Origin of the sequence: Pseudoalteromonas sp. MMG024, assembly GCF_021654175.1 — a bacterium.
Taxonomy (GTDB): domain Bacteria; phylum Pseudomonadota; class Gammaproteobacteria; order Enterobacterales; family Alteromonadaceae; genus Pseudoalteromonas.
The window spans coordinates 57672-113627 of sequence record NZ_JAKFZO010000015.1; the positions used below are offsets into that span (position 1 = coordinate 57672).

58 protein-coding genes (1 of these 58 cut by a window edge) are annotated in these 55956 nt (G+C 39.9%); 9 read left to right on the forward strand and 49 right to left on the reverse strand.

Annotated elements, in window-relative coordinates; genetic code table 11:
* Window positions 1-1439 carry the 5' portion of a YgiQ family radical SAM protein gene (locus L1068_RS14945; RefSeq protein ID WP_237130900.1) on the reverse strand. 778 nt of this gene lie to the left of the window's left edge, so the window shows 1439 of its 2217 coding nt (coding positions 1-1439); the start codon lies at window positions 1437-1439; its stop codon lies off the left edge, out of view.
* 62 nt (window positions 1440-1501) lie between these two features.
* Window positions 1502-3688, reverse strand: a complete 2187-nt coding sequence (locus L1068_RS14950; protein WP_237130901.1) for an EAL domain-containing protein — start codon at window positions 3686-3688, stop codon at window positions 1502-1504.
* Window positions 3689-3894: 206 nt separating this feature from the next.
* Between L1068_RS14950 and L1068_RS14955 the strand changes: the two genes are divergently transcribed.
* The gene (locus tag L1068_RS14955; RefSeq protein WP_237130902.1) at window positions 3895-4428 is read left to right on the forward strand and encodes a hypothetical protein; all 534 of its coding nucleotides are present in this window, start codon (window positions 3895-3897) and stop codon (window positions 4426-4428) included.
* Complete coding sequence (locus L1068_RS14960) at window positions 4418-5299, forward strand: TIGR03899 family protein (protein WP_237130903.1); 882 nt, start codon at window positions 4418-4420, stop codon at window positions 5297-5299. The genes L1068_RS14955 and L1068_RS14960 overlap by 11 nt, the downstream gene beginning before the upstream one ends.
* Window positions 5300-5377: 78 nt before the next feature.
* Here L1068_RS14960 and L1068_RS14965 read toward each other — a convergent pair whose 3' ends face one another.
* The 8 genes from L1068_RS14965 to L1068_RS15000 form a co-directional block, all read right to left on the reverse strand.
* Window positions 5378-6142 (reverse strand): TIGR04219 family outer membrane beta-barrel protein, encoded by a 765-nt coding sequence (locus tag L1068_RS14965; RefSeq protein ID WP_010561933.1) that lies wholly within the window; start codon window positions 6140-6142, stop codon window positions 5378-5380.
* 4 nt (window positions 6143-6146) lie between these two features.
* Window positions 6147-7130, reverse strand: coding sequence for a DUF2333 family protein (locus tag L1068_RS14970; RefSeq protein ID WP_010561934.1), 984 nt, complete (start codon window positions 7128-7130; stop codon window positions 6147-6149).
* A gap of 8 nt (window positions 7131-7138) precedes the next feature.
* Window positions 7139-7600, reverse strand: a complete 462-nt coding sequence (locus tag L1068_RS14975; RefSeq protein WP_237130904.1) for a copper chaperone PCu(A)C — start codon at window positions 7598-7600, stop codon at window positions 7139-7141.
* A gap of 121 nt (window positions 7601-7721) precedes the next feature.
* A complete protein-coding gene (locus L1068_RS14980; protein ID WP_010561936.1) occupies window positions 7722-7928 on the reverse strand; it encodes a PspC domain-containing protein in 207 nt (68 codons plus the stop codon).
* 8 nt (window positions 7929-7936) lie between these two features.
* Window positions 7937-8605, reverse strand: a complete 669-nt coding sequence (gene pspA, locus L1068_RS14985) for a phage shock protein PspA (protein ID WP_237130905.1) — start codon at window positions 8603-8605, stop codon at window positions 7937-7939.
* A gap of 897 nt (window positions 8606-9502) precedes the next feature.
* Complete coding sequence (locus tag L1068_RS14990) at window positions 9503-9664, reverse strand: hypothetical protein (RefSeq protein ID WP_157813504.1); 162 nt, start codon at window positions 9662-9664, stop codon at window positions 9503-9505.
* 198 nt (window positions 9665-9862) lie between these two features.
* Entirely contained in the window at window positions 9863-10879 is a 1017-nt protein-coding gene (gene dusA / locus L1068_RS14995; protein ID WP_237130906.1) for a tRNA dihydrouridine(20/20a) synthase DusA, read from the reverse strand.
* Between the two features lie 714 nt (window positions 10880-11593).
* The gene (locus L1068_RS15000; protein ID WP_237130907.1) at window positions 11594-11926 is read right to left on the reverse strand and encodes a hypothetical protein; all 333 of its coding nucleotides are present in this window, start codon (window positions 11924-11926) and stop codon (window positions 11594-11596) included.
* A gap of 755 nt (window positions 11927-12681) precedes the next feature.
* Between L1068_RS15000 and L1068_RS15005 the strand changes: the two genes are divergently transcribed.
* The 3 genes from L1068_RS15005 (at window position 12682) to L1068_RS15015 (ending at window position 14096) form a co-directional block, all read left to right on the forward strand.
* Window positions 12682-13113, forward strand: coding sequence for a transcriptional repressor (locus L1068_RS15005; RefSeq protein WP_237130908.1), 432 nt, complete (start codon window positions 12682-12684; stop codon window positions 13111-13113).
* 84 nt (window positions 13114-13197) lie between these two features.
* Window positions 13198-13665, forward strand: coding sequence for a chemotaxis protein CheX (locus L1068_RS15010; protein ID WP_054979540.1), 468 nt, complete (start codon window positions 13198-13200; stop codon window positions 13663-13665).
* Window positions 13666-13667: 2 nt separating this feature from the next.
* Complete coding sequence (locus tag L1068_RS15015; protein ID WP_010561941.1) at window positions 13668-14096, forward strand: secondary thiamine-phosphate synthase enzyme YjbQ; 429 nt, start codon at window positions 13668-13670, stop codon at window positions 14094-14096.
* 26 nt (window positions 14097-14122) lie between these two features.
* On the opposite strand, the gene alr is transcribed toward L1068_RS15015, so the two are convergent.
* From alr to prlC, 20 genes are all read right to left on the reverse strand, one after another.
* Entirely contained in the window at window positions 14123-15202 is a 1080-nt protein-coding gene (gene alr / locus L1068_RS15020; RefSeq protein ID WP_237130909.1) for an alanine racemase, read from the reverse strand.
* Complete coding sequence (gene dnaB / locus L1068_RS15025) at window positions 15202-16581, reverse strand: replicative DNA helicase (RefSeq protein WP_237130910.1); 1380 nt, start codon at window positions 16579-16581, stop codon at window positions 15202-15204. Before dnaB ends, alr begins: the two co-directional genes overlap by 1 nt.
* 94 nt (window positions 16582-16675) lie before the next feature.
* On the reverse strand, window positions 16676-17617 hold the full coding sequence (locus tag L1068_RS15030) for a DUF4097 family beta strand repeat-containing protein (protein ID WP_237130911.1): 942 nt from the start codon (window positions 17615-17617) through the stop codon (window positions 16676-16678).
* A gap of 11 nt (window positions 17618-17628) precedes the next feature.
* Complete coding sequence (locus tag L1068_RS15035; protein ID WP_237130912.1) at window positions 17629-18117, reverse strand: hypothetical protein; 489 nt, start codon at window positions 18115-18117, stop codon at window positions 17629-17631.
* On the reverse strand, window positions 18104-18673 hold the full coding sequence (locus L1068_RS15040; protein ID WP_010561946.1) for a sigma-70 family RNA polymerase sigma factor: 570 nt from the start codon (window positions 18671-18673) through the stop codon (window positions 18104-18106). The genes L1068_RS15035 and L1068_RS15040 overlap by 14 nt, the downstream gene beginning before the upstream one ends.
* Window positions 18674-18817: 144 nt before the next feature.
* Entirely contained in the window at window positions 18818-20566 is a 1749-nt protein-coding gene (locus L1068_RS15045; protein WP_237130913.1) for a pilus assembly PilX N-terminal domain-containing protein, read from the reverse strand.
* Window positions 20566-21081 carry a prepilin-type N-terminal cleavage/methylation domain-containing protein gene (locus L1068_RS15050; protein WP_237130914.1) on the reverse strand — a complete coding sequence of 172 codons (516 nt, stop codon included), beginning with the start codon at window positions 21079-21081 and terminating at the stop codon, window positions 20566-20568. Before L1068_RS15050 ends, L1068_RS15045 begins: the two co-directional genes overlap by 1 nt.
* 2 nt (window positions 21082-21083) lie before the next feature.
* Window positions 21084-21488, reverse strand: coding sequence for a prepilin-type N-terminal cleavage/methylation domain-containing protein (locus L1068_RS15055; protein WP_237130915.1), 405 nt, complete (start codon window positions 21486-21488; stop codon window positions 21084-21086).
* Window positions 21488-21916 carry a GspH/FimT family pseudopilin gene (locus L1068_RS15060; RefSeq protein WP_237130916.1) on the reverse strand — a complete coding sequence of 143 codons (429 nt, stop codon included), beginning with the start codon at window positions 21914-21916 and terminating at the stop codon, window positions 21488-21490. The genes L1068_RS15055 and L1068_RS15060 overlap by 1 nt, the downstream gene beginning before the upstream one ends.
* A 4-nt stretch (window positions 21917-21920) precedes the next feature.
* Entirely contained in the window at window positions 21921-22331 is a 411-nt protein-coding gene (locus L1068_RS15065) for a type IV pilin protein (RefSeq protein ID WP_237130944.1), read from the reverse strand.
* A gap of 188 nt (window positions 22332-22519) precedes the next feature.
* A complete protein-coding gene (rplI, locus tag L1068_RS15070) occupies window positions 22520-22972 on the reverse strand; it encodes a 50S ribosomal protein L9 (protein ID WP_010561952.1) in 453 nt (150 codons plus the stop codon).
* Between the two features lie 36 nt (window positions 22973-23008).
* Complete coding sequence (gene rpsR, locus L1068_RS15075) at window positions 23009-23236, reverse strand: 30S ribosomal protein S18 (protein ID WP_010561953.1); 228 nt, start codon at window positions 23234-23236, stop codon at window positions 23009-23011.
* On the reverse strand, window positions 23211-23558 hold the full coding sequence (gene priB / locus L1068_RS15080; RefSeq protein WP_038637364.1) for a primosomal replication protein N: 348 nt from the start codon (window positions 23556-23558) through the stop codon (window positions 23211-23213). Before priB ends, rpsR begins: the two co-directional genes overlap by 26 nt.
* A gap of 17 nt (window positions 23559-23575) precedes the next feature.
* Window positions 23576-23917, reverse strand: a complete 342-nt coding sequence (rpsF, locus tag L1068_RS15085) for a 30S ribosomal protein S6 (protein WP_010561955.1) — start codon at window positions 23915-23917, stop codon at window positions 23576-23578.
* A 262-nt stretch (window positions 23918-24179) separates the two neighbouring features.
* Window positions 24180-24704 carry a non-heme ferritin gene (gene ftnA, locus L1068_RS15090; protein WP_054979528.1) on the reverse strand — a complete coding sequence of 175 codons (525 nt, stop codon included), beginning with the start codon at window positions 24702-24704 and terminating at the stop codon, window positions 24180-24182.
* Window positions 24705-25000: 296 nt separating this feature from the next.
* Window positions 25001-25474, reverse strand: coding sequence for a peroxiredoxin (locus L1068_RS15095; RefSeq protein ID WP_237130917.1), 474 nt, complete (start codon window positions 25472-25474; stop codon window positions 25001-25003).
* A 26-nt stretch (window positions 25475-25500) separates the two neighbouring features.
* Window positions 25501-27408 carry a methyl-accepting chemotaxis protein gene (locus L1068_RS15100; protein WP_237130918.1) on the reverse strand — a complete coding sequence of 636 codons (1908 nt, stop codon included), beginning with the start codon at window positions 27406-27408 and terminating at the stop codon, window positions 25501-25503.
* 46 nt (window positions 27409-27454) lie between these two features.
* Window positions 27455-28231 carry a class I SAM-dependent methyltransferase gene (locus L1068_RS15105; RefSeq protein WP_237130919.1) on the reverse strand — a complete coding sequence of 259 codons (777 nt, stop codon included), beginning with the start codon at window positions 28229-28231 and terminating at the stop codon, window positions 27455-27457.
* Between the two features lie 81 nt (window positions 28232-28312).
* Window positions 28313-29521, reverse strand: a complete 1209-nt coding sequence (locus tag L1068_RS15110) for a response regulator (protein WP_237130920.1) — start codon at window positions 29519-29521, stop codon at window positions 28313-28315.
* 97 nt (window positions 29522-29618) lie between these two features.
* On the reverse strand, window positions 29619-31655 hold the full coding sequence (prlC, locus tag L1068_RS15115) for an oligopeptidase A (protein WP_237130921.1): 2037 nt from the start codon (window positions 31653-31655) through the stop codon (window positions 29619-29621).
* 136 nt (window positions 31656-31791) lie between these two features.
* Here prlC and gorA point away from each other — a divergent pair, with 136 nt between their 5' ends.
* Window positions 31792-33147 (forward strand): glutathione-disulfide reductase, encoded by a 1356-nt coding sequence (gene gorA / locus L1068_RS15120; RefSeq protein WP_237130922.1) that lies wholly within the window; start codon window positions 31792-31794, stop codon window positions 33145-33147.
* A gap of 212 nt (window positions 33148-33359) precedes the next feature.
* On the opposite strand, the gene L1068_RS15125 is transcribed toward gorA, so the two are convergent.
* The 8 genes from L1068_RS15125 to L1068_RS15160 all read right to left on the reverse strand — a co-directional run bounded on the left by L1068_RS15125 (window position 33360) and on the right by L1068_RS15160 (window position 41535).
* A complete protein-coding gene (locus L1068_RS15125) occupies window positions 33360-33728 on the reverse strand; it encodes a potassium channel family protein (protein ID WP_343221946.1) in 369 nt (122 codons plus the stop codon).
* Window positions 33729-33825: 97 nt separating this feature from the next.
* Complete coding sequence (locus L1068_RS15130) at window positions 33826-36867, reverse strand: efflux RND transporter permease subunit (protein WP_237130924.1); 3042 nt, start codon at window positions 36865-36867, stop codon at window positions 33826-33828.
* 2 nt (window positions 36868-36869) lie between these two features.
* Complete coding sequence (locus L1068_RS15135; protein WP_237130925.1) at window positions 36870-37988, reverse strand: efflux RND transporter periplasmic adaptor subunit; 1119 nt, start codon at window positions 37986-37988, stop codon at window positions 36870-36872.
* An 18-nt stretch (window positions 37989-38006) separates the two neighbouring features.
* On the reverse strand, window positions 38007-39572 hold the full coding sequence (locus L1068_RS15140) for a TolC family protein (protein WP_237130926.1): 1566 nt from the start codon (window positions 39570-39572) through the stop codon (window positions 38007-38009).
* 178 nt (window positions 39573-39750) lie between these two features.
* The gene (locus L1068_RS15145; protein ID WP_237130927.1) at window positions 39751-40131 is read right to left on the reverse strand and encodes an antibiotic biosynthesis monooxygenase family protein; all 381 of its coding nucleotides are present in this window, start codon (window positions 40129-40131) and stop codon (window positions 39751-39753) included.
* Between the two features lie 60 nt (window positions 40132-40191).
* A complete protein-coding gene (locus tag L1068_RS15150) occupies window positions 40192-40737 on the reverse strand; it encodes a cytochrome b/b6 domain-containing protein (protein ID WP_237130928.1) in 546 nt (181 codons plus the stop codon).
* Window positions 40737-41078, reverse strand: a complete 342-nt coding sequence (locus L1068_RS15155) for a c-type cytochrome (protein WP_237130929.1) — start codon at window positions 41076-41078, stop codon at window positions 40737-40739. Before L1068_RS15155 ends, L1068_RS15150 begins: the two co-directional genes overlap by 1 nt.
* Window positions 41065-41535: a hypothetical protein gene (locus tag L1068_RS15160; RefSeq protein WP_237130930.1), complete on the reverse strand. Its 471-nt coding sequence runs from the start codon at window positions 41533-41535 to the stop codon at window positions 41065-41067. Before L1068_RS15160 ends, L1068_RS15155 begins: the two co-directional genes overlap by 14 nt.
* A gap of 76 nt (window positions 41536-41611) precedes the next feature.
* Here L1068_RS15160 and L1068_RS15165 point away from each other — a divergent pair, with 76 nt between their 5' ends.
* The 3 genes from L1068_RS15165 (at window position 41612) to L1068_RS15175 (ending at window position 43502) form a co-directional block, all read left to right on the forward strand.
* The gene (locus L1068_RS15165) at window positions 41612-42058 is read left to right on the forward strand and encodes a helix-turn-helix domain-containing protein (protein ID WP_237130931.1); all 447 of its coding nucleotides are present in this window, start codon (window positions 41612-41614) and stop codon (window positions 42056-42058) included.
* Between the two features lie 88 nt (window positions 42059-42146).
* On the forward strand, window positions 42147-42587 hold the full coding sequence (locus tag L1068_RS15170) for a MarR family transcriptional regulator (RefSeq protein ID WP_237130932.1): 441 nt from the start codon (window positions 42147-42149) through the stop codon (window positions 42585-42587).
* A 525-nt stretch (window positions 42588-43112) separates the two neighbouring features.
* Window positions 43113-43502: a hypothetical protein gene (locus L1068_RS15175; RefSeq protein WP_237130933.1), complete on the forward strand. Its 390-nt coding sequence runs from the start codon at window positions 43113-43115 to the stop codon at window positions 43500-43502.
* Here the strand turns inward: L1068_RS15175 and L1068_RS15180 are convergent.
* From L1068_RS15180 to L1068_RS15230, 11 genes are all read right to left on the reverse strand, one after another.
* Window positions 43492-44178 (reverse strand): response regulator transcription factor, encoded by a 687-nt coding sequence (locus L1068_RS15180; RefSeq protein ID WP_105170412.1) that lies wholly within the window; start codon window positions 44176-44178, stop codon window positions 43492-43494. The two genes, L1068_RS15175 and L1068_RS15180, sit on opposite strands and share 11 nt — an antisense overlap.
* 11 nt (window positions 44179-44189) lie before the next feature.
* Entirely contained in the window at window positions 44190-45590 is a 1401-nt protein-coding gene (locus tag L1068_RS15185; protein WP_237130934.1) for a hypothetical protein, read from the reverse strand.
* The gene (locus L1068_RS15190; protein WP_237130935.1) at window positions 45577-45963 is read right to left on the reverse strand and encodes a hypothetical protein; all 387 of its coding nucleotides are present in this window, start codon (window positions 45961-45963) and stop codon (window positions 45577-45579) included. Before L1068_RS15190 ends, L1068_RS15185 begins: the two co-directional genes overlap by 14 nt.
* Complete coding sequence (locus tag L1068_RS15195; RefSeq protein ID WP_237130936.1) at window positions 45963-47510, reverse strand: ATP-binding protein; 1548 nt, start codon at window positions 47508-47510, stop codon at window positions 45963-45965. Before L1068_RS15195 ends, L1068_RS15190 begins: the two co-directional genes overlap by 1 nt.
* A 54-nt stretch (window positions 47511-47564) precedes the next feature.
* Window positions 47565-47966, reverse strand: coding sequence for a hypothetical protein (locus tag L1068_RS15200; protein ID WP_237130937.1), 402 nt, complete (start codon window positions 47964-47966; stop codon window positions 47565-47567).
* A 48-nt stretch (window positions 47967-48014) separates the two neighbouring features.
* Entirely contained in the window at window positions 48015-49976 is a 1962-nt protein-coding gene (locus tag L1068_RS15205; protein ID WP_237130938.1) for a trypsin-like serine protease, read from the reverse strand.
* Between the two features lie 114 nt (window positions 49977-50090).
* Window positions 50091-50846, reverse strand: coding sequence for a glycosyltransferase family 25 protein (locus tag L1068_RS15210; RefSeq protein WP_237130939.1), 756 nt, complete (start codon window positions 50844-50846; stop codon window positions 50091-50093).
* A gap of 60 nt (window positions 50847-50906) precedes the next feature.
* Complete coding sequence (locus L1068_RS15215; RefSeq protein ID WP_237130940.1) at window positions 50907-52082, reverse strand: mandelate racemase/muconate lactonizing enzyme family protein; 1176 nt, start codon at window positions 52080-52082, stop codon at window positions 50907-50909.
* Window positions 52083-52201: 119 nt separating this feature from the next.
* The gene (locus L1068_RS15220) at window positions 52202-52969 is read right to left on the reverse strand and encodes a class II aldolase/adducin family protein (RefSeq protein WP_237130941.1); all 768 of its coding nucleotides are present in this window, start codon (window positions 52967-52969) and stop codon (window positions 52202-52204) included.
* A gap of 146 nt (window positions 52970-53115) precedes the next feature.
* Entirely contained in the window at window positions 53116-55278 is a 2163-nt protein-coding gene (locus L1068_RS15225; protein WP_237130942.1) for a prolyl oligopeptidase family serine peptidase, read from the reverse strand.
* Window positions 55279-55490: 212 nt separating this feature from the next.
* Window positions 55491-55655, reverse strand: coding sequence for a hypothetical protein (locus tag L1068_RS15230; protein ID WP_237130943.1), 165 nt, complete (start codon window positions 55653-55655; stop codon window positions 55491-55493).
* Window positions 55656-55956: the final 301 nt, after the last annotated feature.

Genomic DNA, 55956 nt, shown 5'->3' on the forward strand with positions numbered 1-55956 from the left:
CGATACAAGTTTACTGTTGGCGTTTGGTCAGTATCCATATGCTTACAAATATCGGGGAAAACACACGATAAACGACGACAAGTGCTTTCTGCTTTTTTGCTTTTACAGCGCAATTTGTACATATTGGCTGTTGGGCCGCCAAGATCAGATATAACACCTGTAAAACCCGGTACTTTGTCACGAATTTGTTCAATTTCGTCAATAATTGATTGCTCGGAACGGCTTTGAATAATGCGCCCTTCATGCTCTGTAATTGAACAGAACGAACAGCCACCAAAACAGCCTCGCATAATATTGACCGAGGTTTTGATCATATCGTAGGCAGGAATTTTCTCATCGCCATAGCTTGGGTGAGGAACACGCTGATATGGCAAACCAAATACATCATCCATCTCTTGTGTTTCAAGTGGAAACGCCGGTGGGTTCACCCAAACCGAACGGTCACCATGGCGCTGGAAAAGCGCTCGAGCACAACCAGGGTTGGTTTCTTGGTGTAAAATACGCGACGCATGTGCATACAGAGGTTTATTTACACTCACCTGCTCATAAGCTGGCAGTTTTACATACACTTTTTCCCACGGCTTTAAGCGCGGCGGTTGAATGGTTATTGGCTTAGCTTCAACGCCCAGCTCAATACCCGCTTGCTTAAATTCTGATTTGCTACAACCTACGTCATCTGCACCATAAGGGTTTGGAATTGGGTCTATCTTGCCAATTTTATCAATGGCAGTGGAGTCTGAACCGCGCCAGCCAGGTAATGGCTCTTTACGAATAACTGCAGTACCGCGAATGTCATGCATTTCATCCATGGTTTTACCCGCAGCAATACCGTGCGCCACTTCAACTAAAGGCCTTTCTGCATTACCGTAAATTAAAATATCCGCTTTGGCGTCAAAAATAACACTGCGACGCACCTTTTCAGACCAATAATCAAAATGGGCAATGCGGCGTAAACTTGCTTCAATGCCACCGATAACCACTGGCACATCTTTATAAGCTTCTTTACAACGCTGGCTATATACAATCACCGCGCGATCAGGGCGTTTACCACCAATATTACCGGCCGTATACGCATCATCATGGCGTAAACGCTTTTCTGCGGTATAACGGTTGATCATCGAGTCCATATTACCGGCGGTTACACCGTAAAATAAATTTGGTTTACCGAGTGACATAAAGGCATCTTTTGATGACCAGTCTGGCTGTGAAATAATACCGACACGAAAGCCTTGCGCTTCAAGCACACGGCCAATTACAGCCATGCCAAAGCTTGGGTGATCAACATAGGCATCACCCGTTACAATAATAATGTCACACGAATCCCAACCAAGGGCATCCATTTCTTCTCTGCTGGTTGGTAAAAAAGGCGATGGACCGTAACACTCGGCCCAATATTTTGGATATGAAAAAAGACTACGCTCTGCTGATAAAGCAGCCATAAAATGCCCCTAGAATAAAATGGCCGCAAATTATAGCTGAGTTTACCGCTAGCCTCTAGTGTTTATTTTTTAGCCAGCAAAAATTGTTTGAGTTCTTCATACGGCATTGGCTTTGCAAACATAAAGCCCTGCGCCTCTTCACAGCCCATTAGGCGCAAACAACTCGCCTGATCTTCATTCTCGATTCCTTCAGCAATGGTGTTTAAACCAAGCTTTTTGCCCAGTGATACAATTAACTCAGCAATGGCACCACTGTCTTCAGGAATGTCTTTTACAAAAGCTCTGTCTATTTTAATGCGGTTAAGCGGCAGCTTTTTAAGGTATGACAATGACGAAAAGCCTGTGCCAAAGTCATCAATCGCAATTTCCAAACCATGCTCTTTTAGCTCAGTTAGTGCTTCAACCACAATTTCAGGCTCATCCATCACAATGCTTTCAGTCACTTCTAACTCAATTTTATGAGGATTTATTTGGTGATCTGCTAACGTGTTTTTTACTTTGCTCACAAACTGAGGATCACGAAATTGCGGCACCGAAACATTCACTGCAATACGCATATCAAAACCAAGTTCTAATAGCTGCTTTTGCGTTATACAAGCTTGCTCTAACACCCATTGACCAATTGGTAAAATTAACCCTGATTGCTCCGCTAAGGGCACAAAAATCGCCGGAGAAATAAAACTGCCCTGCTCGTTTGGCCATCTTAATAATGCTTCGCAACCAATTACTTCACGTGTTGCTAAACAAATTTGCGGTTGATACCAGACAGCCAACTTATGCTCACTAAAATCATGACGTAGTTCTTTTAACACCCCAAGCTGCCACGCCATTTTATCTTCCATTTCTGGTAGATAATATTCGTAGTTAAATCTTAAGTGTTTTTTACCTAAATTAAGTGCGATATAACAAGCCTTGAGTGTTTCTTTTCCATCTTTATAGAAGTACTGCTGCTCGCAGACGCCCAAGTGAAAGTTAACTGGCAATAAATGCTCACCGGCATGAAAAGGCAAAGACAATATATGATTTAGTGACTCAGGCGTCACTTTGTCGGACTCAACTAATGCTGCAAACACATCCGCACCAATGCGCGCAAAATAACGAATGCCAATTACATCTTCTTGAATTCGCGTTGCTACCGCTTGTAATAGTAAATCGCCAACATCTTGCCCTAAACCATTATTAATTGATGAAAAGTCAGCTATATCAATAAAATAAAGAGAAAAATCGTTATGACTATCTGAGTAAAAACGGCCAATTTGATTTATAAAGTCATTACGATTTGGTAGCTTGGTGAGTTTATCTTTATAAGCTGCGTCGCGCAGCTCACTAAGCATTCTGACATTTTTAAATGCGGATGACACATTCTGCAAAAAGATTTCAATAAGTTTAATCTGCTGCTCATGCACCATTTCTTTGGTTTCAAGATAAATCGCAAACTGCGATTTATCATCTTCAACAAAAAAGCAGCTGTCGTGCTCGTCAACTTGATGAGTTTTACTTGCCAATGTTTGTTGCAATACACCGAGTGCTCGGCTGTTATCTATTTGTTCTATACCTTGCCAAACAGCTCCTTTGTATTCAGCACTGCCACCAAGCACAGCGGAACGCCCGCCCTCAGCACTCACAATCACACCGTCACCCGTGCCATCTAACAACTTAGCTATTTGCTCAATAACTTGTGACGCAAAAGCACTTAAATCTTCTAAACCATTTATCGACTTTGCGGCATCAAGCACTCTCTCTAAACCTGTATTGTGTTCAGATAATTCACACAGCTGCTGGTAGGAGCGAAGCGCTGACACTAATGAGGTTACTAACTTAGCGCGTGTCAGTTCGGTTTTTGTTTTGTAGTCATTAATATCATATTCGCGAATGATATTTTCTTCCGGTGCGTAACCCGGTTGACCTGTACGTAATATAATTCGTAATTGTGAATTATTTAACTCTTCGCGAATACGTTTAACCGTTACTAATCCGGCGTCGTCGGTTTCCATTACCACGTCGAGCAAAACCACTGAAATATTGGGGATTTCAGTTAGCTTTTTAACAGCTTCTTCACCACTGTAAGCGTGATGAAATCTGAGTTGTTTATTCCAAAATGATAAACCTGACAGCGCCAGCTGTGTAACGGAGTGCACTTCAGGCTCGTCATCTACTATCAAAACATCCCAAAAACCAGAGTACTGCTCGGGGGTTTCGTTATCATCTTCATTCAAGAATAAAAACCGTTCTTCGGCAGGTTGTGTCATGAAACCTCTACGTCGTCACAAGACCTTTGAACTCTTTCTCTGGTCACTATATATTTTTTCTTATTGGTTAAACTTGCTATCCACTAGCCAGTTGTTCTCATTACTAAAGCAACGTTAGCATCAGCCACTTACCTAGTATAGACTATTAATTAGAATGTTTAAAAATACTATGATAACTATAGTGTTTTCTGAAAATACGGAGCCAAATGCGGTACTTAATTCGCACCTTGTTTAGCATAGTTTTGGTAATTGCAATAACCAGCGCTTTATTGCCAAATCGCTATACCATTGAAAAAACCATAACGAGCCATTGTCAGCAACCGCAATTTCAAAGCTGGGTGTTGGACTTAGCGAATTGGTACTTGTGGACACCGTGGGCAACGTACGAAAAAACATGGCAAGAGTTAGAGCTTGCTAACAGTAATAAGATTGGCGCCTATTTAAAGTGGCAAAGCGGCGAGCGCATTGGTGAAATGACGGTAACAGCGATTAGTCATAACAGCATTTCCTACACCAGTATTATTGACCACCATACTAATATTGGTCACTTTGTTGCCAAGCCATTTGCCAATAAATTACAAATAAGTTGGGCAATTGAAGGTGGCATTAACACCCCGCTAGTGGGTAGTTTATTAACTCAATACCACAAATATAAAATGCAGGACGCGATTGATTTAGGGTTACGAAATTTAAACTCGCTTTGCAAAAGTCAAAAGATGGAACAACAAGATGCCAATTAAACCGATTACGGCACAACAACACCTTGCAAAGATAATTAAAAGCAAAGTGGGTGCAGAACACAATAAAGTAAACGCAGAGCAAGCATCAAAACGCCTTGAGCAAGACAGTGTTTCAAAAACCCTTAACCCTCTACCAAATTACAATAGCACCGAAAGCACACTGCAACGCGCACAAAAACGCCGTAAGCTTGCACTTATTCGAAAACAAACAAATATTGAATCGATTCTTGGATTAGCGCAACATTACTGCCCGCCTGTAACCTCACAAGGTGAGCCGGACCCTGATTGGATTGAGCGCTTTTTAGAGCTGGCCGAGGATACCAGCAATAGCAATATTCAAAAGTTATGGGCGAAAGTACTTGCTGGTGAAGTTATTAATCCGGGATCATTTTCGTATAAGAGTTTGATCACGCTTAAACACATCACACCAAAAGAAGCTGACGTATTACAATTGGCAACAGGGTGTGCGGGTAAATCGGCAAGTGATGGATTTCACCAAATAATTACTGGCAGCTACCTTGCGCCAAGTTTGCTTAACTTTTTAAATCCGCATAAAAAAAACTACGTGAACTTAAGTAGCGCCGGACTCAACTATCCCGATATTTTAACACTTATCGACATTGAGTTAATTTATCAGCAAGAGATTGAATCTAAGGCATTTGAACGAGGCGAAAGCCAAACACTAAGCTTTGCCAACGGCACCTTAACCCTAACAGCTAAGCGTCAAGGCAGTATTTTAACGTACTATAAATTTACCCAAACAGGGTTCTCACTAGCGCGATTAACCAGTAATAAACTTAGTAATCAATATTTAGAGTGCTTGAAAAAAGCATTCGATAAGAGCTTTGATGTGAGTTTTGCCAACAGTTAATGCTGGCAAAACTATAGTATGAGCTTGGTAAACTCAGCGGTTTACTAGCGTAAACCAAATTCAGATACGGGCATTCTATTAGAAGTGAATTTGCAAGCCCGCAAATACACCATCAACGTCGATATCTGTGTAAATATCATCAACGTCATCTAATTCAAGTAACATTGCACGGTAACCAGCCTTAACAGCAACATCCACCGCCATATTATCGATAAACTCCCACGCAACACCGATTTGATAATCTTGAATTTTGCTATCACCAATTGCTAATAGCTGGCCTTCAGCAAATGCGCTTAATCCCGTAAACGGTAAACCAAATTGCACCGCACCATAAGCCATAGGAATAAAACCATTAAAATCAACCGACTCTTCACCAAAGTTTGACCCTTGTTGATCGCCTTTAACCGCTACATAGCCATCAAACTGTTTAGCAGATAAGCCTAAATCAATCGACACCAAGTCGTTGTCGAAGATTTCGTAGTAAAGTACGTAATCAACATGGCTTAAATCACTGTCGCCTGTAACTGTTGAGTTAACTTTAAATACTTTGTCACCAAAGCCAAACGAAGTGTTTAAATTGGCATCGGCTGCTAATTCTAATTGGGTATATTTTAATTTTACATTTGGTACTAGCGGGATTGGGTGCTCAAGCGCTGCATAGTAGCTGCCGTACTCTTTATCTTCAAAATTGAAGCTTTGCATATCGCTCGACGTACCTAGCGCACCATCGGTTTGTGCAGCCCAATAATCACCACCAACATACAGGCCTAACAAAGTGTCTGCTTTCGCCTGTGGTACCATTGCGGCAGCAATTAGTGCTGCACCAAACATCATTTTTTTCATTAAGTTATCCCTGAGAGAGTAATTCTGATAATTCAATAATCGCGGCATTCGCGCGCGATAAATAATTTGCCATTACCAATGAGTGATTTGCGACAAAGCCAAAGCCACTGCCGTTTAACACCATTGGGCTCCAAACAGTTTCTTGTGTTGCTTCCAATTCGCGCATAATTTGCTTAACGCTAACACGTGCATTTTTCTTTTCTAACACATCGGCAAAGTCGGTTTCAATGGCCGCAAAAAAATGTAACAGCGCCCAACTCGCACCGCGCGCTTCATATAATACATTATCGATTTCTAACCAAGGCGTTTTAACCAATTGGTGTGATGGCGCATAACTTGCGCGACGTGCAGCTGTATCACCGGCAAGATCAGTGTTAATTTTATCTTGCCCTACACTACTGCTTAAACGCATGCTTAAACTACCTAAACGCTTTTCAACCTCTTTTAGGTAGGCACGTAAATTGTCAGCTCGTGCATAAAATTGTGCGCTAGAATCTACCGGATTTGCGATATCTTTACGGTAACGAATTAATGCGTCTATGCCCTTTTGATACTCATCTTCCGCACTTGGTAAAATCCATGCGGTTGAATTGATATTAAACTGCGGCTGTGCAGCTTTAAGCTCAGGGTGTTCCGTCGATTGAGACTGAGAACGACTAAAATCTTTACGCATTGCCAACGTGATATCACGGGTCATTTCCAACACGCCAAATTCCCATGACGGCATGTTATCCATCATTACTGACGGTGGCATTACATCGTTAGTCAAATAGCCACCTGGCTTATTTAACAATGTGCTGGCAACTTCAATTACGGCAGTTGTAGTAACGTAACCAGTAACCACTTGCTGCTGTTCTTGTTTAGCCGCATTCTCAGCGCGTTCTTGAACGTTAAATATATCGGGTTCAATACTCCAATAAACCGCGATTAAATAAAAAAACAAGAAAATAAATGCAACCGCAGCTGCAATTTTACCTTTATGTTGCATATCCCCTCCTAGTGATGGTGGTGATGCTGATGCGCATTCTCAGCGCTTTCATTAATGCCTACAACCGTAGCTTTACCGTTTACCGTTAAACCAGATGCAAAATTAAATGTAGCACTTAGCGATTCACCTTTAATTAATTTAGATTTAGGTGAAAACAGCATAAGGTGCAAACCACCTGATTGAAACATCGCTGTAGAATGTGCGTCGATGGCCAATTTTTCTAGTTTAACCATACTCATCATGCCATTTTTCTGCACATGATTATGGATCTCAACACGACCCAATTTTTCAATGCTGACTGATGTAAGCACTTGATCTTGGTTCGTGTGATTAGCAAGCTGAAAATACCCAACGCTTGATGGCGCTCCGGGAATAAACTCGCGAACAGTAAAGTCAGATACTGTAATTTGGTTGGCTGCAAGTGAAAAAGAAAAAACTGAAATAATAATTAATAGATAGCGCTTAAACATCAAAATCCCTCCATGCTTTGATTCAGTATACTACAGAGGAAGATGCAAAAAGTACCTGAAAATTATTAATTATTGTAAATTTTAGGGGGAGGGGTTAGGTCCTGCTCCCCTAAGTAAAAAATTAATAATAGCGTGCTGGTAGCACCGTTGCTGCAACAAAATAAGCAAGCAAAGTTGCGACAGGAAAGACCAACAACGCTGCCACCGCGGCTAATCTTACGCTCCAGATTGGTAAACTATTACCAAGAGCAAGACCTGCGCACACGCCCGACACTTTTTTGTTTAGTCTGTCTTTGTAAAAACTGCCGTTATGTATATGAGATTTCATAACCCCTCCTATGCTGCTTTTTTAGCAACTTGTGCTTTCAATGCCGCTAGCTCTTCATCTAGTGCGTCGTCTTTTTCTAACTCATCAAACTGCGTTTTAAGGCTCGAACTCTGAGTTACTTCGTAAGACTCAATTTGTGCTTCAATGCGGTCCACTTTGTATTCGATTTCGTTAAAACGCTCTAGCGCCCGATCAATTTGCTCACTATGAAGCTGTGATTTAGCTTTCACTCTAGCTTCTGCTGACTGCGAGCGAATTTGGTACTCTTTTAGTTTACCCTTCGCTTGCGTTAGTTTTTGATGCAATGAATTACTGTCTTGCGCAACTTTACTTAGCACTTCATCAATACGATCAATTTCTGGTTGAATCCCATCGATTTCTTTATTTGCTTTTTGCTTTTCAGCAAGTGCTGCTTTAGCAAGATCTTCACGCTCTTTTTGCAACGCTTTTTCAGCTTGAGCATGCCAATAGTCTGCTGATGATTGCTGTTTGGTTAACTTGCGCTGCAGTGTTTTCTTTTCAGCTATCAAGCTTGCCGATGTAGTGCGTAACTCTACTAGCGCTTCTTCCATTTCTTGTACCATTAGGCGCACTAGTTTTTCTGGATCTTCAGCACGGTCTAACGCTGCTGATACGTTCGCTTGGATAATGTCGGTTAATCGAGTAAAAATGCCCATAACTCTCTCCTGTTGATATTCGTCTATTTTTTCTCTTGTGTATTCTGTTACTCCAATCATTGTGCCAAAACAAACAAAACCAACAAATACAATACGTTATGATTAAACTAGATTTATAAAATGTTGTGAAGTAGTTAAATTAACCACAACATTGGTTAAATTAACTAATAATTAAAATTTTATTTAACCAGAGCGTGTTGACCTTTGTGGTCTAAATTCTGTTCAAATCCAAAGATTTTTGATCGCGGCGTTGCTTTGTAGGCTTAGTGGACTAAGTCAAGAAGCAACAACAAAGAGCAAAAAGCTTTGGGTTGAACCTGTTGGGCAGCGCTTGTTTGGCCTTTATATTGCGTTATCGTTCATTTATGTAGAGTACTACACTGCAATCACTCAGCCTTGTCTAAATGCAAAACAAACTGCTGCAGAAATAGGCAGCAAAGTTCAACACGCTCTTACATTTTACGAAGGTTTAAGCGCGTGATTTTAAAGCTAGCGCTAAGTAGAGGATTAAATAAAAAAGATTACAGGGCACTGTTTTACGATAACAATTAAGTAAAGGTTACGACCGTAACTAAGTAAATAACGCGCTATTGATAACGCTAACAAATGCATCAACAACGGGATTAATTGCAAACAAGCTTATAGAGATGGTAAATGTAATGGCTAAAACGTCAGATGTAATTCCAAACGTAATACAGCTACCCCAAAAGGGGAGAGATTCGCAGATTAAGGATTAACAAAGATTACGAGCTTAAATATGGAATAAAGCTGCAGGTTAATTATTTAAAAAGAGTTTGACCACGCTGCCCAATAAATCCGTGCCACACACCCACTGTCACTAATAAGCTAACAACTGGTAATAAAAACAGGCTAAATAAATCAAGTAAGTCCAACATTTTAAGCTCCTTTTTCGCACTTCAATTGCAATAAGTTAGCCACACTCGGTACTTGCTCACACACCTGCTCAAGCTGCGCTTGTTGCTCTGCTTGCGTTGCAAGTACAGATTGCAGAAGTAAACTGATAAGTAACAACGCTGTAGTAACTATTTTTGCTAACATAACGTTCGGTTAAATATTAAGAATCGTACGTAATACTTAACAAAGAGCATGCCAAAAACATAACCTATTGATTAAATTAGAAATAATAAAAAACACTAACCTAACAAATAAAAAAAAAGCCAAACACTGGTTAATTTAACCAATATTTAGCTTTTAATTTTCCCAAATACGGAATTGGGGTTTCCCTATTTCGGGATATTACTCAGGAACAAACGCCAGCGCTTCTTCAAGTAATGAAATTTGAGCATCTTTCTTATGACCATTTTCAGAAAGATGACGACGGTATGAACGTGCTCCTGGCTGGCCTTGGAAAATACCCAGCATATGCCTTACAACATGCCAAAAGTTTGCACCTTGTGCCATTTCTGATTCTATATAATCAAACATATTGCGCACCACTTGGTGGCGAGTCAACGTTGTACTTTGCTCATCACCATAAATTAGCTTATCAACTTCAGCCAGCATATATGGATTGGCATACGCTTCACGTCCAACCATTACACCATCAATATGCTGTAAATGTGTTAAACATTCATCAATGGTTTTTACCCCACCGTTTAGTGAAATGTGGCAATCACTGAAATCACGCTTAAGTTGGTAAACACGCTCATAATCGAGCGGCGGGATTTCACGGTTTTCTTTTGGACTTAAACCTTGCAACCACGCTTTGCGTGCATGGATGATAAAATCACGACAACCCACATTATAACTAGCATCAATTAATGCCGTTAAGAACTCGTAAGAGTCTTGTTCGTCGATTCCGATACGCGTTTTAACGGTAACAGGTACGTCTGTTTCAGCTTTCATCGCCGCAATACATTCAGCCACCAACTGAGGCTCGGCCATTAAACAGGCGCCAAAGCGACCATTTTGCACACGATCAGATGGGCACCCGACGTTTAAATTAATTTCTTGATAGCCATATTGGTCAGCACGTTTTGCGCATTCTGCTAATGCTTTCGGATCGGAACCACCCAATTGCAGTGCCACCGGTTGCTCATGTTGGCCAAAATGTAAATAGTCACCTTTGCCAAAAATAATTGCACCAGTTGTAATCATTTCAGTGTACAACACTGAATGCTTTGTTAATTGTCGATGGAAAGTACGACAATGCCTATCCGTCCAATCCAGCATTGGGGCTACAGACATTCTACGAAAGCTTGTTTTTACTGGATTTCTAGATATTACAACACCTTCAAGTGTTTCTTCATTCATAAAATAATGACTCCGAGTTGCTTTGAATTGTCCTGAATTACTCTGAATTGCCTAAACAGTCACCCTATAAGCACCCTTACAGGGTAGGACAGATCAATAGCTTACATAGCTTTTCTAGTTGATAATTGAAAATATTAATTTAGGCGGGGATTATACACAAACAGATGCAAGAAATGCAGTAAACACTAAATCTCCCCCCCCCAACAAACCAACCCAATATTTTAAATACCATACCTATTCCTTTTATTTTCCATAGCTTTGTAACAACTAAGCTAAGTTAGCATTCACCTTTTAACAATCTGGACATTTACACAGGCGCTAAAAAACCCGCGGCTTGCGGGTTTGCATTTTATGCTTAACTAACTTTATAGGAATACTCATCAGGTATTAATTGCTCTAGTATGTAAGCAGCAATTACCACCCCAGTAAAATTCATCAAAATTTCAAGTCCATCAAAAGAAACGAATGAAGCTAAAGCTCCAATGAAAACCGATAGTTTTTTATCTCTAAAAATTAATGAAATAGCTAGAATTGAAATTAAGCCAGCAAATAAAATAGAACATAATTTCTCCTTTTTGTATTTAAAGAATAATTATTAAGCTCTAATGAAAAAGCCATCAATTTAAAAGTGTATATTTACCAAAATACTTGGTTTTCTTAGATCTCGAACATAAAAAAACCCGCTTTGGCGGGCCTTTTTATAGGTGAATTTTACTAACCACAAGCCTTTTTTAGCTGATTATGGCTTTCATCTTCAGAACTCATTGATAATTGAGATGCCTGTTCTCTTAAAAGTTGCTTCTTCTCAGAGTCGGCAAATCTCTTTAGCACTTGTCTGATTAATGGTTGATAGCCAATACCATTCAGTTGGCCTATCATCTTTAAATCTTCAATTAGTGTTTTCTGCAAGCGAATTGATATCATTTGCAATGCTAGAGATTCATTGATCATCTCTTCATTTAGCTCTACGGTTTCTACATGTGCCTCATCACAACCTAGTTCGCGATTATCCCATGCATCTATAGTGCTTTCGATTTTATCTACCATGATTTATACCTCGTTTCAGAGCAATCCGTTACGTTTTCATTTTAGTCCTATAATAAATGCTCTTAGCTCACTAAGAGTATTTATTATAAATACGAACTTCCTCTCCGTTAGCTTCATAAGCTGTTTTGATAACAAACTCATTACTATCACTACAATAAATAAACACTACTTTTAGTACTCTACCTGTATCTGTTGTGCCAATAAACCATAACGATGGAGGGTTGGTTTTATGTTCTTCTCTATTATCCCTTAAGAACTTAGCATTAGCCTTCCGAGATGAAAAACACTCAATAACCTCGTTCTCGGTTACGGAGTGTTTAGTCGCTAACTTTTGCCTTACCGACGTTGATATACTAATACCCATAAAAATCCATCTTCTTTATTGTAGGACATTATTGTACATCTGTGTATATACAATAGCAATACAACAAAAATTATAAAATAATTACTTTTGAGAAAAAAGCTGTCACCCTGATACTTCAAAAGCCACCCAATAGTCACCCCAGCACAACCCAAAACCTTTATTCTATTGAATATCAGTCCAATCCAGCATTGGGGCTACAGAAAAACGTCTATTCACGCTACACCTCAGTAAATTATTCACGCTACACCTCAGTAAATATGGGGTCGCGATTCTACTCGATTTTTCGTCTTTGCTCAATTTATATTCATAAAAGAGGGGTTTGCTTAAAGACTTAACTACAAATAGTTAAATTGATTGTGGTAAGATGACTTTGATATCGAGGAACAATTTTATGACAGTTGAAGCATTAACAGAAAAAGCAAAAGTCGTTTGCAACGACAAAGGGGTTCGCTTTACGACAATTCGCGAGAAAGTTTTTCGCTTATTGGCTGGCACTCAATCAGGTGTTGGCGCTTATGATTTGCTAGAGCAATTAAAGCAAACTGAGCCTAATGCAAAACCTGCTACAATCTATAGAGCGCTCGATTTCTTAGCCGAAATGGGCTTTATTCACAAAATTGAAAGCACCAATGCATTTATGCTGTGCCATCATTTTGAACATACTCATCCAGTTCAGTTACTCATTTGCGAAAAATGCGGCCATGTTGAAGAGCTTAATTCTCACGCAATTGCGCACGAGCTGAACAACCAAGCGACAGATTTGGGTTTTAAAGTTGTAACTCAAACAATTGAAGCGCGTGGTATTTGCGCTAAGTGTCAATAAATATCAGAATTAGTTTGCAAAAATCGCAACTTCATTCTTGAATTATAGATGATATACGCCTAAAAAACGGAACCGGACTAAAACATGAATGTAGAATTCATAAACCCATTTATTTCTTCTTTACTCAATGTGTTATCAACAATGGCACAAACTGATCTAACGCCGGGCAAGCCCAAAATAAAGAAAACAGAAGTGGCTGTTGGCGATGTATCAGGCTTAATCGGTATGGTTGGCCCACAAACTAAAGGTTCTTTGTCTATTACCTTTGATGGCGAACTTGCCATGACCATTATGGAGCGCATGCTCGGTGAACGCCCTGAGAAAATAAACGAAGAAGTCACCGACATGGTTGGTGAAATTACCAATATGGTTGCCGGTGGTGCTAAAAACTTACTAGGCGACAAGGGCTACGAATTTGATATGGCAACGCCCGTTGTTGTATCAGGTAAAGACCACACTATTACTCATAAATGTGAAGGTCCGAAACTTATTATGCCGTTTACATCGGATTTCGGTGCAGCACATATTGAGGTTTGTTTCGACAAACTATAATTATGAGTTGGCAACAAAAAAGCTTTCAATTAAAACCTCGTGCGCGAGGTTTTCATTTAATAGACGCTGAAATTACGCATCATCTTGCTGAACTGAGCAAATATCGTATTGGCATACTGCACCTATTTATACAGCATACATCTGCTAGTTTAACGATTAACGAAAATGCCGATCCAACCGTGCGCATTGATATGGAAACTCATTTCAATAAGTTTGTACCACAAGGTCAAAGTTATTATCAGCATGATTACGAAGGTGATGATGATATGCCAGCGCACATTAAGGCGAGCACACTGGGTTCGAGTATCTCAATTCCCATTGCTAATGGTCAGCTTAATATGGGCACGTGGCAAGGTATTTATCTTGGTGAACACAGAGATTACGGAGGTGCTCGCACCTTAGTCGCTACAATACAGGGAGAGGTATTCTAAACCTCGCACTTAGCTGCAAAATAAAACTATTCTTGGATATACTTATATTCAACCCGAGGGGTTATGTTGCATAGAAGCTCGTAAGGAATAGTCGTTGCAAACTGCGCAATTTGCTCAACTGGCAAATTTGGTCCCCATAACTCTACTTCATCACCTAGTGCTACTGAGTCGTCATCGCCAAGTTCTACGGTGATCATATCCATCGACACACGACCAACAATCGTAAAGCGTTTACCTTGAATCATCACTGGTGTGCCATTTGGCGCATGTCTTGGGTAACCGTCGCCATAACCCATTGCTACCACACCTATTCGAGTATCGCTCGCTGCACGCCAGGCACTGCCATAACCAACCGTTTCACCCGCTTTTACATCACGAATAGCAATAATACTACTGGTTAATCGCATTACTGCGGTTAATTGATGATCTTGCCCTGTTGAATCGATCATTGGTGATACACCATAAAGCATTAAGCCAGGTCTAACCCAATCACAATGACTATTTGGCCAACCTACAATGCCCGCTGAATTTGCCAAGCATAGTTCGTTATTTTTGCCTTTAATACTACCGAAAAAGAGCGCCATTTGCTCAGTTGTTTTACCGTCGTCAAGATCGTCTGCGCAGGCAAAATGGGTCATTAACTTAATATTTTCAGCCACACTATTACAGCGCTCTAAACGCATGTACATATCATGACACTGACTTGGCTCAATTCCTAAACGGTGCATGCCGGTATCAAGTTTTAACCATGCGGTTATTGGGCTTGCAAGCTTTGCGTTTTCAAGCATAACCAGCTGTGCTTCATCATGCACCACAACATTAAAGTTACTGGTTGCTGCAATCGCTAAATCTTCCGCGCGAAAAACCCCTTCTAGCAGCACGATTGGTTTAATTACACCACCGGCACGCAACGCCAAAGCTTCGTCGATTCTGGCAACCGCAAAAGCATCTGCGTCAACTAGGCTTTGCGCAATAGTTACTAAACCATGACCATAAGCATTGGCTTTTAGCACAGCCATAATGCTCGCGCCCGGCGCAAGCTCTTTTACTCGCGCTAGATTATGATTTAACGCTGTTAAATTGATTTCGGCGCAAGCGAGTCGCATTAATACTCATCATCCACGGCAGGTCCCGCGTAGTTGTCAAATCGCGAGAATTGACCTTGGAAGGTTAAGCGTACTTTACCAATAGGACCATTACGCTGCTTACCAATGATAATTTCAGCGACGCCCTTATCAGTTGAATCTTCGTTATAAACTTCATCACGATAAATAAACATGATTAAGTCGGCATCCTGCTCGATTGACCCCGATTCACGTAAGTCGGAGTTGATTGGACGTTTATCAGCACGTTGCTCTAATGTACGGTTCAACTGAGACAGCGCAATAACCGGACATTCTAGCTCTTTTGCTAAGGCTTTGAGTGAGCGTGAAATTTCGGCGATTTCTAATGTTCGGTTGTCTTGTAAACTTGGCACTCGCATGAGCTGAAGGTAATCCACCATAATCATACTAATACCGCCATGATCACGAGCGATACGACGCGCACGTGAACGCAATTCGGTAGGTGTTAGGCCTGATGAGTCATCGACAAACATTTTGCCTTTTTCAATTAACAATCCCATGGTGGACGATAAACGCGCCCAATCATCATCATCTAGCTGACCGGTACGCACTTTGGTTTGGTTAATACGGCCAAGAGATGCCAGCATCCTCATCATGATCTGCTCTGACGGCATCTCTAGCGAGAAAATAAGCGTTGGCTTGTCTTGCGTCATAGCAGCATGTTCTGCAAGGTTCATGGCGAAGGTGGTTTTACCCATTGAAGGACGGGCGGCAACAATAATTAAGTCTGACGGTTGCATACCTGCCGTCATTTTGTCTAAATCGCTGTAGCCAGTACTTACACCCGTAACACCGTCTTGTGGCGATTGATATAACTCTTCAATTTTGTCGATGGTTTTTTCCAGAATATTATGAATATTCTGCGGGCCATCTGAGCTTTTTGTGCGTTGCTCAGCAATTTTAAATACTTTGGTTTCAGCTAAATCGAGTAAGTCGTGACTATCTCGCCCTTCAGGGTTATAACCTGCATCAGCAATTTCATTGGCCACATGGATCATTTCACGAACGACTGCACGCTCGCGTACAATTTCAGCGTAAGCATTGATGTTCGCTGCACTTGGCGTGTTTTTAGCAATTTCGCCCAGATAAGCAAATCCACCAATAGAATCCAGCTCGTTGGTTTTTTCTAATGTTTCAGAAATAGTGATTAAATCAATTGGGTGACCGCTTTCAACTAGCTTTTCCATCGCTTCAAAAATAAGCTTGTGCGTGCGGGTATAAAAATCTTGCGCTACAACACGCTCGGCAACACGATCCCATGCTTCATTATCAAGCATTAGACCGCCCAACACCGACTGTTCAGCTTCAATTGAATGCGGAGGGACTTTTAAGGTATCTAATTGTTTATCTGTTTTTGCCATGACTGGATTTAACTCGAAGAGAATCTGGCTATTCTAACCAGAACCAATAAAAAAACCCAGCATTGAGCTGGGCTTTATTAAATATGCATGATGATTAATTGTATTTTAGCTCGATACGACCATTTACTGTGTCGATTTCGATTTCAACATCACCGTCTTTCAGTTGAAATTCAAGTGAACTTGATGGGCCGTATTTTGCTTTTTTAGGTTTATCTTTTGATAGACCATTTCTAATTTTACCGCCAGCGTGAGCGGCTATTTCAACATCTGCTGATAAGTCACGCGGTAATTTGAACAGAATATCACCGTTAACCGTTTCAGCTTGAATATTGGCGCCACGGCTAAGTGCTTGCATTGTCACTTCAACTTCACCGCCTACTGTCGTAATTTCAAAGTCTTTAATCGTGTGTGCGTTGATTTCTACATCACCATTAACGCTTTCAATACGAATGTCTTTACTCTTGGTATCACTTGTTAAATCACCATTAACTGCTTCAACACGCATACTGCCTTGCGAATTGGTATCACGAATATCACCATTAACCGTTTCAATACGAATTTGACCATTCAGATTGTGCGATTTAATGTCGCCATTTACGGTATCAAGATTGATACGACCCGTAACATCTTGAATATCAATATCACCATTTACCGTATCCAGTACAATGCCTGCGCTAAGCTCTGCGATATCCATGTCGGCGTTTACACTTTCGATATTGATTAAATGTGTTTTTGGTACAAAGATGGTGAGTTTAGAACCTTTACCGTCTTTACGACTGTAATGATTTGGCATTTCCACAATAAACTCGGTACGTCCGCCTTTTTTGTTACGGAAGATATAACCATCAGCCCGGTCATCAAGGGCACCCAAAACTTGCATTTGCTGCTTATCCCAGCCTTTTAGGATAATTTCACCTTGGTCATTTTCAATATATATTTTGTTATTGCTTGGTACATCGATGGTTTTATCGATAAGCTCGCCGGCCATCAATGAAAACGATAATAAACTACTACAAACAAAAGCTAATAATTTCATAACACTTCCTCTTAAATTCGTTGCCAGCTAGGCTCATGAACCTTGTTAATTAAATCGAGTTGTTGCTGGTAAACTTGCGACAACATTCTTAGTAATGTGGCGTTTTCTGGCTCATTTTCTAACGCTAACTTAATCGCTTTTTCTGCTTCTTCTAACTCTGCTAATTGCGCTTGCCAATTATCAGCAAGGGCTTTTTTGTCGCTGTACTTTACGAGCAAGGCTTGTTTTTCATGTTTAAAGGTTTGCGTCATCGCTTTTAAGCCCGCCTCATATTGGCTGCTTTGTTGGTTAAAGAACACTTGATAACTCAATAAACCTAAACACATACACGCAGCTAACGCGGTAACTTGCTGCCAAACATGAGACTTTTTACTCGTCTGTGTTGGCTGATTAGCAATCGCGTTTTCCACGCCCTGCCATAAATCTTTTTTAGGGCTAACCTCAGTTGGCAATTGAGCAACTGCTTCATCTAGCATTTTGTCTAAATTAGTCTGTTTCATTACTCATCCACTCTTTTAATAAACTACGTGCTCTGTGGTACTGCGCTTTAGAAGAGCCCACAGCCATATTTAACTGTTCTGCAATTTCTTCGTGGCGATACCCTTCTACCGCAAACAATACAAATACAAGTCGCGCTTTTTCTGGTAGCCGCACTATATATTTATCTAACCCATTTAAGCCGTGGCACATATCCACTTCTTGTTCTGGCATACCCGCCTGTTCAAAACTGACAACTTTTTGCAACCAATTGGTTTGTCGACGTAAATAACTAATAGTGATATTTGCCGCTACACTGTGTAACCAGGTAGTAAATTTTGCTTTGCCATCAAAACTCGATAGCTTTTGCCATAGTTGAACAAACACTTCTTGAAGTGCTTCCTCAGCAAGGCTTTCATTTGCGGTTAAACGTAAAGTAAGTGCAAAAACGCGTTTATAGTGGCGGTTATACAAGTCATGGAATGCTTGCCTATCGCCCATATTCACTTTTTCGATTAACTGCAGATCAAAGTTCGCTTCTTGCTCTTTTACAAAACGCTGCTCTGCATCAATTAACACATTTACTTCCCTAGTGTTGTTTTCTTGTTGATTACTTTATTAGACGTAAGAAGGGTTTGGAAAGGTTTAAATGAAAATAAATTTTTTTTGAGAAAAATAAAACGCCCTTTCAAAAAGAGCGTTTTAATAGATAGTTATCTTAGATTATAAGTAGCGCCAGCCTTTAAAGACGAGCTTTGTTGCACCACAACAGGTAGAAACATTACCAATTTCACCTAACTTAGTATCGTAGTGAAAACCTCCCGCACCATCAATAGATACCGTTTTGGCACGAATTGAGCCCATTGTAGAGCCACTTGCTTTTATCAATGCATCTGTTTTTGGCGCGTAAACAGCAGCATAAAAATCACCTGTTGCATTGACTTTGATACCATCAGCATTTTCATAAGAGGAGTAGATAGAAAAAACAGGCGTATTGCTTTCAGTAATACCTTGTTGCTGTATTATCCCCTTTTGAAGTGTAACCTTACCCGTAACAAACAACGTTAAACTTGCTCCTGCCTCTATTTCAAACTTTGAATCACCATTTGCAGTTAAGTCGAAGTCGCCATCAATAAACAAATATACATCATTATTTGCAGCTATTTTTAGTGTACCTCCGTTAATGTTTAAATTCTTAACTTTAAACATAGATACAGTTTCACCTGTTGGTAGCTTCTCATTTCTCGCCGAAAGATTAGGGAAAGACTCTCCCCAACTAGGATTTCCGCTTGGTCCCAAATAAGAATTTTTGTAAAGCGTATAGACAGATGACGCTTGCTTTAATGATAAATCTTCCAAACCAGATTCATCATAGCCTGCCATATGGCTATCGATTCCAATTGGGTCGCAGTTCCGAGCGGGATCTGTCGTATCAAAATTTTCATCTATTTCAGTATCAGGTGGCCGCGAAGGCACTGTCGGTACATTCGGTAAAACATTAAATGAAGAGTCTGTGTACTCTAGACCATCTTGATAATAATGAGTTGGTAATGGGTTAGGCACGGTCAAAGAGCCACCATACATAATGTCTTTACCATTATTGTCACGATTTAACACTTGATTGAGCCGCCCTGTACCTAAAGTTAGATTTTTTTCAGCACGAAGCACTCCACCAACTTGCGTTTGGGCCAGTGTAATATCTCCATTTGATAACACATCACCTGACACTGAGATATAAATCGTTTCACCTTCAGGCATATCATTGCTACTACGCCCATTTTGCGGCCCTACATTTACAGTAACATTGCCATTTGCATGCACATCACCATAGACTGTTGCACCACCCGAAAGATTGATATCTCCCGTAGCACTCACATCACCCCAAACACTTGCGCCTCCACTCAATGTAACATTACTGTCTTGATGAATTGTCGTCGTTGCAGATGCAGGAATAGCATTTTCTCTCGCGTAACTTCCTTGACTTGAATCATAAGCGTCTATTCTTCCTCCCGCAGTTGATTTAACGCCTTCGCAACCAATTAAACCTGACGAAAATGCCGATACAGCGCCTTTATTAACAAGTTCAAAAAGTGCAACTGTATTATTTGCTCCTTCAAATCGTTTTCCGTTACTGCTTAGCTCAAGTAAACCATCACTATTTACACCCAGCCGTGCCGCATATGACATACTTTCACTCTGAGCCCTACCGATGATGTAAGGGTTCTCACCTAAAGTATCATTTATAAGCTCTGCAATTGTAGCATCGGGCTTTCTATTCAATTCCTCTAAAACACGTTTATGAGTTTCAAAAACCCCTTTTTCCGACACTAAACGAGCATTCATTTTCTTTTGATAGTTGCCAGTTAAACGCTCCTGAATAAAGTTATCGCGTAAAGAACTCAACACTATGATGCTCGTCATTGTTGTTAGAATCATTACTGAAAGTAAGGTAAATCCTTTTTGTTTCGTCATCAGTTCAACGCCTCGTGTAGTATCTTGCCACTAAGAGCAATATCAATTCGAAATCCATTTGCTAGCATGTCAACATTTAAGCTTTCTGGTACTACGGTTATTTCAACCAAATTACCGTTACTGCGATAACTAATATCTTCTAATCCAGTTAACAGTACTTGTTCGGCTTCAGCATTTACTTGGCATCGTAGTTTATTATCAACAAGCGTAAATGTTTCGCTGAAAGGCACAGCGGGTTTAGTACCGTTACAAGCAGTAGCGCCACTTGTATCTTGAACAACTACAATAGTGCTTGCGTCTGGTATTAAGGGCATTGATTTGGTTTGCTTTAAACTACGTGTAAATACCTCAGAACTATACCTTAAAACTTCTTGCGCATTTTCAAGCTCTTTTGATGTATCTACAGATTCGCTCAATGCAGAATAAACAAGAGAAATACCAGCCATTAAGAAGCTACTTACAGCTAAAGCTACTAATAACTCGACGAGCGTAAAGCCATCTGGATTATTTTTCATAACTAGCAACTCCCAGAAACATCGGGGAAACTGGCTTCTATTTCAACACGATTGGCCAAATTGTCGGTCATCCGATTATCTGACCAACTAGCACCTACGCGGAAGTTGTCACTGCTAAAGTTGTTTGCAAAATCGATTGTATATTTATTAAATTGCGCAGCGGGTGTGACATCAGCAAACTCGATATTCCCTTTTTGTAAATCACACAGATTGGCCCAAGTTTGCTCTACCGCGTTATTAGCTTGTAGTAGCGACAATGTATAATCAAACGAATTTGAGGCATATTTAAGCGATTGCAGCTGACCAGCTGCCATACCCAATAATGCAAAGCTAGATACTACTAGTGCTACCATAACTTCAATCAGAGAAAACCCAGACTGTTTAGACTTTTTCTGTATATTTCCCATCAACAATTCCCTTTTTCAATTTTGCTCTGACCGCTGGCATAAACTCGAAAACAGCGGTCTGTTGTATCACGATCTCGATCACTAATATCAATGCTAGTAACGGGGAACTCACCTAAGGGAGTAATATTTTGAGTGGCTATGCCAGAAATAACTACCCCTGTTTGGTCATTGTCAAAAACCACAAAAGTCTGATTATCGATACTAGCTAGCCACTTTGAGCCTTGCGCGGTTAAAGTCACTTCCTTCTCGAATTTAACCGCTTCACTTCGTGCCATCTTAAACGTGCTCATTAACTCATTCGCAGTACTTACGATACGGTCTTGTTTAATATGTTTAACAAAGTTTGGTGTTGCTACCGCAGCTAAAATCCCTACTATTCCTATTACCGTTACAGCTTCAATCAAAGTAAATCCATGTTGGGTTTTCATATGATCAATTCCAACAAGATGTAAGCGTAGCCGACGTTACGCCCTGCTGATTAATCGAAAGCGAGCCACACCTGTCACCAACTTGTGCACCTTTAGGTGTAGCCGTTAAAGAAAACTCTGTGTTGTTTTGAGGTTTATAGCTATAAGCGTAAAAGTCAGATTGTTTAAACGTAATGCTTTGTTCGTTTGGGTAACGACCTAAGCGTGTATAATTCCGCTCTAAGACTCCAGCTTGTTGCATTAGGTATTGTTGCGCGTCAGCCCTTCGTCCATCTTTTACGTAGTCGCCATAAGCTGGCAACGCAACCGCTAGCAAAATACCAATAATGGCAACCGTTATCATCAGTTCTACTAACGTAAAACCATTCCCTATAAGTAAATGCCTTTCTCTCACTTTGTATCCCCCAAAATACATGCCAAAATATGACAACGCTGTCATTATCGCGCAATATTCATGCAAATCAATACCTTTCAGTTATATGTTAATTTCTTTTTGTAAATGTAAGTGAACACTTAGGCGTGATAAAGGAGTCTGTAAGAAGGGAATTACAGGCATAAAAAAACCGAGCAAATGCTCGGTTTTTTACTAATCAAGAAACTTGATTAAGCTTCAGCGATAACAATTACTTTAATAGTAGTTGTTACTTCTGAGTGAAGCTGGATAGCTACATCGAATTCACCTGTTTCACGGATAGTACCGTTAGGTAGACGAACTTCTGATTTAGCAACTTCTAGGCCTACAGCTGTGATAGCATCAGCGATATCGCGAGTACCGATAGAACCGAATAGCTTACCTTCGTCACCAGCTTTAGATACAAGAGTAACTTCAGCTAACGCTTCTAGTTTCTCTGCACGAGCTTGTGATGCTGCTAGTTCTTCAGCTACTTTAGCTTCTAACTCAGCACGACGTGCTTCGAAAGATTCAATGTTAGCTTTAGTTGCTGGAACTGCTTTGCCTTTAGGGAAAAGGAAGTTACGTGCGTAACCTGCTTTTACAGAAACTTGGTCGCCAAGCGCACCAAGGTTACCGATTTTATCTAGTAGAATAACTTGCATGTCTCTACACCTTTTAAAAACTAGTTAAACCGCTGCTTACTTATGTAAGTCAGTGTATGGAAGAAGGGCTAAGTAGCGTGCGCGCTTGATAGCTGCAGCTAGTTGACGCTGATATTTAGCGCTAGTACCTGTAATACGGCTAGGTACGATTTTGCCACTTTCTGTGATGTAGTTTTTAAGAGTAGCTAGATCTTTATAATCGATTTGTTGTACGCCTTCCGCTTTAAAGCGGCAGAACTTACGACGTCTGAAGTAACGTGCCATGAGATAAATCTCCAATAGTAATTCTTTCAATATGATGAGCATGTAACACTAACTGACTCACGCCATTTCGGCCTTCGTGACGGTTAATAAAACCGCGTACAGTAAGTTGCGTGCCCATATCAATATCTTGAGTTTGTTGTTTTAAGCCTTCGCCACTGGCAACCACTTGAATGCGAACATAACTACTACGATTAAGTCCTGCTTCCATTTGCGTAGATTTGTGTTCTAACACAAAAATGCAGTGTGGTATTCCGGCTGGGCTTTGACTGAATTTAGGTTTTTTACAAACCGTGCCAGACAAAACGAACTGGTTATCAGTCATACAAGTCTCAAAAACGATTAAGCTTCTGCAGCTTCTTTCTTCTCTTCTTTAGCAAGAGGAGAAGCTTCAGTTACAGCATTTTTAGTACGCATAACTAGGTTACGTAGTACTGCATCGTTGTAGCGGAAAGAAGTTTCAAGCTCGTTGATTACTTCAGTTGGTGCTTCAACGTTCATTAGAACATAGTGTGCTTTGTGAAGCTTTTCGATTGGGTAAGCCAGTTGACGACGACCCCAGTCTTCTAAACGGTGAATTTGACCACCAGCTTCAGTGATAGAACCAGTATAACGCTCGATCATACCAGGAACTTGCTCACTTTGGTCTGGGTGAACCATGAATACGATTTCGTAATGACGCATGGGTATTCCTTACGGTTAATTTAGCCTCGTACCGTTTCGACCGGTCGGTTTAAGGCAAGGAAAACAAAGTTTAATTGGTCGAAAGAGCGCACATTTTACGCACATTGATTGCAGAGTGCAAATAGATTTTTTAAGAGAATTTCAGGGTTCAGGGTTCAGGGTTCAGGGTTCAGGGTTCAGGGTTCAGGGTTCAGGGTTCAGGGTTCAGGGTTCAGGGTTCAGCAAAGCTTCTGAAACCTGCCCCCTTAAAACAACAGACTAATTAAGCGCCTGGTTCCATAATTGAAGTCGTGCCTTTTTTCGCAAGCTCAGCAAGATCTTTGTCAATCCAGAATAATGCTTTACCGTCTTCGCCTACTAATTCAATTTTGTCTAAAATACCTTTAAACAGCTTTTCTTCTTCATGTTGTTCAGCAACATACCACTGTAAAAAGTTAAATGTTGAATAGTCATGAGTGGTAAATGCAACGTGCGTTAATTCATTAATTGCTTTGGTGATTTGACACTCGTGCTCCAGTGTTTCGCGAAACACATCACCTAACGACGCAAACTCATGTGGTGGCGCAGCAATCGAACCTAAAATTGGCATCGCGCCAGTTTCACTTACATAAGTGAACAAGCGATTCATATGATCCATTTCTTCTAACGCATGCTTACGCAGTAATTCTGCCGCGCCTTCAAACCCTTTATCTTCACACCATGCACTCATTTGTAAATAAAGGTTTGATGAATAAAACTCTAAATTGATTTGCTCGTTTAATTTTTCAACCATTGTAGGTGCTAACATAACTGACTCCACGACGAAATAGATTAACTAATACCAATTCATTTAATTGCTAAGAACTAACAGATTGAATAAATACTAACTGCCCTAAACTTATCGATGTTAAATAACACCATAAGAGCAATATCGCTTTGTTAGTATTTCATTTATGCTGCGCTGTATTTAATTACACGCGTAACAGAATTGGTTTAAAAGTCCGCATTGTAAGCGTTAAGCAGCCAAATGCAAGGCATTTAACTGCTTAATTTAATTAAAGAAAAACGTGAATAAAAGGGTAATAAAAACAAGTCTTATTTGTTTCAAAGATTCGTTAGAACAGCCTCTGCACTCGAAATTTCAAATGCTTTAGGCTCTTCTAGCCACAATTGAGTAACAGTTTGATTTTCAACAAGCATGGCGTAACGCTGTGAACGATAACCACCAAATACACCTGTCTCCATACCTAGCCCAAGTGCTTTAGTAAATGCACCATCACCATCTGCCAGCATGATTATATTTGCTGCATTTGCACTGTCACCCCAAGACTTCATTACAAAGGCATCATTCACTGAAAGACAAATTACACTATCGACGCCTTTTTCTTTTAATGCATCGAAGTGCACCACAAAGCCTGGTAGGTGGCTTGCCGAACAGGTAGGTGTAAATGCGCCAGGAACCGCAAATAACACAACTTTTTTATTGGCAAATAATTCTGCTGTTGTTGGCGTTGTCATACCTTCATTTGTTAATAAATTGAATGTGTGACTCGGTAGGGTTTGATTAATTTCGATCATTTTACTCACTCCAAAAGATGGTTAATTTATTGTAGACCTAAAGAATGACGAATTTGAACCATCTTCTGCTCTAAATCACTTTGTATTCCTTGTACTTGCGTATTTGATTGTTGTACACGCGTTTTAAGCTGTGCCATCGCGCGCGAAAACTCATTCAAATAATTACTTTGTTCAAGGGCAAAACTACTTGCTTGATTTGCCACTTCAGAGGCGGATAGCGCATTATCCGCAACACTACTCGCGGTTTCTTTGAGTTGTGTTGCCGACTTTGTTTGCAGGCTTGCATTGTCTGCTAGCTCGCCCATTTGTTGCGAAACCTGCTGTGAACTTAACGTTAAGCCATCTAACTGTTGTTTTATGCTTTGCAATGAGCTTTGGGTTTGCTTCGCAAGCTGCCTTACTTCATCGGCGACCACCGCAAATCCTCGCCCATGTTCACCCGCGCGCGCCGACTCAATCGCGGCATTAAGCGCAAGTAAATTGGTTTGCTCGGCAATGGAGTTGATAACTTCGAGAACAGATGCCACATCGCTAACTCCTTTTAGTAACTGATCCATCGAATCCATACCCGATTGCACTTGCTGTTGGGTCTTGTTACTCGCCACCAGCATCGACTCAGATTGCCTTACACTGGTTTCCATTGCACTGAATGTTAGTTCCGCATTGTTTTTTACCGTGCCGTTAATATCATTAACTTGCTCGCCAATTTCTGTCACTTGACTCAACAGACTTTCACTTTGCACAACTTCATCTATCGATTGCTCTGACGCCGTTAGCATTACTTTAAGTTGCTCACTCATATTTGCTAAAAAGTCGCTAACTAGTTGCAAGGTATCAGCGCGTTCTTGTGCTTCTAATTTTTGTTTTTCAATCAACTGATTAAAGTACTGCGCAATTTCACCCATTTCGGTTTTTGGGTTATCTGTATGAATATGCTCTAAGTTATCGTTTTCAATTAATTTAGAAAATGCGTTTCTGAGTGCCCTTACTGGCGTAAGCACTTGCCTCCTCTGCATAAAATACACCATAGCAGCAATCACAAACAGCCCCAACACGGCGGCTAACAAGGTATAGAACACTTGCTCTTCAATTAATGTTTGTTCATCACGTAGCTGTTTTTCAGCAGTTAAAATGCTGTTAGTTAACGTGCTAATTTCTTCTCGAAGTGATGAAATTCCCAACTCTCGTTGTTCATTTAAACGCTTGGTATTTGCCAACTCTTTTGGCAAACGATTGGGTAAACTAACAAGTTCGGCTTGGATCTCTTCACCAAGGTCTTCCGGCTCATCGCCCGTTAGCATTAGTTCGTCTTCATCAATATTAGGGTCAAAAACACCTAATAGGGGAAGGTTTTCAATCTCTTGTGCAATTCGTGTCAGTTCAGCCAGCACTAAATTGGTACTTTCTAAATTGTTTTCTTTTAATGCGATAACCAGTTGCACGACATTCGTTTGATAGGCATTTGCCAATACATAAAAACGTGTTTGGCCATTTGAGCTTTGCGCTTTTTGCGCGTACTGACTTAAAGCACTGGCATAATCCGCCATTTCATTGAGAGCATGATCAATCAATGCATTTTTATTACCGCTTAACTTACCCAGTGCCAAATATTTTCCGTCAATGCCACTTTGTAACTGTGTTAATTGCACTTGCAAAGAGGATGAAATAGAGGCCGGTAAAATCGTTAATTTTTGTTCAACCGATTCAATATGTGACTTTGCCAAAGTTAAGTACTGGTTATCACCATAAGTTAAATAATCTTGCAGGCTATTCGCTAAGTCGACTACAACCGTATTTTTAAGCTGATTGTACGAGACGGTTTGCTGATTAAGGGTGTTGATTGTTTGGCTTGCCCACAAAAGTACAGCAGCAAGCGCAACACTGATGGCACTTAAAACGACTAAAAGTAATCGGGTAAAACTTGAAACGCGCATAGGGCACTCTAAATCTATTAACTTGCCCTGCGAGTATATGACTTTATTATGACGTTTTTGTTTCAGTCATCGCTGCTTTGACATAAACGTCAAAGCGATTTTTCTTAGTTTTGATTTGCATCGACGGCGTTTTTTCAGCTAAAAAGGGCGCGTAATCGGGGCGTTTTACCACAACGCGTTTCGATGCTAATTGGTACGCGGGCGCTAACAATTCATCAGCATCTAAATCAGAACCAACTAATAATTGAAACACCCGCATTTCTTTTTTCACTGCCGCTGATTTTTCACGATGTGGAAACATAGGATCAAGATACACTACGTCAATTTCGCTATGAGTATCTGGCAACAACTGGTGGCTCGAACCGAATGCCATTTTCATACGCTCGCTCATCCAACTGCCAATTTCGGCATCAAGATACGCGCGCTCTAAGCCATCAAATAAAAGTGCAGCAACAACTGGGTGACGTTCATGTAACGTCACTGTACAGCCAAGCGATGCCAACACAAAACCATCACGCCCTAGTCCGGCTGTACCATCTAGCACATGCGGTGTGATGCCTTTGCCTTTGTTTAAACCAATGGCTTTAGCGATAGCCTGCCCTTTACCACCACCGAATTTGCGTCTGTGTGCAGCAGCACCTGTTACAAAGTCAACGCGAATAGCACCCAATTTAGGCTCATCATTTTTGCTTAATGCCAGCCCATCATGATCATAGTGAAGGGAAAATAACGGATTGTTCGATAACCACTCAGATAACGCAAAACGCTTATCAAGCTGTTCAAGATAGTCTTTTTGTTCAGGAATGCTGTTAGCAATTAACACAGAAAATCCATTGCTAAATATTGAGATGACAACATTATAGTGATTAGCAAAGTATTTTTATACGCGAATAATGCAAACTTGTTAAAATAGCTCAATATCGTCCTGCGACGTAATTTCGTTAATTTCTTCTCTTTGTTGTTCTTGCTCGAGTCTTTCGAGTATTTTTTCACGCTCTTTCATAATGTGATCAAGGTATGTCATCACTTCATTAAATGAGCTTTGAATTTCATCACCAACGGTTAAATGATGGCGTAAATTCTCTACAGTCTCTTCCACCGATCCTAAAATGTATTCTTCTTGATCTGACTCTAACGCCAACCGCGGTACAGTATCACAAAAGCGCTGGTATAGGGTTTCGATTAACTGCACCGATACTTTACTATTGTTATACAAGCTTTGTAGCTGCGCGCGTAATGTGCTATCGACCAATTCAAACGTTTTGGTGATTTGTTGCGCTTGTTCCGATAACTGATTATGCAATTCGAGTGTACCAAGTTTGGCGTTTGTTGCTTCCAAAATATGTGGAAACAAATCTTTATAACGCCCATACAGTGGCGCGTCATCTACAGGCATGTTTTTTACTAACAAAGAGACATTTGGGTAGTTAATAATTGTACGCGAACCAAAATCGATAAACCGCTCACCTTCTTTTGCGTTTAGCATTAACTCCTTTTCAAGAGGGCATACTGCGCTATTGTTGGAGAAAAATTCATTACCACTTTCAAACCAAAACGCTGTGACAACATTTAAATTAAGCGGTGAAAAAAATTCAAATAAACACTCAGAAAGGCGAGTTAGTGACTTAACACCATAAGTTTGACTTACATACCGCATAGCGCGCCCCATATCGCTGTAATCAGTCATTGCGATTGCAGCGGTATTTTGCGCTTGTTCTATATCTTGCTTTAATGATTGTGATTGCTTTTTATATTGGTGAAGTACTTTAATGCGTGCTAATAATTCTTCAGTTTCAAATGGTTTAACGATGTAATCATCTGCACCAGAATTATAGCCTTTGATGCGCTCTTCAAGAGAGCTACGAGACGATAAGAACATGATTGGAATATCTTGCGTATCACGTTGTTGTTTTAACTTACTACATACTTCAAACCCATTAATACCTGGCATTTCAACATCGAGCAAAATGATATCGGGATGAGTATCCCTTGCCATTTTAATGCCCTCTTCACCATTATATGCATGACTTACTTGGTTATTATCGGTGAGCGTTTTTTCGATTATTTGGTGGATTAGCTTGTCATCATCAATAGCAAGTACACTGGTTAACATGCCTAAACCTATATTATTTATTAGCTAAAATTAAGCATAGACTTAACCAAATGAAATGCATAAAAAAAGCCGCTAAATTTTAGCGGCTTATTAGATTTTATTGAATACCGCTATGACGCAGCAAGGCATCCACATTTGGCTCTCGCCCTCTAAATGCAACAAATAGTTCCATAGGCTCTTTTGAACCGCCCATTTCTAATACATTATTTAAGAATGATTGGCCTGTTGTTGCATTAAAAATGCCTTCTTCTTCAAAACGAGAGAACGCATCAGCTGAAAGTACTTCAGCCCATTTATATGAATAATATCCTGCCGAGTAACCACCAGCAAAAATATGACTAAAGCCATGTTGAAAACGATTAAACTCCGGCGCTTTAACAACTGATACTTGGTCACGTACCTTATTTAAAATCGTTTGGATTTCATCGCCATTTGCTGGGTTGTAATCTGCATGAATATGAAAATCAAATAATGAGAACTCTAATTGACGAATCATCATCATTGCTGATTGATAGTTTTTAGCCGCTAGCAATTTATCAAGCAAATCCTTCGGCAGTGGTTCACCAGTTTCATAGTGACCTGAAATAAACGCCAGTGCATCTTCTTCATAACACCAGTTTTCTAAAAATTGACTTGGTAATTCAACCGCATCCCACGCCACACCATTAATGCCCGAAACAGCACCCACATCTACTTGCGTTAGCATGTGGTGAATACCATGACCAAATTCATGGAATAAAGTGGTTACTTCGTAGTGTGTAAATAACGCTGGTTTGTCACCAACCGGTTTATTGAAGTTACATACCAAATAGGCCACAGGCAATTGTACGTCACCATTAGCACGCACTTTACGGCCTATACAGTCGTCCATCCACGCGCCACCGCGCTTATGGTCGCGCGCATATAAGTCTAAATAGAATGATCCGCGCTTTTCGCCGCTGTTATCAACAATTTCAAAAAAGCGAACATCTTTATGCCAAGTATCAACACCTTGCACTTCTTTAACCGTAATGCCAAATAAACGGTTTACGGTTTCAAACAAACCACTTAGCACTTTGTTTTCAGGGAAGTATGGGCGCAAAATTTCATCTGAAATGGCATATTTTTCCTGTTTTAGCTTTTCACTGTAATAGGTGTAATCCCATGCTTCTAACTTGCTAATACCGTGTTTTTCGTTTGCGTAGACCGTCAGTTCAGCAAGCTCTGTTTGTGCTTGTGGTTTTGATTTTGCTGCAAGATCATTTAAAAAGTCGAAAACTTGTTGTGGTGACTCAGCCATTTTGGTTGCCAGTGATTTATCAGCAAAGTTTTCAAAATCGAGTAATTGCGCCAGCTCATGTCTAAGCGCAAGCTCTTCGGCCATAATAGCGCTGTTATCAAACTCACCGGCATTAGGCCCTTGATCAGACGCTCTGGTGCTAAATGCAATATAAGTTTCTTTACGCAGCTCTCGGTTATCTGCATGGGTCATCACAGGTAAGTACGATGGGAAGTCGAGAGTAAATAGCCAACCTTCTAGCTCTTTACTTTCAGCTGTGTGTTTTGCAAGTGCGATTGCTGATTCTGGCAAACCAGCTAAATCTGCTTCATCTGTGATGTGTTTTTGCCAAGCAAGTGTGGCATCCATCACATTATTGCCAAATTTGGCTGCTAGCTCAGATAAACGTGCAACAATTTCGCCGTATCGCTTTTGTTTTTCTTCAGGCAATGCAATGCCTGAAAGTTTAAAATCACGCAGGCTATTATTAATCGCTTTTTGCTGTGCCTCAGATAGGTTTGCAAACTCATCGCTTTCAGCAATCGCTTTCGTTGCTAAGAATAACCCTTGATGTTGACCAACAAAGGTAGAATATTCCGAGATAAGCGGTAAACACTCATCATAGGCTGTGCGCAGTTCTTCGCTGTTTACCACAGAATGCATATGCGACACTGGCGACCAAAGGCGCGTTAACTTATCGTCGACTTCATCCAGTGGCGCAATAAAGTTATCCCAAGTATACGACTCTTGCGCTAATACTTGCTCAATCGTTTGCTTACAATCCGCAATACCCTGTTTTAATGCAGGCACAATGTGCTCAGGTTTAATTTGTGAAAATGGTGGTAACCCTTCAAGGCCAATTAATGGATTAGTCATAAAACGCTTCTTATTAATTTGTCATTGTTAATTTAGATTGGGGCAATCGATAAAAATTGCAAGTTAGGCTATTGTGTTATCGGTTAGAATACCTATATCTGATAAAACAAAGATTTAAAAAATTAAGGAACTTCAAATGGCAAAGCATTTTGATTATATCGCTATCGGCGGTGGCAGTGGTGGTATTGCATCAGCAAACCGAGCAGCAATGCGTGGTGCAAACGTCGCCCTAGTAGAAGCAGGCCCGCTAGGTGGTACATGTGTAAATGTTGGCTGTGTTCCTAAAAAAGTAATGTGGCATGGCGCGCAAGTTGCTGAAGCAATTAAACTATACGCACCAGACTATGGTTTTGATGTTGAAATAAAAGAGTTTAATTGGTCAAAATTACTTGAAAGCCGCGAGGCTTACATTGGCCGAATTCATAACGGCTATGATAATTACCTAGCAAAAAATGGCGTTACCGTAATTCAAGGTTTTGCAAAGTTTATCGATAACAAAACCATTGAAGTAAATGGTGAGCACTACACTGCTGATCATATTCTGGTTGCTGTTGGCGGACGCCCTAGCATTCCAAATATTCCTGGTGCTGAATACGGTATCGACTCAAATGGCTTTTTTGAATTAAAAGAGCAGCCTAAGCGTGTAGCAGTAGTAGGTGCTGGTTATATTGCAGTTGAACTTGCAGGCGTAATGCACGGTTTAGGCACTGAAACGCATTTATGCGTTCGCCGTGACACACCGCTTCGCACATTTGACCCACTCATTGTTGATACTCTGATGGAAGTGATTGAGTCAGAAGGTCCAACACTTCACACTAATGCGACGCCAAAAGAAGTTACTAAAGAATCAGATGGTTCGTTAACACTTCATTTTGCAAATGGTAACAGCGTGAATGTTGACCAAGTTATTTGGGCGATTGGTCGTCAGCCAACTACCGATAAAATCAATATTGCAGCAGCTGGTGTTGAATTAACTGAATCAGGCCACGTAAAAGTGGATGAATTTCAAAATACCACAGCTCAAGGCGTATACGCTGTTGGCGATATTATTGAAAACGGTATTGAGCTAACCCCTGTAGCCGTTAAAGCTGGTCGTTTATTGTCTGAGCGCTTGTTTAACCCTGAAATGCCGAATGCCAAAATGGACTACAACTTAGTACCAACCGTAGTGTTTAGCCACCCACCAATTGGCACCATAGGTTTAACAGAAACCGAGGCTCGTGAACAGTTTGGTGATGATGACATTAAAGTATACACATCAAGCTTTACCGCAATGTACACCGCAGTAACGCAGCACCGCCAACCATGTAAAATGAAACTAGTGTGCCAAGGTCCGAATGAAAAAATCGTTGGCTTGCACGGTATTGGTTTTGCTGTTGATGAAATGATCCAAGGTTTTGGTGTTGCCATGAAGATGGGGGCAACCAAAGCAGATTTTGATTCGGTTGTGGCGATACACCCAACCGGTTCAGAAGAGTTTGTGACTATGTAAATTTTTCTCTGGAAAAGTGAAACTTTACATTTGCTAACTCTGGAAAACGAACTAAGCTGACCAATTAACGTACTATTTTTGGTCAGCTTTTTTATGCTCACGATAGTTCAATCAGATGATTTTAAAACTGAGATCCAAACTCCTTTTTGCAAAACAAAATCAAGCATTCAGCTAAAAGGCTTTAAAGTGCCCACATAAGTATATTAGAATTTTTAATCACATTTCTTATTTTCTTCAACATGTTGAATTTCTAAAAAAGCGACTGACATAGACCAAGCGACAAGGCTTATACCCGTTAGAGATTCGATACTGGTAAACAGCCTAATTAAGCCTTTGGGCACGATATCTCCAAAGCCTAACGTGGTAAATACGATTGATGAATAGTACAGATAATCTGTTATTGAGTTTACGTCGATACCTGCTAACGAACCAAATTTGGGGTCTGATAGCATAAGTTTATAAGCAAATGCAAAGAGGCATATTTCAACTATATGGGCAAAAATAAGGCAAAGCATTACTTTAAATATTCTATTTTGCCCAATTTGTTGCCCAGACGTTCTGCTTCTCTTTAACCACAGCATAACTTGCGAATGTATCCATACGCTGATCACTATCGTAAAGATAGCGATCAGCCATTCGTAAATAAAGTAATTTACGTTAGCCACTTGATACTCACTATTATGCGGGCTTGGTTTTATAAAATAGAGAATAAAGCACTGGCAATAGAATCATAGTGAGTAAAGTACCAAATGATAGTCCTGCCATAATTGCTACTGCTAAGCCTTGCCAAAACAAGTCGGGGACTAAAGGAATTACCCCTAATACTGTTGTTGCTGCGGCTAAAAATACAGGTCTGACACGAGAAACAGCAGCATCAATGATGGCCTGATGTGGTGATTTTCCGTCAGCCTTTTCTATATTGATTTGGTCAACTAATACAATGGCATTTTTTATCATCATGCCAGATAAGCTCATCACGCCGAGTAAGGTCACAAAACCAAACGCTGCACCACTAATTTGCAGGCCAGGCGAAACACCTATCATAACAAATGGAATTAACAGCATGATCACTACCATAGGGCGAAGCTCATTAAACAAGGCAACCAAAATAAATAAAATAATTGCCAAGGCAGGAATAACTCCTGGAATTAATGATGCTTGTGAATCAATGGTACTTTTATGCTCGCCAAACCATTCTAAGCGATATCCTTTGGGCAATTCAATTTGGCTAAACTCTTCTAATACAGAGGCTCTTAGTGCTGCAACTGTTACATTAACTGGCGTTGCTTGAACTGTAATTGCTCTATGACGGTTATATCGCCATATTGTTGGATTTACCCACTCGGTGGCTATACCGTCGGTAACTTGGCCTAACGGTACGGATATTGACTGGTTTACCGGTTCAATTTGCAGCGTTTCTAAACTATTGATACTTCTTTCATCAATATTTTCTCTTACTATAATAGGTAATAAGCTGTCATCTCGACGGTAAGTACCAATAGCGAAGCCGTCATAATAACGCTTCGTGGTATTGGCAAGATCAGAGCGAGAAATACCCGTACGACGGCCTTTCACTTGATTGTATTCAGGCACGACATCTAAGACTTGCTGACGCCAGTCGGTAGAGACTTCTTTAGCAAGCGGTGATTTATGCAATATCCCCATACCTTTTGCTGCTAAATCTCTTAATACTTGAGGGTCTGCATCTGCTGGACCAATAAATCTCGCTTCAAATTCCCAAGTTAATGCAGGACCTACGGTGTATTTTCTGATCCGAGTCATGGCATCAGGTATATTCTCACCTAACCATAATTGCAGGTCATCTATAACATCTGCCATGTCATCAAATTCATGAACATTGACAATAAGTTGCCCGTAGGAAGAGTTAGGTTTTTCAGGATCTACAGGTAAGTAGAAGCGTGGTGAGCCTTGACCGATAAATGCAGAAACTGTTTGCACTCGCTCGTCTGCAACCAAATAGTCTTCAATAGGAATCATACCTTCCGAAGTCGTTTGCACTCGTGTACCTTGTGGGCTCCAGTAATCAACCATAAACTTTGTCATGGCTGAACTTGGGAAGAATATTTGCTTTACATTACCAAATGTTCCTAAAGCGACGGCTAAAAGCGCAACCATACTTAAGGCGGTGAGCAGACGCTTTTGTAAAGAAAACTCTAATATGCGGCGAAAGCCAGATAGCAGTTTACCTTCAGAGTGGCTCTCCTGCCCGTCATTATGCAGCATATACATGCATTGTAACGGTGTTATGGTCAATGATATGACCCAACTCACCATCAATGATATAGCAACAACAATAAATAAGGCGCGACAATACTCTCCAGCACCTTCTACAGAGGCAAAGATAGGGTAAAAGGCCATAACGGCAATAATTGTTGCGCCAAGTAGAGCCATTGAGGGGCCTTTAGCTGCTTCAACAGCGGCTTTTTTCTTATCTAAACCTTTTTGTATTTTAACCACATAGCCTTCGGCGACAACAATAGCATTATCTACCATCATACCTAACGCTATGATTAGCGCTCCTAATGACATTCGATGTAAATCAATACCAAAAACTGCCATCAGGATAAACGTGCCTAAAATGGTTAATGTTAATGCAGTACCAATAACGATACCCATTTTCCACCCCATAGCAATGGTGAGAACTACTAAAACGATGGCAACGGCCTGCATAAAGTTAATTAAAAAAGACTGTACAGATTCATCTACCGCACTTGGCTGCCAATGAATAGGTATCATTTCTACACCTACAGGCAACCGCTCTTTAACTGCTTCGAGTTTTTGTGATACGCGTTCGCCCATTTCTACGACATTGGTACCTTCAATAGGAGATATGGATAGTACAATGGCATCTCTGCCGTTAAGACGCATTGTCGCCGTAGAGGGTTCAACATAGCCTTCACTGATAGTGCCGATGTCGCTGATACGGATAAATTCACTGATATTGTCACGCGATTGACCGTGAACTAATAAATTGCCAATATCTTGTGGTGTTTGGAAACTACCTGAAGGCTGAACATTTAAGCGGTATCCACCTGACTCAATGTGCCCCGCATCTACAATAAGATTTTGATTACTTAATAAGGTGGTAATTGATGCACTTGATAACCCTAAGCTGGCCAATTTACTTTCTGATACGTCAATGTAAATTGCTGCTTGCTGGTCGCCCCATAAGCTAACACGAGCAACGCCTTCAACTAAGCTGACTTCTTTTTGAACTAATTTAACGTAATCGTGAACTTCGGTGTTATTGTAGCCATCACCGATAACCCCAACCATTAGCCCATATACAGCGCCAAAATCATCAATCACTTGAGAGGTGCCTGCACCTTTAGGTAACTCCGCTTGAACATCACTGACTTGACGACGTAATTTATCCCAGATTTGTGGTAACCTGTCGGCCCAATACTCGGCTTTAATTGATACAGTAATAAGAGAAGAGCCAGCCATTGATCGTGAGTGTAATGAATCGAGCTCAGGCATTTCTTGCAATGCATTTTCAATGCGATCAGTGACTTCTTGTTCTACCTCTGTTGGGGTTGCACCGTAATAAGGTGTCATGATTAACGCATTTTTAACGGTAAATTCAGGATCTTCCAATTGTCCTAATGAAAAAAAGCTAAATATCCCAGCTACCGTTAGCAAAATAACACTAAATAAGGTTACAACCTTATTTTTGATAACAAATTCAGTGAGATCCATAGTTACTTTCCTTCACTTTCTAGTAGACGAACCTTTTGCCCTTCAATTAAAAAATGTACGCCTGCCGTTGCTATCCAATCGCCAGACTTCAGTCCTTGGGTAATGGTGACTCCTTGGTCGATCAAATGGCCTTTTTGTACTTCGTGCTTGGTTACAGTGTTCGAGTCTTGGTTATATAGCCATACATAAGTGGTTGTTGAGTCTGTTGAACTAAATATTGATTTTAATGGGACGATAACGGGTTGATTGCCATCAGTAGAGCGAATTACGTCACCTGTTGCGTTACCTGACATACCCGGAAGAATATCAATACCAGCAGGTGGTTCCATAATGATTCGTACTTGGAATGTACGCGTTGACTGTGATGCTTCGTTACTGACTTCCTTGATTTTTGCCGGTATGGTGACGTTAGGAAAGGCGTCAAATGTTGCTCGGATGTTTTGCACATAAGGTAAATTTGAAATCAGGTTTTCAGGAATACTGACGTCCATTTCGATTTTAGACATATCGACTAAACGGAAAATAGTAGCGCTGGCATTAATGTCTTGAAAGTTATCAACAAAACGCTGAACTATTACGCCATCAAAAGGTGCTTTTAATGTGGTATAGCTTAATTTATCTTCCGCTGCATTTAACAGGGCTTCTGATGAGGCGTGGGTCGCCTGTGCTTGCTCAAACGTTGCTTGTCGAAGATCAATTGTAGATTGACTAACAGCACCAGGATCAGTTTTTTGAATACGTATAACCCTTTCATATTCAACTTTTGCATTTTTTAGTAGCGCTTTTGCGTTTGCTAACCCTGCTTTGGCATTAGCCACCTCAACTTCAAAATCTCTTTTGTCTAGTACGGCTAATATATCTCCTACACGTACTTCTTGGCCCACTTTTATTGGCATTTTATCAAGTGTGCCTGAAACGCGGAAAGAGAGATCAACTTCTTGTGTTGCTTTTGCGACACCAGGAAAATTTTTTCCTGCAATTTTTTCGGCTGAGCCAATTTGCATTGCTTTAATTGGCCGTATCACTTCGACCAGCTGTTGTTGTTCAGGTTGGCATGCTGTTAACACGCCAATGGCTATCAAGGTGGTAAAACAACGGTTGGTGGTTGGGGTAAATTTCATACTGTGCTCCGAAAAACTCTAGTTGTATTTGGTTGTAGTTTGGTTGTACAGATGGTCACCCCATTCTGTTCTTTGTTTCATTTGCGACATGGTTTCTTCTTTTAAGAAAATAGGATTAGCTAACTCCCATCCGCCCCCCATTGCTTTGTATAGCGATATAACGTCTAAGGCTATTTGACCTTTAGCTTGTGTTTGACTTTGTTTAACATTGACCAATTGGCGCAAAGAGTCGAGTACTGATTGATAATCAGTAGCGCCATCTTTGTATTGTTGCATTGAGAGTTTCGACGCTCTGCTATAAGCGAGTGAACTTTGTGCAAGAGCTTTTTCTTGCTCTTTCGCTTTTTCTAGTGAATATAAAGCGTCTTCGGTTTCCTTTATCGCAGAAAGAACTTTCATTTTGTATGACTCAATTGCTTGTTGAAGTCGCATGTCAGTGGCGAGTACATTATTGTCAATTCGGTCGAAATTAAAAATATCCCACGAAATGCCAAAGCCTCCTGTATATTGACGAGCCGCTGAACTGAAAAGGTCGCTACCGGAACTCCCCAAGCTTCCTCCAGCTAAGGTAGAAATCCCGGTTGTAACCGACAAACCTAAACTTCCTGTCAGTGAAAAAGACGGATAATAGTCAGCTTTTGCAACTCCAACATCTGCCGTTTTCATTTTTGCCACATACTCCGAAGCTCGAATATCTGGTCTACGCCTAATTAAATCTATAGGTATACCTGTATTAATTTCAGAACCGTATTGGGGTATCGAAGGAGGTGAGCTTAGGATTGGTAGTACATTTGATCTATATGTTCCTAATAAAACTGCAAGAGCGGACTGTTTTTTAAATAGATCCAGCTCTAACGCCGGTAATTGAGAACGAGTCTCGTAAACCAATGCTTGAGCTTGACGCAAGTCTAATTCAGTTCTTCCTCCATTGTTAAACCAAACCTCTGCAATTTCGAGAGAGCGTTTTTGTAGTTCAATATTTTCAGCTAGCAATTGGATGCGTAACTCTAAGGTTCTTATGCTAATATAGGTACTTGCCACTTCAGCAGTTATCGAGATATACATATCACCATAATTAGCTTTCAATGAATTATAACTAGCTTCGGCAGATTCTCTTTGACGTAGCAATTTCCCCCAAAAATCAATTTCCCAACTGCTATCGATCCCCAATGAAAACATCTCTTCATTGTCTAATGGCTGGGGTGAAGCATGTTCGCTTTGCTTAGTTGTTAAAGCATTGCCACTAAGGTTTGTTCTGGGCATATTATTGGATTGAGTAACACCTAATATCGCTCTGGCTTCTAAAATTCTTAACAGTGAGTCACGTAAACTTAGGTTTTCTTTATGAGAAAGGTTAATTAATTTTTCTAGAGAAGGATCATTAAAATTTTTCCACCAGTGCTTATTGATTGCAACGGATGAATTAGTTGAGTTTGATTTAAGTTCCCATTTTTCTGGTACTTCTATTTCTATTGGCTCGAAGTTTGGTCCAACTGTTGTGCAACCTGCCAAAATCGCAACAAATGAAGAGTAGAGTCCTTTCTTTAATATACTTTTTGAGTTTTTTGATAAGTAGAAAGCCATTCCCAATTCCTATTTAATTACTTTCAACGATCTTTGTTTTTAATACCCTTATTTGTCTGTATACAGCTAGTCAAACATTGAGCATAACATTCATGTTTTTCGAAACTTATTTGATGATGAACAGAGGTCTTATCTTTCACATTCATCATCAAAAATCGCTTATTCAATATATTGAATATCAAGGAGTCACTGTTCCCGTGCACAGGTTTTCAACCGCAACTGTTTCAAACAAATGAGGCGAAGCGACTGCTGAAGATGGATAAGCTTTTAAAGTATTTTGAAATTCAGGGTGTGTGAATGCATTTCTAAAGTGCTCGACTGACTCCCAAACTGCGTAGTTGATAAATACTGTACTGCCAGCGATACCTCTGTGTAATTGCGTAGATATGTATCCTGGTTGTTTTTTCATCCAATTCGCATCATTTTCCCATGCCTTAATTAACGCTTGCGTATCTTCTTTTGCTACGTCAAAAAGATTTATAAGAACCACCTGCGATTGGTCTGTCGCGAGTTGCTGCATAATAGAGATGTTTTCATCTAAAGGCTTAATTTCGACCATTGCTTTCTCCTAATATCGACTTTTAATTACGTGTTTTGAGCTTCAAATGAAGTTGGTTTGCTATTCATCAGAAGATAAGTTTTTATTTCTGTGGAACCACATTCGCGACATGAGTCCATCTTTTAAAATAAAGTGGTGAAAGAGCGCAGCGATTGTGTGTACTAAAATAAGAATGGCTAACAATGATGTCAGTACACCGTGAGCACGCCTTGCGGGCAGTTCATTTATATAATCCGGGATTGTTTCTCCATACTGAATGACCTCCCACATATTGGTTTGTAAGGCCATTCCTATTCCCGTTAGTACAATTAAAAAAACTAAAAGATATAGAGCTCGATGCGTCAATGTAGCGAGTTTATTCATTACAGGAGTCGATTCGCTGCCTTGAATGGGTGCTATAGGGTCTGATGTAATTTTTACGATTAGCCTGATAACAAATAACCCTCCAATGAATATGCCTGCCAACATATGTACTTTGACACGATCGACTTTCAAGTCGAGGTCATTAGATAGCGATGCTATGTCATTTCCCATAAATAAAGCCGCAAGAATTGCCGGAACTAAAAGCCAATGAAGTAAAACGAGCAAATTAGAATGTGCTTTCATTATTTATTGCCTTTTTCATCAACTTGGCGAAGCATGTAGTCAATAGCTCCAATTATTTCTTCGTCAGAGCACTTTTTACATCCTCCTTTCGTTTTATGCTCGTCAGTTCCTAGCAGAACAATACTTCGCATTTCTTCATAAGAATGCTTTGCCAAGTATTCTTGCCAGGCCTTCTTATCTTTAATGCTTGGAGCGCCAGACATGAATCCTTTGAATCCATCTGTGTGGCAAGATTTACAAACTTTTTCAAAGGTTTCGTTCTCAGAATGAGCGGTAGATGACAACAACACGAAAGTTGATGCCATAGAGATACTCAATAAACTGGCTTTAATTTGACGCATGGTTTTCTCTCTTTTTGTCAGTTAGTTTCTTACCATCTTTAATGTTCAAAAACATTAAACTGGCATTAGTAGCGCCAATGAGTAATTCAATAAATTGAATCGCAACAAATGTTGCATCATATACACCTGTTGAAGCTCTATAATTCAAAAATATCGCTGCTGGCACTAATATGAATAAACCGTTAACGGCGATGAAAGGCATTCTTTTCTTCTTTTTATCAATAATTCTTCCTTTTTTATTTTTTCCCATAAGGAAGCCTGTAGCTCCTGCACAAGCTATTGCAGGAACTAAGATAAACAGTCCAGGAAAAACTATTAGTGATTTAACTAACTCTATCGAATTAGTGGAGCCTGTTAGCTCAACAACTAAAGTAGAAATGAAAAAAGTGGTTACGCATAGAAAAGCAGTTACCGCAGCAATTCTATGGATTCTTGAAACTATCTGTATATTCATCATAATAATCCACATTGACAACATGATGTCAACTATAGGATAATGACAATATACTGTCAAACTCTTTATGGAACAATTTATGAAAGAGTCACCGGAAGATATCTTTACGAAAATTGTGTTAGAGATTTTCAAAGTAAGTGGAATGCTAAACAGCGAAGGAGACATGATGGCTGAGGAGTTTGGTTTAAGCAGTGCTAGATGGAAAATTATGGGGGCTATTGCTCAAGCTGATCACCTACTAACAGTCTCTGAGATTGCTAGAACGGTTGGTCAATCGCGTCAGGCGACTCAGCGGCTTGTTGATGCACTCAAGAATGGGTCACTTATTGAGCTGGAGGAAAACCCAAATCATAAGAGAGCGAAGTTCGTTATTCTAACGAAAGAAGGAGAGCTGGTATTTTGGAAGTTATGGCATAAACAGCTTCCATGGGCAGCGTCAGGAGCTAACGCGCTAACAAAAGTAGAACTATATTCGACACTTTCTGCTATGAAAAAGCTTTCAACTTATTTTAGTAATAACAAGTAAATTCATATACAAATTAACACTACTCAGTAGAGGTGTAGCGATGTAAAATAGTTAAAGATTAGCTATTGAATTTAGGAAGAGTAATACCATGAAACACAGCCCTGAAGGTGCATTATTAACAAGTATTATTCTAGATATCTTTAGGTTAAATGGTTTGTTAATCCAAGAAGGAGATAAGCTTGTAAAAGAGCTTGGGTTAACGAGTGCTCGTTGGAAAGTATTAGGTGCTCTTTCGTCTTCTAATGTACCGCTAACTGTTTCAGACATCGCCAGAAATATGGGTCAATCTAGGCAATCTGTTCAAAGGCTTGCTAACGAAATGACAGAAGAAGGATTGTTAGTTAATTTTGATAACCCAAATGATAAAAGAGCAAAACTTTATTCATTAGCAGAAAGCGGAGTTAAGTCATTTGCCGAAGCAATGGAAAAACAAAGTATTTGGGCAAATAAACTAGTAGTAGATATTCCAGAGAAAGAACTAGAAAATACGTCAAACCTTTTGCAAAAGATAACTTTAAAATTGGATTAAAAATAAAGAGTGGTAGTGAACAAAGTCATTGTCACTTTCATTTTTACTCTGATTTTTGTCAATAACGCTAAAGTTGACTCTACCTCTTCAATCGAAAACTCATCAGCTAAGCTATTGACCCAAATCGCCTGTTCATTATCGATTTTAACCATTGTTTCCCGGCCAAGTTTCGTAAGTTCTAGTAAAGGAGCTATTTTATGATCTATGTTTTTTCTAGTGAAACTAAGTTCAACTTAACCAAGTCATTTACAATTCTTTGAACACCTTGTCTTGCTAATCCCATTCGTCTAGCTACCTGCGCAACTGTTAAATATAGTGTCAGTTAAGACTTTGCCTTTCTTAGATCTATTCATAGCTTTCTTAAATCAGTTTAATTAAAATTCTTCAACTACAGCTTTTTTAACACATATATAGTGCTAAATGCCTATTTTCAAACAAAATCTAACACATTAGAAAATGAACTGGCATGCCTTAATTATTAATTAGTCTATAGTTAATTGAAAATAGCAGTGATATAGGATAGATATGGTACATTTGGCTCATGGAAGCTCAAATCTTACAGCCGAAAACAATATTTTAGTTCTCGAGCTAAAAGAGAGTTTTAACAAAGAAGGAGTGCAACTAGTCCATAGTAAAATCTCTTCATTTATTGAAGAAAATTCTCCAACTAATTGGGGACTTATTATTTTTTTGGATAAAGACACCTTGCTCACTATGGACGCAATCGAAGATACTTCTGAGTTTTTTGTTTGGTGTCAAAAGCTACAGTGCAAGAAAGTTGCATATGTTTCAATTAGTCCTGTTCAGACAAGTGTAACAGACTTAATTTTCAAAAATATTAATCTAGAACGAGGCTTTTTCGAGGATATAAATGATGCTAAAAGCTGGATTTTATCAAATGAAATTAGCCAGTAAATAAATAGCCTTTAGAGCGCACAGTTTTAATGATGCTTGGCTGATTTGGGTCGCTTTCTAACTTACTGCGAATCGATGAAATATAAATATCTACCTGGCGATTTTGACCATCATAATCAATGCCCCACAGCGTTTTGAAGATGGTATCTCGCGTTATCACTTCACCACTATGCTCCACCAGCAAAAGCAATAAATCATACTCGGGAGCCGCGAATTCCAGTACGCGATCTCGCTTTTTAACTTCACGCTTATGCTTATTGATAGTGATATCGTTAAATGAAATGCCCTGCTCTTTCGTTACTTCAGCATTCACTTCTCGGCGCAATAAGGCGCGACACTTTGCTAATAATAAACGCGGCTCGATTGGCTTAGAAATATAGTCGTCAGCACCAAATTCTAAACCCAGCACCTGATCAATGGTGTCACCTCGCGCAGTTAACATAGCTACTTTACCAGTGTAAGCTGGTTTTATTTGTTGGAATACTTGCATACCATCGATATCTGGCAGCATTAAATCCAGTAATACTAAATCTGGTTGCTCGGCAATAATCTGTTGTACTGCGGTTTGTCCTTCGCTTATCACAGTACAATTAAACTCGAACTGCTGAAAAAACGACTGTGTTAAACTCGCCAACTCCGCATCATCTTCAACAATTATCAGATTATATTTTTCCATTTAATGCCACTTTAAAATTCGAAGTTAAATCCTAGCTTTGCTCGTACTGTATTACTTTGCACACCCCAGTAAATATCTGACGAACGCTCGCCCCAATCTGCTGAAACAAAAACTGAGAGCTGTTGATTAATTTGATAATCAACTTTAGAACCAATACGTAAGCTTTTATCAATGGTTGCCAGTTCGCTATTTTCATCCAACCCGTAAGCTTCGATTAAATCACTTTTACTGTAATCTTGCTGAAAAAAGTTCACATAACCCGCAACACTCCATTTATCATCTAACTGATAAACTAACGCAGTTTTTAAAATAGCACCTAAATAATTAAGCCCATCGCTTGCGTCATTGCTCTTTAATTCAAATTGTACTTTAGCTAACAATTGATTGTTGTAAAAAAGTTTATTCCATTCAACACCAGCCGCCCAAGACTTATTATCAAAGCCATAATTGGTATATGAAAAGTCCCCAAACTGCACTTCTATGGTTTTAAAACTTCTATCCATGTACTGACCATACATGTACCACTCACTACTTTTTGAAAACAGACGGTAGCCTAATGTTAATGCAGTCGATGTAATTTGTGGCTCGCCACCTCTAAACTGATTTCGCTGTTCAAATTGCAAGGCGATTTCTTTATCGCTTGCCAGCGGCCATGCTAGTTCTGAATCAAGTTTAAATAGCAGTTTATCGTAATCACTAAAATCAGCATTATCGATATTACGGATCAGCAGATTGTTTTTCCAATTTACCTGCTCGCTCAAATAGCTGTAATTTATAATGGCTGCCGATTCAACAAACATTGAATTTGGCTTTTCAAGAAACGGGGAAATGTCTATACCTAGTTCTTCGGGCATCACAATTTCGCCATCCAAACTATACAAATAGCCTTTTTGAGAAATAAAATATTCTTTGCCATTAGGTAATACAAAGTAAAAACTATCTAAGTACGGATCATCATCTAAAAAATAGTCTCCAAAGCTAAAGCGAACGTTGTCATCGTATCCGGTAGCAAGTGTGCTAATAAGTCCCCACTGGCTTTTTGATGGTTCAACCTCGGCAAGCTGCGATTTAGCGTTAATCTCGTTAAGCATAATATCGATATTAAAGCGCACGTTTTCAGGCAATTCAGTCACTTGTTTTAAACTTAATAAGTGTTCTTTTGCCACGTCGAATTTGCCCAATTGCATTTGCGTTAATGCTAACTCTAAACGCACGCGGTGCTGCATCGGATTTTGCGATAACTGATAGCTAAGTAGTGTTTCAGCTTCAAGCCATTCACCGCGCTCATTGTGCAGCATTGCTTGCTCAAACGCACTAAGCGGCTGATTTTTATCACTTGCAAAACACGGATTAATAATCTGTGCCAATAATAGGTGAGCAATCGCAAACTTAAATAATTTAATAGTCTTCATCGCTTTCAATCTCTTGTTTTACTTTTTCTTCAAGCGCCTTGAGTTCTTGCTTCATTTTCTTGATGTCTTTTCGCTTTTTATTTTTATCTGTGCGCGTTTTCGGCGTGCTTGAAACGCCACTTGTATCATTAAGTAAGTTACTTTTATCTAACTCACTGATCGCATTTTGTAATTTGCCTTTAATGCCAACACCATAACGCTGCTGAGGTTGAAATTTTTTATCCCAATCACCCCAGTCAATTGCATTTTTACTGTCGCTTTGCGGTTTAAGCGCTTTGTTACTCGGTGTATTTTTCGGCTCTTTTTTAGGCGGTTGCGCAGCAAATACGGTAGATGCATTAAGCAGGCATAAAAGGAAAAATAGCGTTCTCATTATTCACTCCCGTTAGGCTGAAAATGAATGCTAAAGTGAGCGCCCACTTGCGTATCAATCAAGCTGATATAGGCATCATGTTGTGATGCAATTTGCTGTACTATAGCCAAACCCAATCCATAACCGGAAGTTTTATTACTGCGGCTTTGATCTTGTTGGTAAAACGGCTCAAAGATGTGCTGTTTACTTTGCTCATCAACACCGGGGCCATCATCAATTACATCTAACACAATATTTTGCTGATGATTTGTTAGTTGAACCGTTACCGATTCTTTTGCAAAGCGCGCGGCATTATTAAGTAAATTTTCGAGCATGCGTGTAAAAAGCTGTTTATTGATTTTGAGCGCATACTCTTGCTGTGCTTGAAAGGTAAATTCAATGTGAGGAAAGACTATTTGCATTCCTTGCACAATTGCGAGCACAAACGAATTTAACGCGACATTTTCTTTAACTATTGCTTTGTTATCAGTGAGCTTTTCGTAACTAAGTAAGTCACTTATTAATAAGTTAAGCTGATTTAGGTCAGCTTTAGTTTGTGCGATTAAGGCGTTATCGACACCCAATTGAATATTTAATGTTTCGAGCCTAAATTGCGCTTTTGATAAAGGGGTTCGTAAGTCATGAGATACAGCGCGCAACATTTGGTGTTTTTGCTCAATTAAGCGTGTGATCCGCAGTGCCATTTGATCGATTTTCCAAGTTAACTGGTTAATCACATCAAGGTTTTGTGGTATTTCTTCCGCTTGTATTAGCTCAGGTTCGATAGCATCTACTTTATCTTGAATATACGTTAATCGTTTAACCAACAAGCGGATGATAAATAATATCACCACGGCTAATACACTCAGCACGGCAATAAATCCTGAGATTAATAACCAGTGGGGATATTGTTCAAATACTTTAATTGTGCCTAATTTAAGTAAATCTTGAGAGTTACCCCAAGGCGCATAAATATCAAACGATAAGCTGCTATCAAATTCAGTTTGCCAAACAATGACCATTTCACCACGCGCTAAACGCTCTAATTGTTCACTATCGAGCAATTGGCTCGCCTCATTAACCCGGTTAATCGGGTAGTGAAATTGATTGCTGATGGTATCAAATGCCGCTTGGCGCTGTTGCGTACTGTATAAGCCAATTTCATTAAGTAATAAAAATGCTGTGCCAGTGGCAATTTGCTCACTCACGCCATTTAAATGCATGGTTAATAAATGAGTGTCGTTAATTGGATATTCAACAATGTAACCATTATTGGCTTGAACATTGGTAGAGATACTGACTTTATTTAGATTCGGTGGTTTATCGACTAAAGTCAGCGATACATTCATAAGCGATGCAACTAACTCGAGCCAACGTTCACGGTTTGCAGTGTTAGTTTGTCGATTAATACCCTGCTTGAGTAGGTACAAGGTGCCGGAAAGTTGCTCAGCCAAATGCTGCTGGTAACGGTATTGGTTCACCGAAGAAAATACAAGGTAGGAAAGCAGTAAGACCAAGCTTACTGCTAAAATAACCGAACCATAAATACGTAAAAATAACGTCTGCAAATGATCTCCTAACGATACCAGCAGGGTAAAATACTAACTAAAATTGCTCTATTGCTATCCTTGTTTACGTGTACGTTTGGCCGCTTTTTGCGCTTCACTGTCATAGCGCGGATTTAAAACTTTAATTAAATCAATTGAATCTATCGCCTCAGGTAACTTAAAGGTTACAGGATATGCTCTTGGCATTGCACGGCAAAGATCTGCTTTATTGCGCTTTAGTGCGAACTCGTACACACCTTTGGCTTCTTGCTGTAATAATTCAAAATCGTCTTTGCTTGTGCAACCTGTTGATTTTACCACAAACGAAATATACTCGGCCTTAGCATTAAAGCTGTATATTTTTTCTAGATTATTGAGCTCTTGTTCAGTCATTGTTTCAGATAATGCCGTGCTACTACACGCTGATGTAAATAGCGTCATTAATAATGCAGAAAAAGTGATATGTAATTGCTTCATAATATAGTCAAGCCAGCTAAACTAGCTGGCTTCTCCAAATTTAAATATTTACGCTAATTTTCGACGCGCTGCGAAAGCAAAACCAGCTAATAACAACATAATACCTGTGCTACCGCTACTACGCTTAGGCTTTTTATTAATTGTAACCTGAACCGTTTTACTGCTATTTGCACCAAATTGGTCAGTCACTGTTACTTTGAATGTAAGCGATTTAGCATCTTTGTATGCTGGTGCCGTAAGGTTAATAACTGCTTTTGTCGCATCTGCAATGGCAATAGTTCCTTCGATCACTTCCCACTTATAAGTTAGTGAGTCACCTTCTGCATCACTGCTCTCGCTGGCATCAAGTACAAAACCTTTCGCTTCTTCCACTGTGATTGTGGCTTGTTTAACTTTGCTTTGTGGCGCAGTATTTTTAAGTACTGTCGACACTTCGTCAATATATGCTTTATCGTCACCTACCTCATCAAAGTCCGTTTCATCCTTGGCATAAATAATCGCGATACGATCCACACCTTCTGTTAACGTCACTTCTTGTGCTGTGAATTCTGTATTATCAACACCTGATGCTCGTAAAATTACTTGATTGTTGTGACGAACCGTTAAAAAGTCCCAATCAGTCTCTGACGACACTAAATGCTTAAAGTTAAACTTCTCAACACGGTCGTTATCAATCGTTGCAAGTAAAACACTTTGTTGAAAGTGAGTGATATCTCCGCTTGCCATTGCAGAGTCACCTTGCGATGCTTTATTTGTTTGCGCTTGCCACGCTAAATCACCACCACTCCACCATTTAACACGATCATTATTGCTACCAACGATTTCATTCATATTCGCAGACTCTTGCTCAAGTACATTCGCGCCGTAGAAAATAATCGCTTCTTTGTTAATTGCATCGTTTGTGGTCACTCTTAACGCAAAGCCCGCATTGCCCGGTGCATTTGTTTTAACACGTACTTTGATATCACAATTTTGTTCAAACGATAGTGTTTTTCCGTCACATAAGTTTTGTTCAACCTCAGCTAATTCAACCCCTTCTGCGCCAACAACTGCTGCATTGGTCACCATAAAATTATCGCTGCCAACGTTTTTAATATTAAATGTCGCTTGCTCGTTGAAAGTTTGCTCAACAAAACCTTGGCGGTTTATTTGTTTGTATGAAACGCCTGACTTTTTCGCTTCAACCCAATCGTTATAGTTTGCAACACGTGCATATACACCTGGTGCATTTGGCGCTGCACAGCCATTACCAAAGCTTACTACACCTGCTTGATACCACTGTTCTTCATGTTTAAAGATAAGCGGGCCGCCACTATCACCCTGACACGAATCTTTGCCACCCTCAACAAAACCAGCACAGATCATATTATCCGTAATGCCGGTCTCTCCGTCTTGAGTGTAATCGGCAATACATTGTTCACGGTTATAAAGTGGCACTTTTACTTCTTGTAAAATTTCTGGATACTCTGGAGCAGCTTCACTGTTAGGGTTCATATTACCCCAGCCCATAACAGTCAATTCAGAGCCATCTTTTAAAATCGCTTCAATCTCTGGCGTCATTAACTTGATTGGCGTAACGCCCGTTACTTCTTCTGTAAGCTCAATAATTGCAATATCGTTATTAAGACCTATGTCACCGTAGTTTTCATGTTCATAAATTTGAGCAACACTAACACGCTTACCAGACTCAGGTTTAGTTGTATCATACCCGCCAATCCAAACGTGCATGTTTTCAGCGGCAGAACCTTCAATACAATGCGATGCAGTTAGTACGTATCGACCACCAATAAATGACGCACCACAAAATGGCGAGATACCCTCAGCGTGTGCAGAAATAAGTGAGGTCATAAACGGGTAATCACCTTGAGTAGCAGGCTTACCGTTAATAATACGAGGTGTGTTTTGGTTAAATGATTTTAGCTTAACTAAATTGACTTTCTCTGCAGCTACAACTGGCATATTAAATACTGCCAAACCTGCAAGTGCGAAAGGTAACGCAACTTTTTTCATAACATTTCCTATACTTTTCATCATGTCTTGAAACTGATTAGAAACCTTTTTGCAACATGACAATATTATAGAAATGTAGTTTTATGTAGGACTAACTTAAACCTAATTGAATCATTATATTAGTTCTGATAACGCAATTTTGGTTTGCTTGTAATGATTAATCCCATCCGCTAATTGTTGGTACTTTCGTCTAAAAAAGTGTTTTTTAATTACTTGGTTTTGACATGCTGCGGTAATTTCGCTACCCACTTTACCATCTTGCTCAATCATAAAAGGCATAAGCGAATAAACAGATACGCCAGTTTGCCACGTGCACTGAATTTGCGTATCAACAGGACAACCAAATTGTTCGGTAATCGCTAAAAGCTGTTTGGCAGCATTATAAGTAATTGCTTGCGCACAACAACCTGTGAGCGGCTTCTTATGAAGTACTAAGTCAAACTGTTCATTAACTTGCTTTGTTGCTTTGATAGGTCGGGTGCGATTTTGATAAGCGGCAAGTTTTAATAGTTGCCAGTCAAACTTTAGCGATTCAATGGTGCTAAATACTGCGCTGAGATCACCCGCTAGTTGAAAGTCATCTTCTAAGACAATTGCATAATGCAGCTTTTGTTCAACAATTTTTTGCCACGCCACGCGATGACTTAAGAAACAGCCAATTTCACCATAGCCAAGATTGCGGTAATACTGTTTTGAATTTAATTGCGATGAATAATGTGCTTGAATTTCAGCGTCTGTAAGTTTTGTGCCGTCAATGGCTGGGATACGTTCAAATTGAATATTTTGCGCAGCTAATCGTTCACTACTTTTTTTTAGGCGTTCGGTGCTTTTATCAAGATTAATCAGGAATACTTTAGGTTGGTTTAGCATTGTAAAAACGCCAATCTAACGGCTAGGTATTCCTGATTATAATGAGCTTAGTTTACAGTTTTATTTAATCTCAATACGTGGCGATTTCATAATCACTTCATCGTTTAGCTCAATGCCAATACCTGGTGCTTCTGATACTTCGAAGAAACCATTTTTAGGCTGCGGATCTTGAATACATAATTCGCGGTTCCACTTTTTAATTGCATAGGTGTGATGCTCATGAATTAAAAAGTTTGGAATGGCTGTTTCAAGGTGCAGTGATGCAGCAGTTGCCACAGGGCCGCCGCATACATGCGCTTGAATACGCACATCAAAAATATCCGCGTAGTCACATACTTTTTTGGTCTCAGTAAAGCCACCGCACAAACCAATATCAGGTTGTAATACATCAACACTTTGATCTTCAAGGTATGGACGTACACCCCAACGATTATATAAACGTTCTCCACCGGCAATTGGAACGGCTACTTTGTAGGCTACTTTAGCGTGCAGCGAGTGATTTAAGTAGTTCACAGGCTCTTCGTAATACATGCAATCAAACTCTTCTGCGATTTCACCTAGCTGAATTGCCGTTGTTGCACCTGGTAAGCTATGGCATTCAAAAATAATATCCACTTCGTCGCCAACCGCTTCACGAATAGCCGCCATACGTGCACGGTATAGCTTCATTTCGCCACGTGAAATAATCTTAGTGCGCTCGTAGTAAGTGTTGCCGTCTTTGTCATACATAATTGGGTCAACTTTAACCGCATCATAACCTTCAGCAATCGCTTTAAGCGCTGCTTCTGCGTATTCTTGTGGCTGCACTAGCGCTTTAAACTCATCATCCCAATCAAACTGTAATTGTGATGCATAAGTGCGCAGCTTGTCATTTACCTTACCGCCAAGTAGTTGGTATACAGGTAAGTTAAGCGCTTTACCTTTGATGTCCCAAAGTGCAGTATCAATCGCACTCATCGCAGCATAAACCACTGGGCCGCCACCTAAACCCCAAAAACTTTCGCGCAGCATGCGCGACCATAATTTTTCAGTTTGGAAAGGGTCAAAACCAATTAAAAACGCTTCAGCAAATTCTTTAATCATATTTGCTGCTGCACTGTGGCCTAGATCATAGGCAAGACCTGCTTCACCAACACCTGAGATCCCTTCATCCGTATGAATACGAACAAAAACAGGGTTCCATTGTGGACGCTCAGGACAATGGGTATCAAACACTTCGACGCGAGTTACTTTCATATTTGTTGGGCTCCTAATTATTGTTGCCAAACGTTTACTTTTTACTTTGCACTTTGCAAAGGTTTAGAGATTTAAAAAGTACTTCAAACCAGTGAAGTACTTTGATGTTTGTTTGCTAATTATTCGGTAAAGCTAGGATCAATGCGATACGCTAAACGACGCATTGCTGGCCAAGATTTTTGACCACCTGTGCTACCTGTGTGCACTTTATTTTGCTGATCTTTTACCGTATCTAAAATTTTCTGTTCAATGGCGATAAGCGGCTGATTAGTTGAAAGTGCCATCACTTGAATTTCACAGGCACGCTGTAAATCAGCCCAACGCATAAAGGCTTCGCCAATCGAAGGGCCCAAGGTTAATGCACCATGATTAGGCAGCATTAACGTATGTGCATTGCCTAAATCGGCCTGCAAACGTGCTTTTTCCTCAGCATTTACCGCGAGGCCTTCATAACCATGATAAGCAATATTACTCAATGGGAACATTGCATGCTGTGAAACAGGCTTTAAGCCACCCTCTAAGCTTGATACCACTATGGTTTCGTTGGTATGCAAGTGAATAACACATTGCGCATCGTGACGCACTTCGTGAATCGCGCTGTGAATAGTAAAACCTGCTGGGTTAATCTCAAACGGCGAGTCATCAAGAATTTCACCTTGTAAGTTTACTTTTACTAGGTTTGATGCGGTGATCTCATCAAAAGTTAAACCAAAAGCATTTACTAGGTATTCATCTTTACCAGGTAAGCGAGCTGAAATATGGGTATAAATGGTATCGTCCCAACCATAGTAATGGGCTAAACGGTAACAAGCTGCAAGGTCAACGCGTAGCTGCCATTCTTCATCTGACACTTTGCCTTTGAGGTTTATTTCAGGTAATGCAAACATGGATAAGTCCTAATTCGTTAGATGTATAGAAGTCTAAATTAGCAAGCCATAGGTGGCAATGATCTAAGCCAAAGAATTCTGAGTTTTATGCAAAAAAAAAGCGCAAAACAAGTTTGCGCTTTTTCGTGTATCAATAATAGTCCTGATTACAGTTTTTTCACACCCATGTTGTAAAGTGTAAAGCCATAAATATCAGCATATTGTTCAATGATTTTGCTTGTAGGTGTACCCGCTCCATGACCTGCATTAGTTTCAATGCGGATAAGTGTAGGGTTAGCACCTGCTTGCTTGTCTTGAAGCTCAGCTGCAAACTTAAATGAGTGCGCTGGTACTACGCGGTCATCATGATCGCCCGTTGTTACCATAGTAGCTGGGTATTCAACACCCTCTTTCACATTGTGAACTGGTGAATAGGCTTTTAGGTACTCGAACATTTCTTTGCTTTGTTCTGCTGTACCATAGTCATACGCCCAACCAGCACCCGCTGTGAATGTGTGGTAACGAAGCATATCTAATACACCTACTGCTGGTAACGCAACTTTGAATAGCTCAGGGCGCTGTGTCATAACTGCACCTACAAGTAGGCCACCATTAGAGCCACCATTTACCGCTAGCTTTTCGCTCGATGTGTAATTTTCAGCAATTAGATACTCAGCAGCAGCGATAAAGTCATCAAATACATTTTGCTTTTGTAGTTGCGTCCCCGCTTTGTGCCATTTCTTACCGTATTCACCGCCACCACGAAGGTTCGCAACCGCGTAAATACCGCCTTGCTCTAACCATGCCGCGCGCGTTGGGCTAAAGCGTGGTGTTAGGCTTACGTTAAAACCACCGTAACCGTATAAAATAGTTGGGTTAGAACCATCAAGCTTTAAGCCTTTCTTATACGTTAAGATCATCGGTACTTCTGTACCATCTTTTGACTTATAGAATACTTGCTTAGACTCAAATTGCGCAGGATCGAAGTCTGCACCTGACTTGCGGTGCACTTCGCTCTTACCAGTCTCTACATTAAACTTAAATGTTGTACCTGGTATTTTATAGTTAGTGAATGAATAGTACAGCTCTTTATCTTCTTTCTCACCGCCAAAACCACCTGCAGTACCTACGCCAGGTAGTTCGATATCACGTACAAGCTTACCGCTCTTGTCGTATTGCTGTACTTTAGAAATTGCATCAACCATGTAGCGTGCAAAAATGTAGCCACCACCCGTTGAAACGTTTAACACGTTTTCAGTTTCAGGGATTAAGTCTTTCCAGTTATCTGGTGTTGGCTTAGCAGCATCAACCGTAACAATGCGCTTATTTGGTGCATCTAGGTTAGTTACTAAATAAAGTTTAGAGCCTTCGTTCTCAATAACCTGAGTATCTGAGTTAGTGTGGTCTAAAATGGTTTCTAACTTGCTATCTGGTTTAGATAAATCTTTAATGAAAAGCTTGTTGCCCGACGTTGATACTGCAGCTGAAATCAATAAGTATTTATCGTCTTCAGTTACATAACCACCAACATAACGATGCTTCTGTGCATCTGTACCACCAAATACAACTTTGTCGTCAGCTTGCTTTGTGCCTAACTTATGGAAGTAAAGTTTGTGCTGGTCTGTTTTCGCTGACAGCTCACTGCCTTCTGGCTTATCGTAACTTGAGTAGTAAAAGCCTTCATTACCAACCCAAGAAAGACCACTAAATTTAACGTCAACTAAGGTGTCTTCAATTTGCTTCTTAGTTTCAACATCAATAATAATAACTTTGCGCCAGTCACTGCCGCCTTCAGAGATTTGATATGCTGCTAATGAACCATCTTTAGAGAAAGTAATACCCGCTAAAGAAGTTGTACCATCGTCACTGAATGTGTTTGGATCGAGGAATACTTCTGGCTCACCACCTTCAACTTGGCGATAAATAACATATTGGTTTTGTAAGCCATCATTTTTGTAAAAATAAGTGTATTTGCCTTCTTTAAATGGCGCACTTACTTTTTCGTAATCCATCAGCTTAGTTAAACGCTCTTTTAGTTTGTCGCGGTAAGGAATTTGAGAAAGGTAGTCAAACGTTACTTTATTTTGCGTTTTAACCCACTGTGCTGTCTCTTCGCTCATATCGTCTTCTAACCAACGATATGGATCAGCAACTTGCGTATCGAAGTAAGTATCTACAACTTCACCCTTCTTAGTTTCAGGATAAGTCAAAGCTGCTTGTGTTACCGTTTGCTCAGTTTTCTTTTCAACTTGAACCGATTCTTCACTTTTTTCAGCGCCACAGCCAACTAAAGCTGTGCACACAGCAAGTGCGAGTGCTTTTTTAATCATGATAATTCCCTAGAGTATATTCAACTCATTAACATATGGAATTATCAGTTTGTTGTCCAGCAAACAAGTTCAAATTAAACAATATATAAATCAATAAAGTAGATAGTTATCACATCATATTTTTACAATTATTTACTGTTAAACAGCCAATTAGAAATAAAAAAGCCAAGGCGTGAGCCTTGGCTGAAACGAGTCCCCAAACTCGCTGTACACTAATCTTTTTGGCAAGACTTGTTTTTAAGACGTTCAATATCTTGCTTGATCTGCTCTAAATAAGGATCGTTATAATCAAATTGAGAAAATGTTTCTAGACAGGCGGTATAAAAGCGAATTCTATTTTCTTCTATACCTTTAATATCTTGTTCAAAATATTCCATTTGTCAGCCTCTCCCTAGCCTTTCAATATCTTTAGTGTAATTAATCTAGATCAAAGCAAAAGCATTTAAATTCAATAACTAACTGTAACCACTTTGTAACAATTATAAAAAACAAATTAATTCAATAGATTAGAGTTTTAACTCAGGAGATTACCAAGAACAAAAAGCCGCTTTCGTTCAGCAAAGTAGGAAATATCTTACATCTAATATCGTTAAATGATTCAGGATTCAGCAATATTCTGAACTCTGTTTGCTTAATTCTAAAATTCTTTAGTGCCTAAAACGCAAAAAGCCCGCTCAA

Excerpts from the sequence above, each read along its gene's own strand:
- L1068_RS15220 (WP_237130941.1), bottom strand. The coding sequence starts at position 52,969 with ATGTTTGCATTACCTGAAATAAACCTCAAAGGCAAAGTGTCAGATGAA.
- L1068_RS15145 (WP_237130927.1), bottom strand. The coding sequence starts at position 40,131 with ATGGTCGAAATTAAGCCTTTAGATGAAAACATCTCTATTATGCAGCAA.
- L1068_RS15065 (WP_237130944.1), bottom strand. The coding sequence starts at position 22,331 with ATGTATTTTGGGGGATACAAAGTGAGAGAAAGGCATTTACTTATAGGG.
- dnaB (WP_237130910.1), bottom strand. The coding sequence starts at position 16,581 with ATGGCAAAAACAGATAAACAATTAGATACCTTAAAAGTCCCTCCGCAT.
- L1068_RS15035 (WP_237130912.1), bottom strand. The coding sequence starts at position 18,117 with ATGAAACAGACTAATTTAGACAAAATGCTAGATGAAGCAGTTGCTCAA.
- ftnA (WP_054979528.1), bottom strand. The coding sequence starts at position 24,704 with ATGTTAGCACCTACAATGGTTGAAAAATTAAACGAGCAAATCAATTTA.
- prlC (WP_237130921.1), bottom strand. The coding sequence starts at position 31,655 with ATGACTAATCCATTAATTGGCCTTGAAGGGTTACCACCATTTTCACAA.
- L1068_RS15095 (WP_237130917.1), bottom strand. The coding sequence starts at position 25,474 with ATGATCGAAATTAATCAAACCCTACCGAGTCACACATTCAATTTATTA.
- L1068_RS15045 (WP_237130913.1), bottom strand. The coding sequence starts at position 20,566 with ATGACGAAACAAAAAGGATTTACCTTACTTTCAGTAATGATTCTAACA.
- L1068_RS15180 (WP_105170412.1), bottom strand. The coding sequence starts at position 44,178 with ATGGAAAAATATAATCTGATAATTGTTGAAGATGATGCGGAGTTGGCG.
- L1068_RS15000 (WP_237130907.1), bottom strand. The coding sequence starts at position 11,926 with ATGGTAGATAAAATCGAAAGCACTATAGATGCATGGGATAATCGCGAA.
- L1068_RS15005 (WP_237130908.1), top strand. The coding sequence starts at position 12,682 with ATGACAGTTGAAGCATTAACAGAAAAAGCAAAAGTCGTTTGCAACGAC.
- L1068_RS15225 (WP_237130942.1), bottom strand. The coding sequence starts at position 55,278 with ATGATTAAAAAAGCACTCGCACTTGCTGTGTGCACAGCTTTAGTTGGC.
- L1068_RS14965 (WP_010561933.1), bottom strand. The coding sequence starts at position 6,142 with ATGAAAAAAATGATGTTTGGTGCAGCACTAATTGCTGCCGCAATGGTA.
- L1068_RS15210 (WP_237130939.1), bottom strand. The coding sequence starts at position 50,846 with ATGCTAAACCAACCTAAAGTATTCCTGATTAATCTTGATAAAAGCACC.
- L1068_RS14950 (WP_237130901.1), bottom strand. The coding sequence starts at position 3,688 with ATGACACAACCTGCCGAAGAACGGTTTTTATTCTTGAATGAAGATGAT.
- rplI (WP_010561952.1), bottom strand. The coding sequence starts at position 22,972 with ATGCAAGTTATTCTACTAGATAAAATCGGTAACCTTGGTGCGCTTGGC.
- L1068_RS14990 (WP_157813504.1), bottom strand. The coding sequence starts at position 9,664 with ATGTTAGCAAAAATAGTTACTACAGCGTTGTTACTTATCAGTTTACTT.
- L1068_RS14975 (WP_237130904.1), bottom strand. The coding sequence starts at position 7,600 with ATGTTTAAGCGCTATCTATTAATTATTATTTCAGTTTTTTCTTTTTCA.
- pspA (WP_237130905.1), bottom strand. The coding sequence starts at position 8,605 with ATGGGCATTTTTACTCGATTAACCGACATTATCCAAGCGAACGTATCA.
- L1068_RS15055 (WP_237130915.1), bottom strand. The coding sequence starts at position 21,488 with ATGGGAAATATACAGAAAAAGTCTAAACAGTCTGGGTTTTCTCTGATT.
- L1068_RS15165 (WP_237130931.1), top strand. The coding sequence starts at position 41,612 with ATGAAAGAGTCACCGGAAGATATCTTTACGAAAATTGTGTTAGAGATT.
- L1068_RS14980 (WP_010561936.1), bottom strand. The coding sequence starts at position 7,928 with ATGAAATCTCATATACATAACGGCAGTTTTTACAAAGACAGACTAAAC.
- alr (WP_237130909.1), bottom strand. The coding sequence starts at position 15,202 with ATGCGACTCGCTTGCGCCGAAATCAATTTAACAGCGTTAAATCATAAT.
- rpsF (WP_010561955.1), bottom strand. The coding sequence starts at position 23,917 with ATGCGTCATTACGAAATCGTATTCATGGTTCACCCAGACCAAAGTGAG.
- L1068_RS14970 (WP_010561934.1), bottom strand. The coding sequence starts at position 7,130 with ATGCAACATAAAGGTAAAATTGCAGCTGCGGTTGCATTTATTTTCTTG.
- rpsR (WP_010561953.1), bottom strand. The coding sequence starts at position 23,236 with ATGGCACGTTACTTCAGACGTCGTAAGTTCTGCCGCTTTAAAGCGGAA.
- L1068_RS15125 (WP_343221946.1), bottom strand. The coding sequence starts at position 33,728 with ATGCTGTGGTTAAAGAGAAGCAGAACGTCTGGGCAACAAATTGGGCAA.
- L1068_RS15015 (WP_010561941.1), top strand. The coding sequence starts at position 13,668 with ATGAGTTGGCAACAAAAAAGCTTTCAATTAAAACCTCGTGCGCGAGGT.
- L1068_RS15150 (WP_237130928.1), bottom strand. The coding sequence starts at position 40,737 with ATGAAAGCACATTCTAATTTGCTCGTTTTACTTCATTGGCTTTTAGTT.
- L1068_RS15215 (WP_237130940.1), bottom strand. The coding sequence starts at position 52,082 with ATGAAAGTAACTCGCGTCGAAGTGTTTGATACCCATTGTCCTGAGCGT.
- L1068_RS15190 (WP_237130935.1), bottom strand. The coding sequence starts at position 45,963 with ATGAGAACGCTATTTTTCCTTTTATGCCTGCTTAATGCATCTACCGTA.
- L1068_RS15140 (WP_237130926.1), bottom strand. The coding sequence starts at position 39,572 with ATGGCTTTCTACTTATCAAAAAACTCAAAAAGTATATTAAAGAAAGGA.
- L1068_RS15130 (WP_237130924.1), bottom strand. The coding sequence starts at position 36,867 with ATGGATCTCACTGAATTTGTTATCAAAAATAAGGTTGTAACCTTATTT.
- L1068_RS15060 (WP_237130916.1), bottom strand. The coding sequence starts at position 21,916 with ATGAAAACCCAACATGGATTTACTTTGATTGAAGCTGTAACGGTAATA.
- L1068_RS15200 (WP_237130937.1), bottom strand. The coding sequence starts at position 47,966 with ATGAAGCAATTACATATCACTTTTTCTGCATTATTAATGACGCTATTT.
- L1068_RS15010 (WP_054979540.1), top strand. The coding sequence starts at position 13,198 with ATGAATGTAGAATTCATAAACCCATTTATTTCTTCTTTACTCAATGTG.
- L1068_RS15175 (WP_237130933.1), top strand. The coding sequence starts at position 43,113 with ATGGTACATTTGGCTCATGGAAGCTCAAATCTTACAGCCGAAAACAAT.
- L1068_RS15100 (WP_237130918.1), bottom strand. The coding sequence starts at position 27,408 with ATGCGCGTTTCAAGTTTTACCCGATTACTTTTAGTCGTTTTAAGTGCC.
- L1068_RS15160 (WP_237130930.1), bottom strand. The coding sequence starts at position 41,535 with ATGATGAATATACAGATAGTTTCAAGAATCCATAGAATTGCTGCGGTA.
- L1068_RS15030 (WP_237130911.1), bottom strand. The coding sequence starts at position 17,617 with ATGAAATTATTAGCTTTTGTTTGTAGTAGTTTATTATCGTTTTCATTG.
- L1068_RS15170 (WP_237130932.1), top strand. The coding sequence starts at position 42,147 with ATGAAACACAGCCCTGAAGGTGCATTATTAACAAGTATTATTCTAGAT.
- L1068_RS15230 (WP_237130943.1), bottom strand. The coding sequence starts at position 55,655 with ATGGAATATTTTGAACAAGATATTAAAGGTATAGAAGAAAATAGAATT.
- L1068_RS15185 (WP_237130934.1), bottom strand. The coding sequence starts at position 45,590 with ATGAAGACTATTAAATTATTTAAGTTTGCGATTGCTCACCTATTATTG.
- gorA (WP_237130922.1), top strand. The coding sequence starts at position 31,792 with ATGGCAAAGCATTTTGATTATATCGCTATCGGCGGTGGCAGTGGTGGT.
- L1068_RS15110 (WP_237130920.1), bottom strand. The coding sequence starts at position 29,521 with ATGTTAACCAGTGTACTTGCTATTGATGATGACAAGCTAATCCACCAA.
- L1068_RS14955 (WP_237130902.1), top strand. The coding sequence starts at position 3,895 with ATGCGGTACTTAATTCGCACCTTGTTTAGCATAGTTTTGGTAATTGCA.
- priB (WP_038637364.1), bottom strand. The coding sequence starts at position 23,558 with ATGACTGATAACCAGTTCGTTTTGTCTGGCACGGTTTGTAAAAAACCT.
- L1068_RS14960 (WP_237130903.1), top strand. The coding sequence starts at position 4,418 with ATGCCAATTAAACCGATTACGGCACAACAACACCTTGCAAAGATAATT.
- L1068_RS15135 (WP_237130925.1), bottom strand. The coding sequence starts at position 37,988 with ATGAAATTTACCCCAACCACCAACCGTTGTTTTACCACCTTGATAGCC.
- L1068_RS15205 (WP_237130938.1), bottom strand. The coding sequence starts at position 49,976 with ATGAAAAAAGTTGCGTTACCTTTCGCACTTGCAGGTTTGGCAGTATTT.
- dusA (WP_237130906.1), bottom strand. The coding sequence starts at position 10,879 with ATGAATGAAGAAACACTTGAAGGTGTTGTAATATCTAGAAATCCAGTA.
- L1068_RS15155 (WP_237130929.1), bottom strand. The coding sequence starts at position 41,078 with ATGCGTCAAATTAAAGCCAGTTTATTGAGTATCTCTATGGCATCAACT.
- L1068_RS15050 (WP_237130914.1), bottom strand. The coding sequence starts at position 21,081 with ATGAAAAATAATCCAGATGGCTTTACGCTCGTCGAGTTATTAGTAGCT.